Origin of the sequence: Pseudomonas sp. Irchel 3A18, from assembly GCF_900187465.1 — a bacterium.
In the GTDB taxonomy this organism is placed as follows: domain Bacteria; phylum Pseudomonadota; class Gammaproteobacteria; order Pseudomonadales; family Pseudomonadaceae; genus Aquipseudomonas; species Aquipseudomonas cichorii.
The window spans coordinates 1-46,729 of record NZ_FYDI01000024.1 but is presented as its reverse complement, the minus strand read 5'-3'; the positions used below and the strand labels follow the sequence as shown (position 1 = coordinate 46,729).

The 46,729-nt window shown below is 56.9% G+C and carries 35 protein-coding genes, 3 rRNA genes and 2 pseudogenes; 25 read left to right on the top strand and 15 right to left on the bottom strand.

Going from position 1 to position 46,729, the window contains the following annotated elements; translation table 11 throughout:
* Window positions 1-510: 510 nt before the first annotated feature.
* Window positions 511-1,656, bottom strand: a complete 1,146-nt coding sequence (locus CKW23_RS26405; RefSeq protein ID WP_143499013.1) for a DUF6575 domain-containing protein — start codon at window positions 1,654-1,656, stop codon at window positions 511-513.
* A 939-nt stretch (window positions 1,657-2,595) separates the two neighbouring features.
* Between CKW23_RS26405 and CKW23_RS27050 the strand changes: the two are divergent.
* A pseudogene (locus tag CKW23_RS27050) lies at window positions 2,596-2,980 on the top strand (integrase); the annotation flags it as partial.
* 287 nt (window positions 2,981-3,267) lie between these two features.
* On the opposite strand, the gene CKW23_RS27370 reads toward CKW23_RS27050, so the two are convergent.
* From CKW23_RS27370 to CKW23_RS25605, 7 genes and pseudogenes are all read right to left on the bottom strand, one after another.
* Window positions 3,268-3,483, bottom strand: a complete 216-nt coding sequence (locus tag CKW23_RS27370) for a hypothetical protein (RefSeq protein ID WP_095068654.1) — start codon at window positions 3,481-3,483, stop codon at window positions 3,268-3,270.
* Window positions 3,484-3,638: 155 nt separating this feature from the next.
* Window positions 3,639-4,415 carry a hypothetical protein gene (locus CKW23_RS25635; RefSeq protein ID WP_051427758.1) on the bottom strand — a complete coding sequence of 259 codons (777 nt, stop codon included), beginning with the start codon at window positions 4,413-4,415 and terminating at the stop codon, window positions 3,639-3,641.
* 483 nt (window positions 4,416-4,898) lie between these two features.
* A pseudogene (locus CKW23_RS25630) lies at window positions 4,899-5,420 on the bottom strand (ATP-binding protein); the annotation flags it as partial.
* 318 nt (window positions 5,421-5,738) lie between these two features.
* Complete coding sequence (locus CKW23_RS25625) at window positions 5,739-7,052, bottom strand: OprD family porin (protein WP_025262489.1); 1,314 nt, start codon at window positions 7,050-7,052, stop codon at window positions 5,739-5,741.
* 633 nt (window positions 7,053-7,685) lie between these two features.
* Entirely contained in the window at window positions 7,686-8,798 is a 1,113-nt protein-coding gene (gene aguA, locus CKW23_RS25615; protein WP_025262491.1) for an agmatine deiminase, read from the bottom strand.
* A 5-nt stretch (window positions 8,799-8,803) separates the two neighbouring features.
* Window positions 8,804-9,682, bottom strand: a complete 879-nt coding sequence (gene aguB / locus CKW23_RS25610; protein WP_025262492.1) for an N-carbamoylputrescine amidase — start codon at window positions 9,680-9,682, stop codon at window positions 8,804-8,806.
* Between the two features lie 187 nt (window positions 9,683-9,869).
* On the bottom strand, window positions 9,870-12,782 hold the full coding sequence (locus CKW23_RS25605) for an aminotransferase (protein WP_095068652.1): 2,913 nt from the start codon (window positions 12,780-12,782) through the stop codon (window positions 9,870-9,872).
* Between the two features lie 260 nt (window positions 12,783-13,042).
* On the opposite strand from CKW23_RS25605, the gene rfbB reads away from it, so the two are divergent.
* The 6 genes from rfbB to CKW23_RS25575 all read left to right on the top strand — a co-directional run bounded on the left by rfbB (window position 13,043) and on the right by CKW23_RS25575 (window position 19,347).
* Window positions 13,043-14,125, top strand: coding sequence for a dTDP-glucose 4,6-dehydratase (gene rfbB / locus CKW23_RS25600; protein ID WP_095068651.1), 1,083 nt, complete (start codon window positions 13,043-13,045; stop codon window positions 14,123-14,125).
* The gene (rfbA, locus tag CKW23_RS25595) at window positions 14,122-14,997 is read left to right on the top strand and encodes a glucose-1-phosphate thymidylyltransferase RfbA (protein WP_025262495.1); all 876 of its coding nucleotides are present in this window, start codon (window positions 14,122-14,124) and stop codon (window positions 14,995-14,997) included. The genes rfbB and rfbA overlap by 4 nt, the downstream gene beginning before the upstream one ends.
* Complete coding sequence (rfbC, locus tag CKW23_RS25590; protein WP_025262496.1) at window positions 14,994-15,539, top strand: dTDP-4-dehydrorhamnose 3,5-epimerase; 546 nt, start codon at window positions 14,994-14,996, stop codon at window positions 15,537-15,539. Before rfbA ends, rfbC begins: the two co-directional genes overlap by 4 nt.
* 154 nt (window positions 15,540-15,693) lie before the next feature.
* The gene (locus CKW23_RS25585) at window positions 15,694-17,508 is read left to right on the top strand and encodes an ATP-binding protein (protein WP_025262497.1); all 1,815 of its coding nucleotides are present in this window, start codon (window positions 15,694-15,696) and stop codon (window positions 17,506-17,508) included.
* Entirely contained in the window at window positions 17,505-18,890 is a 1,386-nt protein-coding gene (locus CKW23_RS25580; RefSeq protein WP_025262498.1) for a sigma-54 dependent transcriptional regulator, read from the top strand. Before CKW23_RS25585 ends, CKW23_RS25580 begins: the two co-directional genes overlap by 4 nt.
* Window positions 18,877-19,347, top strand: coding sequence for a YiiD C-terminal domain-containing protein (locus CKW23_RS25575; RefSeq protein WP_095068650.1), 471 nt, complete (start codon window positions 18,877-18,879; stop codon window positions 19,345-19,347). The genes CKW23_RS25580 and CKW23_RS25575 overlap by 14 nt, the downstream gene beginning before the upstream one ends.
* A gap of 42 nt (window positions 19,348-19,389) precedes the next feature.
* Here the strand turns inward: CKW23_RS25575 and cysQ are convergent, their stop codons facing one another.
* Complete coding sequence (gene cysQ, locus CKW23_RS25570) at window positions 19,390-20,229, bottom strand: 3'(2'),5'-bisphosphate nucleotidase CysQ (protein ID WP_025262500.1); 840 nt, start codon at window positions 20,227-20,229, stop codon at window positions 19,390-19,392.
* Window positions 20,226-20,792 carry an ADP compounds hydrolase NudE gene (gene nudE, locus CKW23_RS25565; protein WP_095068649.1) on the bottom strand — a complete coding sequence of 189 codons (567 nt, stop codon included), beginning with the start codon at window positions 20,790-20,792 and terminating at the stop codon, window positions 20,226-20,228. The genes cysQ and nudE overlap by 4 nt, the downstream gene beginning before the upstream one ends.
* Before the next feature lie 99 nt (window positions 20,793-20,891).
* Here nudE and yrfG point away from each other — a divergent pair, with 99 nt between their 5' ends.
* Window positions 20,892-21,554 (top strand): GMP/IMP nucleotidase, encoded by a 663-nt coding sequence (yrfG, locus tag CKW23_RS25560; protein ID WP_025262502.1) that lies wholly within the window; start codon window positions 20,892-20,894, stop codon window positions 21,552-21,554.
* 67 nt (window positions 21,555-21,621) lie between these two features.
* Here yrfG and lysM read toward each other — a convergent pair whose 3' ends face one another.
* Entirely contained in the window at window positions 21,622-22,068 is a 447-nt protein-coding gene (gene lysM, locus CKW23_RS25555) for a peptidoglycan-binding protein LysM (RefSeq protein WP_025262503.1), read from the bottom strand.
* Between the two features lie 153 nt (window positions 22,069-22,221).
* Between lysM and CKW23_RS25550 the strand changes: the two genes are divergently transcribed.
* The 7 genes from CKW23_RS25550 to CKW23_RS25520 all read left to right on the top strand — a co-directional run bounded on the left by CKW23_RS25550 (window position 22,222) and on the right by CKW23_RS25520 (window position 30,607).
* Window positions 22,222-23,103 (top strand): LysR family transcriptional regulator, encoded by an 882-nt coding sequence (locus CKW23_RS25550; RefSeq protein ID WP_095068648.1) that lies wholly within the window; start codon window positions 22,222-22,224, stop codon window positions 23,101-23,103.
* Between the two features lie 101 nt (window positions 23,104-23,204).
* On the top strand, window positions 23,205-24,044 hold the full coding sequence (gene fdhD, locus CKW23_RS25545; RefSeq protein ID WP_095068647.1) for a formate dehydrogenase accessory sulfurtransferase FdhD: 840 nt from the start codon (window positions 23,205-23,207) through the stop codon (window positions 24,042-24,044).
* Complete coding sequence (locus tag CKW23_RS25540; protein WP_025262506.1) at window positions 24,041-26,377, top strand: FdhF/YdeP family oxidoreductase; 2,337 nt, start codon at window positions 24,041-24,043, stop codon at window positions 26,375-26,377. The genes fdhD and CKW23_RS25540 overlap by 4 nt, the downstream gene beginning before the upstream one ends.
* Window positions 26,378-26,580: 203 nt before the next feature.
* Window positions 26,581-27,057, top strand: a complete 477-nt coding sequence (locus CKW23_RS25535; RefSeq protein ID WP_025262507.1) for a YMGG-like glycine zipper-containing protein — start codon at window positions 26,581-26,583, stop codon at window positions 27,055-27,057.
* A 162-nt stretch (window positions 27,058-27,219) separates the two neighbouring features.
* Window positions 27,220-28,056: a hypothetical protein gene (locus CKW23_RS25530; RefSeq protein ID WP_025262508.1), complete on the top strand. Its 837-nt coding sequence runs from the start codon at window positions 27,220-27,222 to the stop codon at window positions 28,054-28,056.
* Between the two features lie 341 nt (window positions 28,057-28,397).
* On the top strand, window positions 28,398-29,549 hold the full coding sequence (locus tag CKW23_RS25525; RefSeq protein WP_025262509.1) for a DNA cytosine methyltransferase: 1,152 nt from the start codon (window positions 28,398-28,400) through the stop codon (window positions 29,547-29,549).
* On the top strand, window positions 29,546-30,607 hold the full coding sequence (locus tag CKW23_RS25520; RefSeq protein WP_025262510.1) for a hypothetical protein: 1,062 nt from the start codon (window positions 29,546-29,548) through the stop codon (window positions 30,605-30,607). The genes CKW23_RS25525 and CKW23_RS25520 overlap by 4 nt, the downstream gene beginning before the upstream one ends.
* Before the next feature lie 80 nt (window positions 30,608-30,687).
* Here the strand turns inward: CKW23_RS25520 and CKW23_RS25515 are convergent, their stop codons facing one another.
* Window positions 30,688-32,172 (bottom strand): YdgA family protein, encoded by a 1,485-nt coding sequence (locus CKW23_RS25515; protein ID WP_095068646.1) that lies wholly within the window; start codon window positions 32,170-32,172, stop codon window positions 30,688-30,690.
* A gap of 313 nt (window positions 32,173-32,485) precedes the next feature.
* Here CKW23_RS25515 and CKW23_RS25510 point away from each other — a divergent pair, with 313 nt between their 5' ends.
* The 10 genes from CKW23_RS25510 to CKW23_RS25465 all read left to right on the top strand — a co-directional run bounded on the left by CKW23_RS25510 (window position 32,486) and on the right by CKW23_RS25465 (window position 46,011).
* Window positions 32,486-33,175: an HAD-IA family hydrolase gene (locus CKW23_RS25510; RefSeq protein ID WP_025262512.1), complete on the top strand. Its 690-nt coding sequence runs from the start codon at window positions 32,486-32,488 to the stop codon at window positions 33,173-33,175.
* Between the two features lie 143 nt (window positions 33,176-33,318).
* A complete protein-coding gene (locus CKW23_RS25505; protein ID WP_025262513.1) occupies window positions 33,319-34,326 on the top strand; it encodes an aldo/keto reductase in 1,008 nt (335 codons plus the stop codon).
* A gap of 232 nt (window positions 34,327-34,558) precedes the next feature.
* Window positions 34,559-35,299: a GntR family transcriptional regulator gene (locus tag CKW23_RS25500; protein WP_025262514.1), complete on the top strand. Its 741-nt coding sequence runs from the start codon at window positions 34,559-34,561 to the stop codon at window positions 35,297-35,299.
* Window positions 35,300-36,087: 788 nt separating this feature from the next.
* The gene (locus tag CKW23_RS25495) at window positions 36,088-36,864 is read left to right on the top strand and encodes a DUF3050 domain-containing protein (protein ID WP_025262515.1); all 777 of its coding nucleotides are present in this window, start codon (window positions 36,088-36,090) and stop codon (window positions 36,862-36,864) included.
* A gap of 35 nt (window positions 36,865-36,899) precedes the next feature.
* A complete protein-coding gene (locus tag CKW23_RS25490; RefSeq protein ID WP_025262516.1) occupies window positions 36,900-37,847 on the top strand; it encodes a diiron oxygenase in 948 nt (315 codons plus the stop codon).
* Entirely contained in the window at window positions 37,844-41,299 is a 3,456-nt protein-coding gene (locus CKW23_RS25485) for a non-ribosomal peptide synthetase (protein ID WP_025262517.1), read from the top strand. Before CKW23_RS25490 ends, CKW23_RS25485 begins: the two co-directional genes overlap by 4 nt.
* A gap of 38 nt (window positions 41,300-41,337) precedes the next feature.
* Complete coding sequence (locus CKW23_RS25480) at window positions 41,338-41,814, top strand: SRPBCC family protein (protein WP_025262518.1); 477 nt, start codon at window positions 41,338-41,340, stop codon at window positions 41,812-41,814.
* 133 nt (window positions 41,815-41,947) lie between these two features.
* On the top strand, window positions 41,948-42,448 hold the full coding sequence (locus tag CKW23_RS25475) for a sigma-70 family RNA polymerase sigma factor (protein WP_025262519.1): 501 nt from the start codon (window positions 41,948-41,950) through the stop codon (window positions 42,446-42,448).
* Window positions 42,445-43,434 carry a FecR domain-containing protein gene (locus CKW23_RS25470; protein WP_025262520.1) on the top strand — a complete coding sequence of 330 codons (990 nt, stop codon included), beginning with the start codon at window positions 42,445-42,447 and terminating at the stop codon, window positions 43,432-43,434. Before CKW23_RS25475 ends, CKW23_RS25470 begins: the two co-directional genes overlap by 4 nt.
* 84 nt (window positions 43,435-43,518) lie before the next feature.
* Window positions 43,519-46,011, top strand: a complete 2,493-nt coding sequence (locus CKW23_RS25465) for a TonB-dependent siderophore receptor (protein WP_095068645.1) — start codon at window positions 43,519-43,521, stop codon at window positions 46,009-46,011.
* Between the two features lie 136 nt (window positions 46,012-46,147).
* Here CKW23_RS25465 and rrf (CKW23_RS25460) read toward each other — a convergent pair.
* The 3 genes from rrf (CKW23_RS25460) to CKW23_RS25450 all read right to left on the bottom strand — a co-directional run.
* Window positions 46,148-46,263: ribosomal RNA gene (gene rrf / locus CKW23_RS25460) — 5S ribosomal RNA — on the bottom strand.
* A gap of 109 nt (window positions 46,264-46,372) precedes the next feature.
* Window positions 46,373-46,488, bottom strand: a 5S ribosomal RNA gene (rrf, locus tag CKW23_RS25455).
* 147 nt (window positions 46,489-46,635) lie between these two features.
* Window positions 46,636-46,729: ribosomal RNA gene (locus tag CKW23_RS25450) — 23S ribosomal RNA — on the bottom strand; the annotation flags it as partial.

The window sequence follows — 46,729 nt, the reverse complement described above, 5'->3', positions numbered from 1 at the left end:
CTGATGCAGCGAGAGCTTGTCGCGGAAGTACATCCGCCGGATTTTTCCCAACATTTCCATGCTGATCACCCTGTGTTCTCCTGCTCAAAAAGTGAGCAGAAGCAGTTGAACACCTGGGTCAGTTTTCGGTCAGCGGCAACAGCTTGGGCTTTTTAAGTCTTCGATCCATTGACCGAGACACTCGTCCAGATCAATAGCGGACCTATCGAGTTCGAAGTTATCCGCATACCAATTTGTCGAGCGAATATACTGATGCGATTTTTTCCAAGCTTGGGCGAGTACAACCTTATCCGTCAGGTACTCTAGGGTAGGTTTTAGCGCATGATATTTATTTGAAAGCAGTCCCATTTTTAATCAACCCAAAATATATAATACTTTCTATTAGGTTGCGAGCCATTTCAAATGGTCGCCTATTCCATGTTTGCCTAACCTAAAGTCCGAAGACATCCTCAAAAGCGTCAAGCTAAAATGGCCATTCGACAATCTCAAGCACTAAAACTGACCACATTATTAAACTAAATTTGACGATTCTACTTTTTCAAACGAAACAAGGTGGATTGTTTTGACTTCCTTTCCAGTCCCGAGGATTTCTTCTACTTTCTCTTCACACTTAAATTTGTAATTCTCACCGATAACAATACCGGCCAAATTTATATCTGCCCCAGGCTTTATATGCCCTGACATCGTGTCGCTTCCAGAGATAATCTTCCACGTGCTACGAGATAAATCAGCGGAGTCGACTATGCCTGTGATCTCAATATTTTCCACACCGATGTCTGCTCGCTGCCTGCATAATTCGATCACTTGCCGAGCGCTGCTCAAGCGCACAGTGCTCGAACGCGACTCTGGCATAGTTGGAGAGGCCCATTGATGCTTTAGAGGGCAATCATTTTCATGCAGAAAATTCAGAAGTCGAATCAAAGCAGATGCCGTATGCCCTTGAACAGACTGAAGGAAAATCAATGCATCATCAGGTCTGGATACGGTGTCTATAAACTGATTAAGGCGGTCAAATGCCATCTTAAGCACCGCATTCTCACCTAAAAAATCAGTTTCATCCGAGCTTCGTAGGTGGACTGTAAATGAACCAAATGAGACACCGAACACATCCGTATTATAAGGAGTCTCATCTCTAGGAATTGTCTTGCCTACTTGTTTCACTGCATGTCGTGATAAATTTTTAATAACATTTTGATAAATGCTTAAAAATTCTGAAAGTTTCCAAGAACGAATTCTTGTCTCATGCCGCGCTTCGGCGACTGAAAGCGAAGCATAAGCAACTGTTGATCTCAATTCAAACGCCTTATTTGCCACCTCATCTTCACAATTAAATATCAGGCCGTCGTCAGCCAGATACTCTTGCGGGCAGGTGGAAAAAGAAGCTAGAGCAATTGAAATATCGCCCTCCAAGCTATCTGGAGACGCCCAATAAAATTCTCCTACTTCAGGATTGCTAAAGACTTGTCTTAAATCAATTTTCCCTGAGCAGATTTCCCCTCTTCTAAATGGAGAAACAGGCACGCATAAATATACTGGCTCAACGCCATTTAGACGTGCAACCATGCATATATATGAAAGCCCGAGCAGATCATAACCTATGAATACCTGAGGGTAGTCATAGTCTAAAAGGACAAGCTCCAACTTAAGTATTTTCATTGGGCCGCCTCAATCGCTTCCGCGGATGGTACCGGATCAAACCCTCTTGCTCTCCACCAAGAATAGTGGGTCCTCGCTTTTCCGGTTTTTTTTATCACCCCAGCTATTGGACCCAAAGTGACTTTTGCGATCGATTTATGCCGATGAATTGGAAGCTTCTGAAGATCAGCGCAGTCATCGATACTACCGAACACAGAGATAGCCCGAGCAATACATTCAGGTGCCCTAAAAACCTGGTGAGGTGCAAGCGCTCGATGCGACAGGAAGTCGCCATCCGTAGCGGGAATTTTTTCGCAAAGGCGATAGCAAACCAGATCTATAGGTTCAATCGCATCGCTTGGGGGGCACTGCTCAGGCAGTTCCTCATGCCACTCATGTTCTACGTCCATGTCACTCGGTAAGGCTGATAGGTGAGGCGAGAATGCTAGCGTGTTGTCATCATCAAGTCACCAACTCGAAAGCTCGACTTCAAATGGCCTTTGGATTCCTATACTTGAGCGTGTCAGTACCGTCCTGGGGGAGAGCTAGTCTCGTAGCTTGGCGGTAATGCAATCTCGAGTATACGAGTTCAGACACTCTACTAACGGTGATAAATTTTAAAGGTATCAATACCGTCATTTGTGCTGTAGATACCGAGTTCGATTCCGCTCAGAGCTATAACTAGCTGATTTATTTATAGTTACCAGTTGGGGTACGTCAAATTTTCCACCAAATTCCAGACCCGCAGAAAACCTAGCCTCGCCGAAAGCAACCGTTCGTCTGGTGCCGCACCATACGAAGTACCAAAATAGGCTCACCGAAAGGTGGGCCTTTTTTGTTTGGGGTGAAGCTTTTGTGGGAGGGAGCTTGCTCGCGACGGCCCCGGTTGATGGTATCCACCCACTAACGCTGTAGGACTCTTCTGAACTTCAACAATCCTCCCAGCAACCGCTTGTAGATGGCCGCGGCGGCGCAACCGCGCCTCGCTGGATCGCTGTGGATGACCATATTCGCGAAGCGCTGAGGTATGCCGAACAGGTCTCGCCCGACGGCAGCCGCAACCTGCTGGCACCGAACGAAAGCTACCTCGTCTTCCAACGGGAAATCGTCCGACCGAAATATCCTCCATACGCACAACATCAAAGGCTTCGACGAACTGCGTGCGGCTTATGCGTGCGAACGCTATGAGCAGATCACCCATCACCCATCACCTAGCACCCATTAACGGGTCAGGTGCAGGCGCCTCGACCCACGCCTTGATCGAGAGGCACGCTTACAAATCAGCTATGAGCTGGGTCATGGTCGAATCGACGTGGTATCGGCGTATATCGGTGGTCGGGTATGAATAAACCATTCGATATGGAGATCTTCTTGGCTGGGGCACTGACTGGCGCGCATGCCACACGTGAGCGTCACCTCCGCCAAACCAAGGCTATCCAAGCCGCGATATCAGATCGCTGGCACCGAGACAATCCATGGACCTGGCAACGCAAGCATCTCTTGTGGTTAATCAAAGTCGAATTGTGAGATCGAGCTGACGCCACTTACGACTACTACAGATTGACCGTTATTTTGATAGCGCATCGCCTAGGCAAGCCATGTTCCGCCCGCCGGCCCTTATCCGCAAACGCCCTAAAGCCCGCGGATCACCAATTGGCCATCAAGATTTTCATAAGCAAAGGCTAAGTGGCACTCCCAAAAACCACGAAATGCAGGCCATTCTGTTGTTCCGATGTAGTCACGAAGAACATCCATCGCCAGATAGCTGACGGTTTGGCCATTCGTTTTGGCCAGCTCGCAGAGCGAATTGGAAAGGTCTTCCGGCAGGTCCAGAGAAATCCCGGTCATGGCGGCCTCGATGGTAAGCGTTTGTTGGGTATCTTACACCCGACCACATTGCCTGGGTTTAGCAACTCGTCGTAGGCTTTTTCTGGCAGGGCTTTTCTAGCCCATACCTGCCAACCCAGACGACAATTGACGGCAGAGGGTGGCAGCCCAACCAATCAAGAAACAACAACCCTCTCAGCCTTGGCCTCGTCAATTGCATCAACCGCAACAGCGCTCGTACCTGGCGACCTCCTCTTGCGCGCATCACGAAGCTGCATCCAGAGCAGGCTGGCAGCCAGTGATGCAGCAACGGTCAGGGTCAGCCACAGTGCGATCAGCAGGCTGAAAGAAACGCTATTGTTCAGTTCGCGAAAGATGCCGAGTGCAAACGCGGTGTACCAGGAGATCGCGGAAAGAGCGCCTGAAGCCAGGAATATGGCGATGCGGCTACGCGAAACGCCATCCAGAATCGGTTGGCTCATGTCGCGCAACACGACGGGCAATACGAATACGTGGATAAGCATGCCGTTGAGGGTCAGGGCCGAGACTATGCATACCTTTGCCCAGAGCTTGGGGTTGCTGAGTTTTTCCGGAGACTCCAGGCCGTAAAGGGCGAGGAATCCCAGGCCGGAAAGCCACAGCAGGCCGAGGCCTATGGCGACCACGGTGCTGATGAAGGTGAAGGTACTCTTGATTTCAACCGGAAGACTGCCTTTGCGCATCCAGCGAAGGATCCAGTAATCCAGCATGGTCGCGCCGCCCAGGCCGAAGCACAGGCCGAGAAGGTGCAGGCCTACCAGAACGGTCAGCACTCGTACGTGAGGGAGTGGATCGGGCAAATCGATGCGCAGCTCACGTGGGTCTGCCAACACAGGCTCACTGGCAATCAGTGCCACTGCTCCCGCTATCAAGGGGATGACTAAATAAAGCGGGTTAGCAGTTCGTTTGTCCATTTGTAATTACCTCGGCCAAGGAGACCTTAATCCATGAGAAAGCCAGATCCTTGCCGAAGAATAATGAACAGAAATTAAAAGTGTAATGAATATTCTATATTGAATAGTTTGAAAAATACTTCTTGATTTTTATTGCCTACCGATGAGTAATTGGAAGTTTTTTATTTTCTTTATCAACTGCCTTTATCTGAAATATTTTCTTACAAAGCTTGTCTCACTCTTTAGCTTTTTACCCATACTTACCTCTGCGTAAGTACTTTAAATCCTTTGAAAACAAATTAACAGCTTCATTTTTCAAACGGCCTGATTCGGGCACAGGTGCTCCACGCCTTGGGCGCAACACTGTGCCAAGGGCACGTTGCTGAAAGAACACGTTTGAACGTGAGGCAAACTGAAAAACCATCACGAGCAGCGTATGACCCTGGTCACAGAAAGCCGTTCGCAGCCGCACGTGTAAAAATTCTTATCACTTATAGTAATGATGAAGAACTTTATAACGATTGCTATCGAGCCAGATTTAAAATGAAGGAATAAATGACTGACACTTTCACATGCCTGACAGATCAATACGCTGCCGCGCCCGAGCTTTTCCATATAACCGAGCAGGTAAAGAATATGGGCAATGTCCGGGTTGCGCAGCACTGAAATATGCCCGTGTTGCAATTGATCTGCACTGACCCCCTCAGGTAGCGTCCCCGAATTCCAGATCTTTACCTGTGCCGGGCTTATTTCCACTTTGATGCCCCCGGAGAAACTGCTGTAGTCGCGGTGGGCAAAAGCATTGACGATGCCTTCACGAATCGCCACTTCGGGGTACAGGGGAATATCTTCACGCTGGGTGCGGTCATTGCTGAAGCGCGCTCTCGATGGCGTATTACGCCTGATGAACGTGAACAGTTGCTCAATCACTTCAGCCATAGGACCAGCAAAGTGTTGCAAATTCTAATATTCATCGGCGTTCTTGCTGCTATAACAAACAGCCCGCCCCCGTGCCTGCGGGTGTCTTATTCATCCTGACCTCTCAAGCGTTGAGCAACATTTTTGATGTTGCCCAGATGATTCAGCAGCCGCTGCTCGACGTCCTGATTTTTTACCATCCATGTTCTAGTTGATCCGGCCCCGGTTTCAGGGCCGAAAAGTGACAGCGTCAACCTTCGCCTGCCGTGCTCTGTCTCAGAAAGAAATTATCAAGTATTGCCACACCACCGTCAGCCTATGCCCTGACAGCTTGAGCATCCCGGCCTATGCCTGACAGTCGCCCATAAAAAATGCCCCGATCCAGAGAGCGGGGCATTTTCGAACAGCGGTTACACAGTCACGTCATTAGAAGACGTTGATTGGGTAATCCACAAAGACACGCACTTCGTTACCTTCGCTGTTGTAACCCTGAGCGTCAGCGGAAACACGCAGGATCGAGCTACGCAGGCGAACGGATAAGTCCTTGGCCGGGCCGCCCTGTACCACGTAAGTCAGCTGGTTGAAGAACTCGCGCTCAGTACCGTTGCCGCTGCCCGGAGTGCCGTCGTCGATGTTGTCACCGCGAACGTAGGCAGTCTTGTAGCTCAGGCCTGGAGTGATCAGGCTGGACAGGTCGACGCCGTAGGCAACTTGCCACGAACGCTCGTCCTTACCGTTGAAGTCAGACCAGTAGGAGTTGGCCAGGTAGATGGTGTTGCCGCCATCACCGAAACCACCGGCATTTTTATAGCCGCCGTAGTTGTAGGCAGTCTCGCCGCTGCTGCGTTGGTGAGCCAGGGTGAAGGAGTGGATACCCACAGCCCAGGTCGCCGCCAGGCTCCAGATCTTGTTGTCACGTGCGCCAGCGGCTGCAGCAGCCGAGTAGTCCTTGTCCAGCTTGGTCTTGTAGCCGTTGAAGTCCAGAGTCAGAGACTGGTCTTGTGGCAGAGCGAAGACGTAGTTCAGGTTCAGGTACTGCTTCTTGAAGACATCTTCGTTGTCGGAAGCATAAGCTGCTGCGCTGAATGCGTCAGTGAACTTGTAGCTACCACCGAACACGTTGATGCTCTTCAAGCCACCGCTGTCGCGACCTTCAGCACTCTTGCGAGCTTCCTGAGTGAAACGACCAGCAACGACTTCCAGGCCTTCGATCTCTTTGGAAGTGATCATGGTGCCGGTGTAACTTTCCGGTAACAGGCGCGAGTTATCGTAGCTCAGCACTGGCAGCTGAGGCATTTGATCGCCGTACTTGAGCACAGTGTTGGAAACGCGGAATTTTACCGCTGCGCCAGCACGTGTCAGGTTGTGGTTCGATGAGGTAGGAATATTGTCGCCATTGGCGTCAACGCCATCGCTACCTGGTTTGAAGAAGTCGATACCGCCAGAGCCGCTACGACCTTTACCACCATCCAGACGGATGCCGTACAGACCGAATGCATCCACGCCCACACCCACAGTGCCTTGGGTGAAACCGGACGTGAAGTTACCGATGAACGCCTGGCCCCATTCAGCCTTGTCGTCACCCTCGTTCTTGTAATCGCGGTTGATGTAAGCGTTGCGCAGATTGATGGTCAAGTGGCTGTCGTCAATGAAGCCCTTGGAATCTGCTTGCCCCTGCGCCATTGCCTGGCTGGCGCTGATAATGCCCAGAGCGAGCAAACCGATACGTTTATTAAACATCTTATTTTCCTTCATTACGGATTTACACGCGCCGTGGCGGCTTCCCTAAGGTTGACCGTGGACTCTAACTTTGGGCAAAAGTATAGAAGACCGAACGAAATCATCGCAGTGGACTACAGATGGACGTACATGGCTTATAGCCACAAGCGGTGGGACGTGAATCCTAGTCCCAAGGCTTGAGGGGTGTCAAACACGGAGATGGCCGTCTTAGAAGGGTCCTACGCGATAATCAGTCTTTCAGTACGCCCAACAGAGCCTCTAGTTCCGCATCGTTGAACAGACCTGCCGGATATCGCTGCAGAAGCATTGCTCGCACATCCGGTCGGGGTTTCGGGAGTTTGGTCGTCCTTAACCAATCCGCCATCATCTGACGAGCCTCGTTACTAGCAGACAAACCACGAGCATTATGCCGGTTGATACCTGCGTTCATAATGACAACCTCTTGAGCCATGAGGGGCTAAATCTACGGACGCTTTGTGACAGAAGAACGAAAAAAACCTCCCGCTATTTACCCACCGTCGGGCCAGACTCAAGGTAATTGCTACAAAGCGTTACCCAAAAAAAAGCCTATCGGTTGATAGGCTTAGTGCAGCAAAAACAGGACCATTTGCCAGTTACGCATGTAAGCAAATGTTACGTAAATGCCTTCCGTGGAGCAGGTTGCTGCTGAGTCAGACAGTGAATATTGCCTCCGCCCAGCAGTAATTCACGGCCCGGAGCCATCACTACCTCATGCTCCGGGAACAGCCGCTGCAGGATTTCACGGGCTGTCTCGTCCATCGGGTCGTCGAAACTCGGTGCAATGATGCCGCCGTTGACGATCAGGAAGTTCACATAAGAGCCCGCCAGACGCACCGAAGGGTCGCGCTCCTGACTGCCGTGCACCTTGTCGACACCTGCGCATTCTTCTTCGGTCGCGAACAAAGGACCAGGAATGGGCATTTTATGGACGGTGATTTCACGCCCTTTGGCATCCCGGGTGTTTTCCAAAATACTCAACGCGGCGTGACAACGTGTGTAGTTGGGGTCTTTGGGATCATCGGTCCAGGCCAGCAACACCTCACCCGGGCGCACGTAGCAGCAGAAGTTGTCCACATGCCCGTCCGTCTCGTCGTTGAACAGGCCATCGGGCAGCCAGATGACCTTGTCCACCGCCAGATTGTCGCTGAGCACCGCTTCTATCTGCTCGCGGGAAAGGTTCGGGTTACGGTTGCGATTGAGCAGGCATTCTTCAGTGGTAATGAGAGTGCCTTCGCCATCGACATGGATCGAGCCGCCTTCCAGCACAAAACCTTCGGTCACATAACGCGGGCAACGCTCGATTTCCAGGACCTTGCTCGCCAGTTGCGAGTCCAGGTTCCAGGGCGAATACAGACCGCCGTCAAAACCGCCCCAGGCGTTGAAGTCCCAGTCCACGCCGCGCACTTCGCCGTGGTCGTTGATGACGAAGGTCGGGCCGGTATCGCGCACCCAGGCGTCGTCATTGCTGATTTCCACCACGCGAATGTTGGGCATGTCCAGGTGGGCACGGGCATTGTCATATTGCCTGGCCGAAACCGCGACCGTGACCGGCTCGAAACGGGCAATCGCCTTGGCGATGGCAACGTGGGCAGCCTGCGCGGGCTTGCCGCCCAGGCGCCAGTTGTCGGGACGCTCCGGCCAGACCATCCAGACCTGAGTCTGCGGTGCCCATTCGGCGGGCATGTGGAAGCCGTCAGCGCGGGGCGTGCTCTTGAGCGTCGTCATGGCCATCAGGACTCCAGCGAGCCATCGAGGGTCTTGATCGCGCCGTACAGGTTCGGACGGCGGTCACGGAACGAGCCCCAGGCGCTGCGGATATGCTCCAGTTCGTCCAGGTCAAAAGTGTGGACCAGCACGCCTTCTTCGGTTTCATCGAGTTCGGCGACTTTTTCACCGAACTGGTTGGCGATGAATGACGAGCCATAGAACGTAATGTCGTAACCGTCCTGCTCTTCGTTGCCGATGCGGTTGCTGGCAATCAGCGGCATCAGGTTGGCGCCGGCATGGCCTTGTTGCACACGCTGCCAGTGATCGCGGGAGCTGATGGTCTTGTCATGCGGCTCGCTGCCGATGGCAGTCGGGTAGAACAGGATTTCCGCGCCTTGCAACGCCATGCTGCGGGCGCACTCCGGGAACCACTGATCCCAGCAGATGCCCACGCCGATTTTCGCGTAGCGGGTCTGCCAGACTTTGAAGCCGGTGTCGCCCGGATTGAAGTAATACTTCTCGTGGTAGCCAGGACCGTCCGGGATGTGGCTCTTGCGGTAGATGCCCAGGTTGGTGCCGTCCGCATCGATGATCGCGATGGTATTGAAGCGCGCACGCCCTGCCAGCTCGAAGAAGCTGATGGGCAGCACCACTTGCAGCTCCTTGGCGATCTTCTGGAAGTGCTTGATGGCAACGTTGGATTCCAGGCTGGTCGCCAACTGCAGATAGTCCGGGTTGGGCTTCTGGCAGAAGTACGGCATCTCGAACAGTTCCTGGATCAGGATGATCTGCGCACCTTTGGCAGCAGCCTCACGGACCAGCTTTTCGGCAGTTTCGATATTGGCTTCCAGATCCCAGGAACAGGCCATCTGGGTGGCAGCGACGGTGACGATACGGCTCATGGAAATGCCTCCTGGGCGGGCTCATGTAAAAACGGTGGGAGCGAATTCATTCGCGAATGGCGATTGAATTCGCTCCCACAGATATCAGTAAACAGTTGCCGTTTTATAACGGATAAAAATCGGCTTTTAAAGTAGATATCGGCTCAAAACAAAATAAAACATCAATTTAAGCCGATACCCATCGAATTTATTCCAGCTCGCTCAACACCTTGGACACACTCTCGACAAAAAATTCCACGCTTTTCCGGGTAGTACACATCGGCGGCTTGATCTTGAGAATGTTCAGGTAATCGCCGGTCGGCTGCATGAAAATGCCCAGTTCGCGCAGGCGATCACACAATTGTGCGGTTTCTTCGGTGGCAGGCTCCAGGGTCTGGCGGTCCCGGACGAATTCGACACCCAGATAGAAGCCCATGCCATGCACGGCCCCCACCAGCGGATGTTTATCGGCCAAAGCCTCCAGTCGCGCCTTGAAGTAGTCGCCGACCTGGCGGGCGTTTTCCCACAGATTTTCTTCTTCCATCACATCCAGCACCGCCATGCCAATCCGGCAACTGACCGGGCTGCCACCGGATGACGAGAAGAAATAACCCTCGGCCTCCAGCGCTTCGGCAATTTCGCGGCGGGTAATGACAGCACCCAACGGATGACCGTTGCCCATGCCCTTGGCCATGGTGATGATGTCCGGCACCACGTTCTGCTCTTCAAAGCCCCAGAAGTAATGGCCCAGGCGTCCATAGCCCACCTGCACTTCGTCGGCGATGCACACGCCGCCCTGCGCACGGACCTTCTGGTAGACCTGTTGCAGATAACCCGGCGGCAGGGAAATCCCGCCGGCATTGCCATACACCGGCTCGCAGATGAACCCGGCCACTTGCCGCTGCTGTTCAGCCAGCGTTGCCAGCGTTTGATCGACGCTGCGCACATAGTCCGGCGTGCTGTCGCTGCCACGATAAGGGCCGCGGTAGGTATTGGGCGCGGTCACCGGATGCACCCAGTCCGGACGGGTACTGAGCGCCTGAGGGTTGTCGGCAATAGAAGTAGAGATGGCGTCGGTGGCCACCGACCAGCCGTGATAGGCCTCCAGCACGCTGAGCATGTCGCGTCCGCCGCTGTAGGCCCAGGCCAGACGAATTGCCAGGTCATTGGCCTCGGTGCCGCTGTTGACCAGGAACACACGGTCCATCCCTTCGGGTGCCAGCTTGAGCAGGCGCTCTGAAAACTCGACGATGGAAGCGTAATGAAAACGGGAGTTGGTGTTGAGCAGCGACCACTGGCGACCGGCTTCCTTGGCCATGCGCGGATGACCATGGCCCAGCACCGCCACGTTATTGAGCATGTCCAGGTAGGAACGGCCTTGCATGTCGATCAAGTGATTGCGCCAGCCACGCTCGATCTGTGGCGGGGCCTGGTAATAATGCTTCTGCGAGCGGGCGAAGCTGGCATCGCGGCGGTTCAGCAGCTCGGGTGCATCCGCAACAGCAGGCGCATCACAGTCAAACCCCAGCAAGGTCGCGGGCGATGGGCTCAGCACTCGCCATGCAGCGGCCCGTGATGCTGTAGTGAACAGTGGCGGGCTCAGTTCGGCATCCGTGCAAAGTTGCAGCAGCAGGGAACCACCGCCCTGCCCGATCACATCACCCGCCACGACGAGACTTCCGGGCTTCAGGTCTGTCACGGCGCCCCACAACCTCACGCTCAGCGCATCGCCCACCAGCCACAGCGCCGCATCGGCCGTCAGGCGCAAAGTTGCGTTGAAGGGTGCATGCAGAGGCGTTTCGGCTGGCAGATGCAGTTCGACGTGCAAGGCAAAGGTGTCAGGCTCTGTAGCGCTGTCGGGCAAGGTGCGTGACAGGCGATATTCACCAAAGCGGCTCGAGGCCTGCCCGGTACGGGCGGCGGCTTCCATCAGCAAGCGCTCGTCGATACCGCTTTGCTCCCAGTTCCCGGCCACGAAATGCTCGCTGAGCACGCCCAGATCAACGATCTGGAATTCACGGCCAGCCAGGCTGGGCAGCAGTGGGAAATAAACCGGCTGTGCAGCAGTCTCCGGCTCGATCCCGACCGCCTGCAGAATGGCAGCTTCCATCAGTTGCATCGGCACCGAGGTCGCTACCTCGAAGATGCCCCATTCGCCTTCCAGATTGGCCTGGATATAGGTGTTGCCCGGCTCGACACTGGCCTGCTGCTCACTGCTGAGCACCAGCACCGCCGAGCGGGCGACGATCAGTGGCCACAAGGCCTGCAACTCAGCGGTCTTCAGCGGATTGATGGCGTGGTAGGCGCGAATCGCCGGCAGGATGTAGAAAGGATCACCTTCAGCATGATGCAGCAGCGCAGCGCAGGTGACCGACAGATCCGCCACTCGCCAGGTAGTGACCAGATCCCCGAAATCGATCAGGCCTTGCAGTTGCCAGCGCCGCTCCGCATCCCGAGTCCAGACCACATTGTGTTCGGTGATATCCAGATGGACGGCCTGGATCGGCAGTTCCGGAATGAGTGGCAGCAAACGCTTATGCGCCTGCTCGGCGGCCTCCATGAGGCAGAGACGCTCATTGGCGTTCGAGATCACCGGCAGCAGGTGCCTGATCAGGGCCTGGGCATGCCGGGGGTCCCATTGCAGGATGCGCTCAAGACCGGGATGTTCAAAGGCTGCAAGCGCCTGATCGACCTGAGCGCACAGCTCGCCGAGACTGGCCACCACCTCATGGCTCAGATGCTGAACATGGCCAAGAGACTGGCCGTCGATAAACTCCAGCAAACGCACATGAACGGCCCGGCCATCGACGTCCAGAGACAGCAACTGCTCGGTGCTGTTGGCGCGGATCACGCCCGGCACGCGCACCGCCGAATGGCTGGCCAGATGCTGTAACGCCCCATGCTGGGCGTCCAGCTCCACAGTGGAGTAATCGCCGTGGCAGATTTTCAGCACATAGCGGCGTTGCCCGGCGTCGAGCAGAAAGTTGCGATCCTGCTGGCTGCCCAACTCTTTCAGGGCACCGCTCAACCCGTAATGCTGCTCAAGCAGTTGCAGGGCCTGGTCAGTATCGACCTGCGGACAAGGCAGGCTGGAGCGGCGGATAAGCGTAGCGAGCGGCATGTAACAACCTCGTTCTTGTTATGATCCCCGGCCAGATCGGCAACGGCATTCCAATCGAGCAACTATAGGGTGCCTGATCCTCGTCACCAACTTCTGTTCAGTGAACGGACGGCGGTTTTATGGCGACGGGGCTGTGATCTATCAATTTATTTCATTACGTGTGCACCGGATATTGTCCGATGCTGTCTGCATACCGCACGTCGCCATGCGACAGGCTATGCTGCATAACGATCAAGACCTACTACAGAGAAGACCCGATCATGCGAATACTCGTGACCGGTGGAGCAGGCTTTATCGGCTCTGCATTGATCCGACATCTGATACAGAACACTGAGCACGAAGTCCTCAACTTCGACAAGCTGACCTACGCGGGCAACCTTGAATCACTGAGTTGCATCGCGACCGACACACGCTACGAGTTCGTACAGGCCGATATCTGTGATCAGGCCAGAGTCCGCGCCGTGCTCGAACGGTTCGAGCCCCACGCCATCATGCATCTGGCGGCCGAGTCCCATGTGGACCGCTCCATCGATGGCCCGGGCGACTTCATCCAGACCAATATCGTCGGCACCTACAGCCTGCTGGAAGCTGCTCGCGGCTATTGGCTGACATTGCCCGAAGCCGAGCGCCGAGTCTTTCGCTTCCATCATATTTCCACCGATGAAGTGTACGGCGACCTGCATGGCGTCGATGACCTGTTCACCGAAACCACGCCTTATGCGCCCAGCTCGCCCTACTCCGCCAGCAAGGCGGCTTCGGACCATCTGGTGCGGGCCTGGCATCGCACTTACGGGCTGCCGGTGATCGTGACCAACTGCTCGAACAATTACGGGCCGTTTCATTTCCCCGAAAAGCTGATCCCGCTGATGATTCTCAACGCACTGGCGAGCAAACCACTGCCGGTGTACGGCGACGGTCTGCAGGTGCGTGACTGGCTGTACGTCGAAGACCACGCCCGGGCGCTGTTCAAGGTGGTGACCGAGGGCCTGGTCGGCGAGACCTACAATATTGGCGGGCACAACGAGCAGAAGAATATCGATGTGGTGCGCGGCATCTGTGCCTTGCTGGAAGAGCTGGCCCCGGCAAGTCCCGTGGGTGTGGAGCACTTCAGTGACCTGATCACTTACGTGGCCGACCGTCCCGGCCACGATCAACGCTACGCCATCGATGCGGGCAAGATCGAACACGAGCTGGGCTGGACGCCTGTCGAAACCTTCGACTCAGGGCTGCGCAAGACCGTGCAGTGGTATCTGGATAACCTGGACTGGTGCCGCAGGGTTCAGGATGGCAGTTATCAGGGAGAACGACTGGGCTTCACTGACCACAAGGATCTGATCGCATGACAAAGGGAATCGTACTGGCCGGGGGCTCGGGCTCACGCTTGCACCCGATCACACTGGGCATCTCCAAGCAACTGCTGCCGGTCTATGACAAACCGATGATCTACTACCCGATTTCGGTGCTGATGCTGGCCGGCATCCGTGAAATCCTGATTATCTCCACGCCTCTGGATTTGCCGCAGTACCGCAAACTGCTGGGCGACGGCAGTCAGTTCGGCGTAAGCTTTCACTACGCCGAGCAGCCCAGGCCCGATGGTCTGGCTCAGGCGTTCCTTATCGGGGAAGAGTTCATCGGCAATGACTCGGTGTGCCTGATTCTGGGGGACAACATCTTCCACGGTCAGCATTTCAGCGAGCAACTGCAAAAAGCCGCGGCAAATACCAAAGGTGCCACGGTGTTCGGCTACTGGGTAAAAGATCCGGAGCGCTTCGGTGTCATCGATTTCGACGATGAAGGCCGTGCGCTGTCCATCGAAGAAAAACCCGAGGCTCCAAAATCCAACTACGCGGTCACAGGTTTGTATTTCTACGATAACGAAGTGATCCAGATCGCCAGGGACGTGAAGCCGTCACCACGCGGCGAACTGGAAATCACCGATGTGAACAACGCCTATCTGCAGCGCGGCGAGTTGCGGGTCGAACGTTTCGGGCGGGGCTTTGCCTGGCTCGATACCGGGACCCATGACAGCCTGCTCGATGCCTCGGCGTATGTGCAGACCATCGAACATCGACAAGGCCTGAAGGTTGCCTGCCTTGAAGAAATCGCTTATCAGAATGACTGGATAGACTGTAAACATTTACTGCACCGTGCCGATTATTTTGGCAAGACCGGTTACGGCCAGTATCTGTTCCAACTTGCAGGGGAACGTAAGTGAAAGTGACAGCCACAAAGTTGCAAGACGTCTTGATCATCGAACCCAAAGTGTTCGGCGATGAGCGCGGCTTCTTCTACGAAAGCTACAACGCCAGGGCTTTCTTCGAAGCGACCGGCATCAAGCCGGACTTCGTCCAGGACAACCACTCGCGTTCGCAGAAAGGCGTACTGCGTGGCCTGCATTACCAGATCGAAAACGCTCAGGACAAACTGGTGCGGGTCACAGCTGGCGAAGTGCTGGATATCGCCGTGGATATCCGCCGCAGCTCTCCGACATTCGGCCAATGGGCAGGTGTACGCCTGTCGGCTGAAAACGGTCGCCAGTTGTGGGTCCCCAAAGGCTTCGCCCATGGTTTCGTGGTGCTGAGCGATTACGCAGAGTTCCTGTACAAGACCACCGACTACTACACCCCGTCCGCCGAGCGCTGCATTCGCTGGGACGATGCCGACCTGGGCATCGACTGGGAACTTGCCGGAGCACCGCAATTGTCGGCCAAGGACCAGCAAGGCAAGAGCCTGAAGGAAGCAGATCTGTTTGCATGAGTGCCTGTCGGTTCAGCGGCAGGCATAATGCTGCTTACTGAGACGCCTGCTCTGACGCGATCGTGAGGTTCGCGAACGAATTCGCTCCTACGCACGGTAGAAGCCAATTCGTTCGCGAAAGACAGGCCCGCACCCCTTCGGCCATCGCCCAGACATGACTACCAAAGCCGCTATTCCACAACGCCCTCGCTGGCGCAGCCTCGCCCTTCTGGCCTTGTGCCTGGCCCCTATGCTGTGGCCGCTCGAACACCTTGCCGAACGCTACTACCGAAGCGAACTGGCCAGCCAGAATCGCCAGACCCTGGACCTGTACGTGGCCAGCCTGCTGGGCACCCTGCACCGCTACGAAACCCTGCCACAGATTCTCGCGGACCTGCCGGCCCTGCATGATGTGTTGGCCCGGCCTGGTGATCCGGCGACACAACAGCAGGCCAATCAGCTACTCAAGGACATCGTCCGGCAAACCGGCGCAGACGTCATGTACCTGATGGACCGCAACGGCCTGACCATAGCGGCCTCCAATTCGGAGCAGCCCGACCGCTTCATAGGTCGCAACTTCTCGTTCCGTCCTTACTTCAGCGATGCGCTGGCCGGAAAACTGGGGCGCTTCTTCGGCCTGGGTACAACCTCGGTCAAGCGCGGCTACTTTTTCGCCGCGCCGGTCAGTGACAACGGCGAAGTCACAGGCGTGCTGGTGGTCAAGGTCGATCTGGACCACACCGAAACCCTGTGGGGCAAGACGCCCGAACAATTGCTGCTCACCGACCAGAATGGCGTGGTGATCCTGACTTCCAACCCGGAATGGCGCTTCCGGGCGACACGCGAACTGAGCGAAGAAGAAAAGAAAGCCATCGTTGCCATACAGCCTTACCCGACCCGCGACCCAAAGCCGCTCAAGCTCGATGACCGTGCCTGGCTGACCCAGACCCGCTCGATTGCCGAAACCGACTGGAACGTAAGCATCCTTGCGCCCCGTGTGCTGCTCGACCGGCAAGTGCGTACCGTGGTTGCAATTGGTGGTGCAGGCCTGCTGGTGCTGATGTCGCTGCTGGGCCTGATGATGCAGCGCCGTCGTCACTATCTGGATCGCATCGCCTTCGAGGCCAAGGCCCGACGTGAACTTGAAATGCGCGTCATGGAGCGCACCAGCGACCTGGAAGGCCTCAACAGCCGACTCAAGCAGGAAGTTCTGGAGCGCGAGCAGGCTCAGCAGGAACTGGTGCGCGCCCAGGATGAGTTGGTACAGGCCGGCAAGCTTTCGGCACTGGGCACCATGTCAGCCAGCATCAGCCATGAACTCAATCAGCCGCTGGCGGCGATCCGCAGCTATGCCGAAAACGCGGAAGTGCTTCTGGATCACCAGCGCACCGAAGACGCTCGCGGCAACCTGAAGCTGATCAGCGAGCTGACCGGCCGCATGGCGTCGATCATCGCCCACCTGCGCGCCTTCGCTCGCCGGGACCGGCACGCACCGGAAAGTGTTGCGCTGCAACCGGCACTGGACGACGCCCTGGCGCTGCTGGCCAAACGGCGTCGCGCCATGGAAGTCGAACTGATCCGCGATCTGCCGGACGCGACCCTTTGGGTTCAGGCCGGTGAAACCCGGTTGCGGCAGGTATTGGGCAACCTTCTGGCCAATGCGCTGGATGCCCTGACCGAAAAAGGCCCGCCCCGCAGGCTGTGGATAAGTGCCGAAGCCACAAGCGAAGGCGTCAACCTGTACATTCGCGACAATGGCTCGGGCTTTACTCCAGAAGCACTGGCACGGGCACGCGAACCGTTTTTCACCACCAAGACCCGTACTCAGGGCCTGGGGCTGGGGCTTGCGATCTGCGATACGCTGATGCGCGCCCTGGGCGGCGAACTGTTGTTCGCCAATCACCCGACCGGTGGTGCATTGCTCACCCTGCGTCTGCGCGCCGGTTCGTCCGGGGCCAACCTTCAACCGCCAGAGGATCTTTCCGCATGAGTTCGGATACCGCCATCGACAGCCAGATTCAAGTGGTGCTGATCGACGACGACTCGCACCTGCGCCAGGCCTTGAGCCAGACGCTCGACCTTGCGGGCCTGAAAGTCCTGCCACTGACCGAAGCCAACGGGCTGGCCAGCCGCATCGGTCGCGACTGGCCGGGCGTCATCGTCAGCGATATCCGCATGCCCGGCATGGATGGCCTGGAACTGCTGAGCCACCTGCACAGCCAGGACCCGGAATTGCCGGTCTTGCTGATCACCGGCCATGGCGATGTCCCGCTGGCGGTCCAGGCCATGCGCGCCGGGGCCTATGATTTCCTCGAAAAACCGTTCGCCAGCGATGCCTTGCTCGACAGCGTGCGCCGGGCGCTGGCACTGCGGCGTCTGGTGCTGGATAACCGCAGCCTGCGCCTGGCCTTGAGTGATCGCCAGCAATTGAGCACCCGGCTGGTGGGCCAGTCCACGCCGATGCTGCGCCTGCGCGAACAGATCGGCGCACTGGCGGCGACCCGCGCAGACGTGCTGATCCTGGGTGAAACCGGCGCAGGCAAGGAAGTGGTTGCCAGAGCCTTGCATGACCTGTCCAACCGCCGCAACGGCCCGTTCGTGGCGATCAACGCCGGGGCCTTGGCTGAATCGGTGGTGGAAAGCGAGCTGTTCGGTCATGAGCCAGGCGCTTTCACCGGCGCGCAAAAGCGTCGCATCGGCAAGTTCGAGTTCGCCAACGGCGGCACGCTGTTTCTCGACGAAATCGAAAGCATGAGCATGGACGTGCAGGTCAAACTGCTGCGTCTGTTGCAGGAGCGTGTGGTCGAGCGCATGGGCAGCAACCAGCAGATCCCGCTGGATATCCGCGTGATTGCCGCCACCAAGGAAGACCTGCGTCAGGCCGCCGATCAAGGGCGTTTCCGGGCGGATTTGTATTACCGCCTGAATGTCGCTTCGCTGCGCATTCCGCCGCTGCGAGAGCGAGGCGAAGACGCGCTGATGCTGTTTGAACATTACGCCGATGCCGCCAGCATGCGACACGGCATTCCCAAGCATGAACTCACGCCGGGCCAACGCGCTCTTTTGCTGCGCCACAACTGGCCGGGCAATGTGCGCGAACTGCAGAACGCCGCCGAGCGCTTCGCTCTGGGGCTGGAACTGGAGCTGGAAGGCAGCACCACGCCGGACGCCGCGCCGGTCAGCGGTGGCCTGAGCGATCAGGTGGAAAGTTTCGAGCGCGCCCTGATTGCTGCCGAACTGACACGCCCGCACAGTTCGGTCCGCAGCCTCGCCGAAGCGCTGGGGCTGCCGCGCAAGACCTTGCACGACAAGCTGCGTAAACACGGCCTGAGTTTTGGCGACAGCACGGGAGCAGCCGATGAGCTCGAATGAACAGGACTCGCCCGCGCAGACGCTGGAGCGCGTCCTGCACCACGACATCCCGCTGACTCGCGAAATGGGCATGCGGGTTATCGACTGGCAAAACCACAGGCTGCGCCTGCATCTGCCGCTGGCCCCCAATATCAATCACAAAAGCACGCTGTTCGGCGGCAGCCTGTATTGCGGCGCGGTGCTGGCGGGTTGGGGATGGCTGCACCTGCGGTTGCAGGAAGCCGGGATCGACGATGGGCATATCGTGATTCAGGACGGACAGATCAGTTATCCGCTACCGGTTCGCGGCGACGCCATTGCCCTGTGCGATGCACCGGATGATGCGCAGTGGGACAAATTCATCGCCACCTATCAACGCCGCGGCCGTGCGCGCCTGACCTTGCAGACCCGCATCACGGCGCAGGACAGCGAAGCGGATGCCGTGCGGTTTACCGGACAGTTTGTGCTGCATCGGTGAACCGGCATTCGCGAACCACACATATCGCGAATGAATTCGCTCCTACCGGGCCAACTCCAGCAGTTTCTCGCGCCATGTCGCCTTCGCAGGCAAGGCCAGGAAAAACGGGTTGAGCAAGGATTCGCGGGGCGGATAGCTGAACACTTCGCCATCGAGTTGCAGCACTTCGCCGCCCGCGCCTTCAAGCACACCTTGGGCTGCGGCGGTATCCCACTGAGAAGTCGGAGCCAGTCGCGGGTAGCAATCGGCTGCACCCTCGGCCACCAGACAGAACTTCAATGAGCTGCCGATGCTGGTCAGTTGCAACTCGCCCAGGCCAGCGGACAATCCTGCCAGCAGGCGCTCCTGCTCGGGGCTGGAGTGGCGGCGACTGGCGACAACGGTGAATTCCTGGCCGGCACCCGGCTCGTTACGCACCGCGATGGGCGCAATGTGGCTGTCATTGTCGCTGCGCCAGGCGCCCAGGCCGGCACCACCGAAATAGCAGCGATTGTTGGTGGGCATGGACACCACGCCAAACACCACACGCCCACGCTCGATCAGCGCGACATTGACCGTGAACTCTTCGCTGCCGGAAATGAACTCCTTGGTGCCGTCCAGCGGATCAACCAGCCACCAGCGTTCCCAGCCTGCACGCTCGCTCAGGGGAATGTCGGCATCTTCTTCGGACAACACATGAATCGAAGGGTCAAGCGCCTGCAACCCCTCGACCAATACCTGATGAGCCGCCAGATCCGCAGCGGTCACGGGGGAATCATCGGCCTTGGCGGTCACGGCGACGCCCGAGCGCCAGAACGGCAGAATCGCCTCACCCGCCAGCCGGACCAGATCGATCACAGGAGCAAGAAGCGGATGCGGCAGGTTGTCGAACACATCGGTCATGGCAGGAAAAATCCACGTTGGGTTAACAGGTCGCGCGCCAGATACAGCGCCGCCAGGGCGCGGCCTTCGGTGAACTGGGCGTTCTGGGCCAGATTGGCCAGCTCCCGCAGGTTGACCCGATCGACGCGAATCGGCTCGGGCTCGTCGCCTTCAAGACGCTCTTCGTAAAGATCAGTGGCCAGCACCACCTGAATCTTCTGGTTCATGTAACCGGGCGACAAGGACAGCTCGGTCAGGTGTTCCAGTTGGCGGGCACCGAAGCCTGCTTCTTCCTTGAGTTCGCGATTGGCGGCCGCCAGCACATCTTCGCCCGGCTCGATCAGCCCCTTGGGCAAGGACAATTCATACTCGTCCGTGCCGCCGCAATATTCTTCAATCAACAGCGCATGATCGGCGTCGATCATGGCGACAATCATCACCGCGCCATATCCCGCACCCCGACCGACCAGCCGCTCGTAAGTACGCTCGACCCCGTTGGCAAAGCGCAATTGCAGCTCTTCGACCCTGAACAGGCGACTGCTGGCGACGATTTCGCGGGCGAGAACGGTAGGTTTCTGGCGCATGACAGGCTCCTTTGCGATGACGGGGTACTATACCGTGGCTTTTCCGATTGTCTGTCTCGGATATGCTTACATCCGCCATCAATTCCTGAAGAGGCCAGAATGCTTTCAATGCCCTGGAGCGATATCGATACCGTCCTGCTGGATATGGACGGCACTCTGCTCGACCTGCATTACGACGACCACTTCTGGATGCAGCACTTGCCCCAGCGCTATGCCGAATTGCATGGCGTCAGTCTGGCCATGGCTCTGCTGGAGATGCAGCCGCTGTTCGAGCGCCATGCGGGAACACTCAACTGGTACTGCCTGGACTTCTGGAGCACGGAGTTGAAGCTGTCGGTGCGCGACCTGAAACTCGAAACCGCGCACCTGATCGCCTTGCGGCCTGATGCCCAGACCTTTCTGGCTGCGCTCCAGAAAGCCGGCAAGCGGGTGATCATGATCACCAACGCCCATCGCGATTCGCTGTCATTGAAGTTGGAGAGGATCGAGCTGGCACCCTACTTCGAGCGCCTTATCAGCTCCCATGACTACGGCTTCCCCAAGGAAAACCAGCAGTTCTGGGACGCTTTGCAGGCCGACACCGCGTTCGACCCGGCGCGCAGCCTGTTTATCGACGATACCCTGCCGATCCTGCGCAGTGCCGGACGCTTTGGTGTGGCGCACTTGCTGGCAGTCAGCGAACCCAATAGCCAGAAAGGGCCAAAGGACACCGAAGAGTTTGAGGCAGTGAAAGATTATCTGGAGCTGATCAAGGACTTGTAGAAGCGAATTTATTCGCGAAGAGGGCCTCTCGCGAATAAATTCGCTCACGAAAACTCCATTTGAAAACCTAATCAGGAATCCTCAACTGCTGCCCCGGATAGATATGGTTCACATCCTTGAGCATCGGTTTGTTGGCCTCGAAGATTTTCTGATACTGGTTCGGATCGCCATACACCCGCCGAGAGATGGCGCTCAAGGTGTCGCCCTTTTCTACCGTGACGAATCGGGCAGCCGCTGTAGCAGGCGCACCGGCCGCGAGGGTCAGTTGATCGTCCACGGTATCGACGCCCGAGATATTTCCCAGAGCCAGCAAGATCTTTTCCTTTTCTTCCTGACTGGATACCTCTCCTGTGACGGTAACCTTGCTGCCATCCAGCGTGATTTGAACATCGGGATTACCTAATCCAAACTCGGAAATACGCTTTTTCAGGGCTTCATCGGCATTGGCAGTACCCGGTGTCAGTGCATCGAGGATGTTTTCCCCTGCCGTTTTCAAGAACTCGAAAAGACTCATTGCTCATTCTCCTTCACGGTTGTTGCCACGCCCGTAAGGATTAACCATAGCTCCCGTAACCCTGGATTTGCGGAGTTCCGACCAACGTTGCCCACCCCACAGGCTTCGCTGAACGCGTAGAATCAATTCCCTGCCTCGCCTATAGGAGTGAAGATGGACATCAAGCAACTGAAATTCCTGATCGCGCTCGACGAGACTCGTCACTTCGGCCAGGCAGCAGCACGCTGCAATATCACCCAACCCACACTGTCCATGCGCCTGCGCAATCTTGAAGAAGAGCTGGGCTTGCCGCTGGTCATGCGCGGGCAGCGTTTTGAAGGTTTTACCGCTCCCGGTGAGCGGGTGCTGGCCTGGGCCAGAACCGTTCTTTCGGCTTATGACGGCTTGCAGGCTGAAGCAGCGGCCTGCCGTGGGCATCTGGTCGGGACCCTGCGCCTGGGTGTTGTGCCGCTTTCGAGTTTCGATCCGCTCTCGCTGTTGCACCGGCTGCATCAGATCCACCCCAATCTGCGCTTCGAGCTGTCGTCGCTCAGCTCCGAGCAGGTTCTGGAACAGCTGGCGAGCAATCGCATCGATCTGGGCGTGTCGTATCTGGAGCGTCTGGATAACGAACGCTTCGACACCCTGACTCTGGATGAAACCCGCATGGGCCTGCTGTATGACCGCCGCCACTTCAGCTTTGGCGAACAGCCATTGACCTGGAGCGAGCTGGTCGAACTGCCACTGGGCGCGCTGACAAGCGGCATGCATTTTCGCCAGTCCATCGATCACAACTTCCACAGCCGCGGCCTGCATCCGCAGCCATTGCTGCAAACCGATGCCGTTCACCAGTTGATGCAGGCCGTGCATGGCGGTTTCTGCTGCACCATCATGCCGCTGGACGGCGGTCTGGACATGCTCACCGAACATCTGGGCCTGCACCCCATCGCCGATGCACGCACGCTGGCGCCCATTGGCCTGATCATGCGCCGCAGCGCGCCGCGCTCGGCCCTGGCGGAGGCCTGCTTCACGCTTCTGACAGAAAACCAGAAATGAGTATTGATCGACGTCATCTATCAGAGCATTGGAACTAGCGATTAGACGATATCCGACAAGAGGCCTAGGCTAAGCGCTATCAAACTGCCGGTAATCAGTCCATGCACGCCAAGCGCACGGCCAGCGCGGCGCCCGCTCTTCAGGCGCCCGCGCCTCAAGCAAGCCAGTCTTACAGCTACTCGAATCTCGAGGGCGATGACTCGGCACACAATGCGCTTGCCGAAGAGGTAGCGCTCGCCATTGCCTACAACGGCATCAGCCAGGCGGTAATGCTGGTCAGCCCCACGGATCTGGAAGACTTCATCGTCGGTTTCAGCCTGGGCAGCGGCATCATTGCCTCGGCAGACGAAATCTACGACTTCAAGCTCAGCGGTTGCGGGTCGGCCATGCAGGCCGAGGTCGAGATCGCCAGCCGTGCTTTCTGGAACCTCAAGCAGCAGCGTCGGCAACTGGCCGGTACCAGCGGTTGCGGACTTTGCGGCGTCGAAGCGGTCGAGCAGGCGCTGCCGGAGCTGAACGTATTGCCCGGCGCGCCCTTGCCGCCTGCCGAGTGGCTGCAAGGCCTGCGCCAGCGCATTGGTGAACTCCAGCCACTGGGCCAACATTGCGGTGCCGTCCATGCGGCCGTGTTCATGGACTGCAATGGCCAGTTGTTGCTGGGCCGTGAAGACATCGGACGCCACAACGCCCTGGACAAGCTGATCGGCGCCCTGACCCGCCAGAACATTGCCCTGACAGGCGGTATTGCCATCGTCACCAGCCGCTGCAGCCTGGAACTGATCCAGAAAGTCCTGCGCGCCGGCATCCAGACGCTGGTCAGCCTGTCGTCGCCCACCGGCCTGGCCCTGCAATGGGCGCGCCGTCATAACCTCAATCTAATTCACCTGCCGCAGCACAGTGCGCCGCGGGTCTATAGCCCTGCGATGGAGATTCAAGCGTGAGCACTCATCACCAAGCCGACAAAACCCCGACGCCTCGCTACAAGCCTTACAAAGGTCCGGCAGGCGGCTGGGGCGCACTGATCAGCGTGACACAGGCCTGGCTGGGCAGTGACAACGCGCTGAAGAACCTGCGCATGATGCTCAAGACCAACCAGAACGGCGGCTTCGACTGCCCTGGTTGCGCGTGGGGCGACTCGCCGGAAAGCGGCATGGTGAAGTTCTGCGAGAACGGCGCCAAGGCGGTCAACTGGGAAGCCACCAAGCGCCGCGTGGATCCTGCGTTCTTCGCCCGTTACAGCGTCAGCGCACTGCTGGAGCAAAGCGATTACTGGCTGGAGTATCAGGGCCGTCTGACCGAGCCGATGGTCTATGACCCGCAAAGCGACCGCTACAAGCCCATCAGTTGGGACGATGCCTTCGCGCTGATCGCCAAGCACCTGAACAACCTGCCAAGCCCGAACATGGCCGAGTTCTACACCTCGGGTCGGGCCAGCAACGAAGCGGCCTATCTCTATCAGTTGTTCGTCCGAGCCTACGGTACCAACAACTTCCCGGACTGCTCGAACATGTGCCACGAAGCCAGCGGTGTGGCGCTGTCGCAAAGCGTGGGCGTGGGTAAAGGCACGGTGACGTTCGATGACTTTGAACACGCCGACGCAATTTTCGTACTGGGCCAGAACCCGGGCACCAACCACCCGCGCATGCTCGATCCTTTGCGCGATGCGGTGAAGCGTGGCGCTCAGGTCGTGTGCGTCAACCCGCTCAAGGAGCGTGGTCTTGAGCGCTTCCAGCATCCACAGCATGCGATGGAAATGCTCACCAACGGCGATCGCCCGACCAACACCGCGTATTTCCGTCCGGCACTGGGCGGCGACATGGCACTGCTGCGCGGCATGGCCAAGTTCCTGCTGCAATGGGAGCGCGAAGCCCAACTCAGCAATGCACCCGCTGTCTTCGATCATGCATTCCTAAACGAACACACCCAAGGCGTTCTGGATTACCTGGCGGCCATCGACGAAACCTCATGGGAAGAAATCCTGGAGCAATCCGGTCTGCCGATGAGCGATATCGAGCAATCGGCCCGCATGTACGCCAAAGGCCAGAACGTGATCATGTGCTGGGCCATGGGCATCACCCAGCATCGTCACTCGGTAGCGACCATCCAGGAAATCGCCAACCTGATGATGCTGCGCGGCAATATCGGCAAGCCGGGCGCAGGCCTGTGCCCGGTGCGCGGCCACAGTAACGTGCAAGGCGACCGGACCATGGGCATCAATGAACGCCCACCGGTGTTCCTGCTCGACGCTCTGGAAAAACGCTTCCAGTTCAAGGTCCCTCGCGAGAACGGCCATAACGTGGTCGAAGCCATTCACGCCATGGCCGAAGGTCGCTCCAAAGTGTTCATCGCTCTGGGCGGCAACTTCGCTCAGGCAACACCCGACAGCCCGCGCACTGCTGCAGCACTGAGCAACTGCGACCTGACCGTACAGATCAGCACCAAGCTCAACCGCAGCCACCTGTTCCACGGCAAGGAAGCGCTGATCCTGCCGTGCTTCGGCCGTACCGATATCGACATCCAGGCCAATGGCCCGCAAGCGGTCACCGTGGAAGACTCGTTCAGCATGGTGCACGCCTCCAACGGCCAGTTGCAGCCCTCTTCGTCGCTGATGCGTTCGGAGCCTGCGATCATCGCCGGTATCGCCAACGCGACCGTAGGTAAACAGCCGGTGGACTGGCTATGGCTGATCGAAGATTACAACCGTATTCGTGACCTGATTGCTGACACCATCCCGGGCTTCAAGGACTTCAACGAGCGCGTCAAGAATCCTGGCGGTTTCTATCTGGGCAATGCCGCAGGTGCCCGCCGCTGGAACACGGCGTCGACACGCGCCAACTTCAAGCCCAATGCGCTGCCGCTCAGCCTGCTTCATGAGGGCATCAGTTCCACGGGCCAGACCCCGGACCTGATCATGCAGTCCATGCGCTCCCACGATCAGTACAACACCACCATTTATGGCCTGGACGACCGCTATCGCGGTGTGAAAGGGCAACGTGACGTGTTGTTCGTCAATGAAGCCGACATTATCCGCCTGGGCTTCCAGCCGGGTCAGAAAGCAGACTTGATCTCGATCTGGAGCGATAACCACGAACGTCGCGTCAAGGGCTTCACCCTCTTGCCGTTCGATATCCCGGCAGGTCAGGCGGCGGCTTACTATCCAGAGGTCAACCCGCTGGTGCCGCTGGAAAGCGTTGGCGAAGGCAGCCATACCCCCACCTCGAAATTCGTGGCAATCCGCCTGGAACGTTCGAGCGAGTCGGCACGAATCATCTGATTCTGCTGCCCATGAAAAAGGCCCGAATTCGTAAGAACCGGGCCTGTATCAAGTAAGCTCAGACTGTCTTTTTCAAGTTAAGTTCCCTATGTAAAACAATAACTTAGCTATTTGTGTTGCAGTCGTGTTACTCGTCGGAATTTCGTTGCTACATTCCTTGCGGCATATCAGGATCGCGCCGTCATCCCTATGAGATTCCATACATGAAGTATTCCTCGATACTGTTGTTGTCTCTTACTCTCGCAAGCGGTTTCGCCTCGGCAGGTGGAACAGTTGAAGCGGGCGTAGGCGGTGCATTGGGTGGGGTACTGGGTTCGGCTGTCGGTCAACAGATCGGCGGCAGCACAGGTTCTGCGATTGGCGCAGGCCTGGGCGGCGCAGCTGGCAGTGCGGTTGGCGCAGACCGTCGTAACCGTACAGAAGCGGCCATCGGTGGCGGCCTGGGCGCAGCGGGCGGTAACGTGATCGGCCGCAGTGTAGGCGGAAACACCGGTAGCCTTGTCGGCGCAGCCGCTGGCGGCGGTGCAGGTGGTGCCCTGGGTAACTACATGGGTAACGAAAGCCGCGAAGACGATCGCCGCTATCGCAATGGTCGTGACGATCGTCGCGAATACCGCGGCCATGGCCATCGCAAGCATTACGGCCATCGCAAACACGGTCGTGACTGGCGTCACCGTTGATTGATCACGCTATGCAATACCAGACTGGCCGCCCTGAAAAGCGGCCAGTTTTCGTTGAGCCTCTAAAAAGCAGAAATATGCCCTTCAGGAATTCAGGTTTCTGCCGAAACGCCGTCTAGAAAAATTACGCGTTGCCTATCGACCAGCACTCAAGGAGCAGGGATGGATTCCACCAAGCCACAGGATGACGACGGGATCATTCGCATTCAGCGCCTTGTCCCCGGTCAGGTCGATGTGGTGCTGGGCTCGCATCCGGGCAAACAGCGAATCGCTCGCCCCCGCAAATCATCACGTCGTTATGTATTGGCCTTGCTCTGCGTGGGCATTTTCGCAGTGCTGGCAGTGGGGCTGGCCACCCGAACCAGCACCCCCAAGCCTGTACCGCTGATCGCACTCGAACAACCAGAGCCTGCAGCCGGACCTGAACCCGTCGATGAGGCGCCCCTTCAAGTCGCCAACGAGCTTGCACGTCCGGCTTTGCGGGTGGAGCCCTACGTTGTTCCGACGCCTGTGGCCGCCACTCAGGAATCAGCTCCCGTAGCCCAACCTCTGGATAACTGCATCAAGGATGGCAATGTCATTGATGAGAGTGTTCTGAACTGCCGCTTCGGCCAGGCTTCGCGCCCTGCTCAGGCTGCACCTGCAACAGGCATGGTGTCTGCCAGCTACATGGCGGATTTCAAATCCGATGCCTCACGCAAAGCGCCTGCACGCCAGCAGAAGCCGCATACGGTTGCCACCGTGTCGATTCGCGAATGGGATGGCAATGGCCGCTATCGTGCGCAATGGCGCCTCTACGAAAATCGTATCGACGGCGACAGCGTGTGCGAGAACTTCCTCAATCGCTCAGTGGAAAGACGTGAATGCCGCCTTTCTGCCCAGGTGTTTTTCAAGGAAGAGTGCCGGGAATGGAACAAGCGTGCGGCGCGGGATCGCAACGAAGAAAGCAAAAATACAGCGCAACGCTATTGCGAAGCCATGACGACCTTTACCCCCTGAAATCATTATTGAGATTAAATCTCAATCTCATATATAGCCAAAGGCTTACACGAGCTGACGGCATTTGGCTCTTTTTCCCCTACGGCAACCTCCGTATTATTGGATCCAACAGGTGGCGAACAAGGAGTTCGCCAGGATCAAGGATGATCGACCATGGCCGGGAAGGCTGCCGACAGGGAGTTGGAATGGTCCTGGAAAAACCCGCTTCGGCGGGTTTTTTGTTGTCTCGCAAAAATGAGAAAGCCTACCGGGATGCGGATGCAAAACCTCCGCGATTCTCCCTATTTGGGGCATTCGTGTAGAATTGCGCCATTTCAGGCTCTGCACGATGTACATAATCAATGAAAGCAATTGAACTCTTTTCAGGGATTGGCGGATTTAGAATAGCGTGCGACTCGCTAGGTATCGAAACCATCTGGGCCAACGATATAAATACCAAAGCAGCTGCCGTTTATCGCGCCAACTTCGGATCTGAGAGTTTTCACGAGGGTGATATAAACCTCTTGCTGGATACCATACCCGATCACGATATATTGACCGGGGGCTTTCCATGCCAGCCTTTTTCCAGCGCCGGAAAAAAACTGGGCATAGAAGATATGCGCGGCACATTATTTGAAAAAATCGTTGACATCCTCAAGAAAAAAAGCCCACGATACTTTGTGCTTGAGAATGTAAAACGGCTGTTATCCATGGATAACGGAAAGCATTTCGCAACCATTCTGGATGCACTGTCAAAAGTGGGTTATCTCGTTGAATGGCGCGTGCTCAATGCCATTGATTTTGGTCTTGCCCAAAACCGTGAACGTATTGTTATCATCGGCAGAAAAGACCAAACGCCAAACTCTCACCTGTGCAATCAGGAAGATATCTCCGAGCTGACACCCGCACAGATCAGACAAGCCGCTGACTTTTCAAGCTGGAAAAACATTGAAGACCACGGAGCAAAGTTCAACACGTGGGGGCTCGCGCTGCACGGAAAATTCTTTCATGCAAAACTCAATCGCTTTTCGGAAAAGCAGAAAGACGTAAAGCTTTATGACATTCTGGAACCCCGGCCTGACGCCAGGTTCTTTTTCACAGAAGATACGCTTGAAAGAATAAAGAATAGCGACGAGGTCAACAGATACTATAGCGGCGTGGAAATCCTGTATAACCAGAAAGGTGGTGCCCGCATGGGCTACTCCATTTTCGGGATCAATGGCGTCGCCCCCACACTGACCTGCACCGCCAGCCGCCATTACGAGCGCTATAAGGTAGGCAACGAATACCGAAGGCTGACAAACATCGAATATGCACGGATTCAGGGGTTTCCTGATCAGCATTGCGATACAGCCTCGGTCTACGACCAGTACACACTTTATGGCAACGCCGTACCGCCAGTGCTTGTCGAGTGGGCCTTGCGCAAAGTCATCAACCACGAGGGTACTTCTTTTCAAAGCGCTCTGAATAAAGCGGCTAACACCATGACTGAAAGGCAAATGGACTTAATATGATTCATAACTCACATCTCCGCGACCACATAAAAAACAACTTACAGAGTATTGTTTATCAGCTGAATAGCTACCTTCGCGGAGAAAATGTTGCCAATATTCAAGGAACTCTCCAGCGCATTGGGCGAGGGGGTAAGCTACCTCATTGGTATGAGCTGCTGTTGACAGGGCAATCAATGCCCAATCTTGATGGCAAGACGATCGGCAGTGTTATTGAAATGACGTTGATCGGTGTGCTTGAAAAACACACATTGAACGCCTTTGACATTCCCGCCCTGGTAGTCAACCCGGCAAAAGGCGTCGATATTCCTCTCTTGAATCTCGGGGTCAAATCTCCGTCCGAAAACTTTTGCACAAGTGAACCGTTCTTCTCTGCCTATGAGCGAGTACTCGGCAATGAAAGTGATGCAATAATCCTGCTTACCGACTACCAGACCGCTAAACGAAACCCACCGCCCGTTCGTATCCAGATCATCAACGCAGCCTATCTTCGTGGTAGTGAAATTGCGGACAGAAACCTCTGCGCGATTGCCAGACGAAACAAGGACGAACTGTTTCACAGAAACGAAGCCGCCTGCAAAAAGATGCTTCAATTCCTTTGCCACGTTAACCAACAGGACTGGCGCGCCAAAGCACTGCTCAGGCTGGTTTACTCGCTATTTGAAACGGATGATATTCTTCTTGGTTTGCTGGACGGCATCGAAAAAGACTTTGATAAAAAGCAGGCAATGGATCTGCGCAAAGGCATTGAACCGCTTGATAGAAGCGAGTTGGAAAAGGTGCTGGAAATCCGGCTCTCTAACTATAAGGCTTCGGCAATCATCAATGCATGCAGTGACTGGGTTATCGACAACCACAAAGACTTCGCCCGCCTTCCCAATGATAATGAATGGCAACGTTTCCTGCGCAGTGACCTTGATGGAAAGATTGGCATGAGTTTCGCGCTCCAGTGGCGTTATAACTTCGGCAATCTCTTCAACTCGATGGATATCATCCCTGCACTGCCCACCCTGGACCCACAAAATCTGGTTGCACTGGAAGACGGAAGCGAGCTTTTTTAAAGACGGCCTCGCAGGAGTCACTTAACTGTCAGATCAGGACTGCGGACAGCGCAGTCCTGACGCAATGGAGACACACCTCACTACTGACTCAACGCCCCTACCTTGACCATCACTGTGGCCAGGAACTGTTGCAGGGTCATTTTCTGCCCGTTGAAGTCGACCATGCCGTTGGCGTAGTGCAGGTCGGAAACGATGTTGTTGCCCTCGATCTTGGCCAGTTGCAGCATGGTGGCCATGGCACTGAGCATGTCACTGGCGGCAGCGGCCTGATCGGCGATGGCCTGGGCGTCGGTCTGCCCGTCAAAGCCTGCCTGCAAGGTCGCCACATCGTTGATCATGGGCTTGGACAAGAGCACACGAGCCTTGAGCTGGCTGATGGTCTTTATCACCGTGTCGCTGCCTGGCTGATCGATGGAGCCAGGATCGGTCAGGTCCACGGCAATGCTCATGTGGCTTTCGCCATTGGCGGTCTTGAGCGAGAGCTTTTCCAGCTCGATATGAGGCTTGCCAGCCAGAAACTTGCTCAGCTCGCTCTTCATCAGTTGCTCGTCGGCAGGGCTGAGTTTCAGCTGGAAGGGAAGCTTGGCCTGGGCCGCAGCCTGTTGCTGTGGCAGAACCTGCTCCTGATAGAACTGGTAAAGGGTCTTGGTCGACAGCGCGTTGAAACCGGAAAGCCTGAAGCCCAAGTGTGAAGAGCCAATGTCTTTACCGCTGTAGGAAATCATGCCCAGATCATAGTTGATCTGCATCGCCAGATTACCGCCCTCCTCCTGAGCAAGGTTGGTATTGACGAAGTCCTTGATCAGCACCGGCTGCTTGCCGACCACCTGGAAACCGACATTGTCGATTTTCAGGTTGCTGTGGCCCAGGTACAGACCCGACTGGCCCTTGGTGCCGCCGGTGTCGAAGGTCAGGCCCTTGATATCGATGCTCACCGGACCTTCTTTTGACGCCACATTGAGTTGCAGGCTGTCCAGCGTGCCCGTGACCTTGAGCTTCTCGGCATCGGCGGATGCTTCGGCGTTGATGTCGAGCCCGGAGAATTTGAACGTGCCGTCTGCGTCGACCATCTCCAGCGGCGACACTTTCAGCCAGCCGCTGGTGGAACGGTCATAGCCGATACTCGCCTGCCCCTTGAGTGGCGTTTTATCACCGCTCATGGCGAACCATTTTTCCGAAGACGTGCTTTTCTCCATCTCGAAATTGCTCTGGGCCATGACCGGCATGAGCTTCAACGCTTTCAGACGCGACAGCGGAATCGGCCCGTGCTCGATGTTATCCACGAACAGGAACTGCGGATCCTGGCCATCGCGGGACAGGTCCGGGCCTTGCAGATCCACGCGGTAATGGGCCGTGCTGCTGAAGAAGTGGCGCTCCAGCGAAACCAGTTGCAGGGTAATGCTGTTGTCGGTGCCCTCCAGAGACTCCTTGAGTTCCTGATTGGCGGTCCGGATCGACTCGTTGAGCACGCCTTCCAGTTGATTGCCGGTGTACCAGGCGCCAGCACTTGCCAATGCACCGGCCACAACAATGACGCCTACCGCGATACCTGCTGATTTATTCATAGCGACTCAACGATGTCCGTTCTGATGATTTGAAAGTCTTCCCTGCGCCCCGACAGCTTGCAGCCGCGCCTTGATAGCGGAGTAGACGCAGCCTGTGTCACTGCCGAAAAGTCGCGAGAGATTAGCATTGAGCGTTTGTCATCGCCCAGCGTTGTTGGCCGGTTGCGCGGGTATTACGCCTTTTCAGGAAGCTTCAGACAAACCTGAATGCACTTTCGTTGCAGGGAGGTACTCAACACATGGGTAGCCACAGTCTTGATGTAGGCGTTAGGCTGATATCGAATCGAATCTGAGAAACGGGGGATCTGACGACATGAGTGAACAGCAAGGTGAGCGAGGCCCGATCAAGGCCGTGATTTTCGACATGGATGGTTTGCTGCTGGACACCGAAGGGGTCTACACCGAGGTCACCCATCTGATTGCCAGCCGTTATGGAAAAACCTTCGACTGGTCAATCAAGCAGCACACCATTGGCCGTGGCGCCCGTGACTTTTCAGGCTACGTTATCCAGGCGCTGGAACTGCCCATTTCCATTGACGAGTTTCTGGAAGTGCGCGAGCCCATGCTTGAAGAGCGCTTCCCTCTTGCTCCGGCAATGCCGGGGGCCGAGGCGCTGGTAAGGCATCTGGCGGCCAACAACATTCCCATCGCAGTCGGAACCAGCTCTTCGGTGCATTACTTCGAGGCCAAGACCACCTTGCACCGCGCCTGGTTCGAGCTGTTTGATACCGTCGTGACCGCCGATGACCCTGAAGTCGGCGCCGCCAAGCCTGCGCCGGATATTTTCCTGGTGGCAGCACGTCGCCTGGGCGTTTCGCCAGAGGATTGCCTGGTGTTCGAGGACTCGCCATTCGGCGTCACCGCCGCCAAGGCTGCGGGCATGTACGCCGTGGCAGTACCCGACTCGCACATGCCGGTCGAGCAGTACGAACATGCCGACCTGCTGCTGACCTCGCTGGAAGACTTCCCGCTTGAAGCATGGGGCCTGCCCAAGAAGGCCTGATGCAGCGTCTTCCTGCCGGTCGGCAGGAAGACACTCAACTGTCTTTAGCCTGTCGCATTCTCATCGGGGCCTTTTCAACGCCCCCATAAACAAGCCAGTATGCTCTTCTGATCCCGCTTTCAATGACATGGAGGATGTTGAGCATGATTTACAGAACGCTTGGCCAGTCAGGCCTGAAGGTTTCCACACTGACACTCGGCTCCATGATGTTCGGCGAACAGACCGGCACCGAAGAATCCCTGCGCATCATCGATCAGGCATGGGATCAGGGCGTGAACTTCATCGATACTGCCGACGTTTACAATGGCGGGCGCTCCGAAGAGATCGTCGGTGAAGCCATTGCTTCGCGGCGCAGTGACTGGGTGCTGGCGACCAAGGTCGCGGTAGGCCCGAGCGATGGCATTCCCAACCGTGCCGGCCTGAATCGCAAACACATCTTCAATGCCATTGAAAACAGCCTGCAGCGGCTGGATACCGACTATGTGGATATCTATTACCTGCACAAAGAGGATCACGACACGCCGCTGGAAGTCACGGTGTCGGCCATTGGCGACCTGATCCGCCAGGGCAAGATCCGCTATTGGGGCCTGTCGAACTATCGCGGCTGGCGCATCGCGGAAATCGTCAACGTCGCCCAGCGCCTGGGCGTGGACAAACCGGTCATCAGCCAGCCGCTCTACAACATCGTCAACCGCCAGGCCGAGATCGAGCAGATCACTGCCGCCGCGTTTCATGGCCTGGGTGTCGTGCCTTACAGCCCGCTGGCGCGTGGCGTGCTCAGCGGCAAGTACGCACCGGACGTCACGCCTGACAGCAGCAGTCGTGCCGGGCGTCAGGACAAGCGTCTTCTGGAAACGGAATGGCGTGTGGAGTCTCTGCGCATCGCCCAGCAATTGCAGGCCTATGTGCAGGACAAAGGCGTCGGCCTTGTGGAGTTCGCGATTGCCTGGGTGCTCAACAACAAGGCCGTCACGTCGGCCATTGTCGGGCCGCGTACCGAGCAGCAGTGGGGACATTACACCAAAGCGCTGGACGTGAAGATCAGTGCCGAGGACGAAGCCTTCATCGACTCGCTGGTAATACCGGGCCACGCTTCGACTGCCGGCTTCAATGATGTGCAGCATTTTGTTTCGGGGCGCCTGACACGCTGAGGCGCTCTGGGAACCTCATCGCGAGCAGGCCATCGGCAAATGCTCGCGATGTTCTCAAAAAGCGTTTAAAAAGCCGCGTGTATATAAATGCTCATTCAACATGTTGCCGACAGGAGCGCTAAGATGCTCTGTAACTGCCGCGATGCGGCTTGTGCCGAAACGCGAACAGACCCGGCTCTGCTTGTCGGCAACCATGAATCCAATACAGCCAGGTTGATGAAGAAGTATGGCAATGCGCAAAACTGATAGAGAAGCCTTCTTGTGCTCGGTACTGGGGAACGAACAGCCGCCCGCGCACCTTGCAAGAGCTGTTATCGAGGAAAAACTGCGCAACGCTATCATCGATGGCAGCCTGCCGAGCGGCACAGCGCTGCGCCAACAGGAGTTGGCCACGCTTTTTGGTGTCAGCCGCATGCCGGTCCGCGAGGCCTTGCGCCAACTCGAAGCCCAGTCACTGTTGCGCGTCGAAACCCATAAAGGAGCTGTGGTCGCCCCGCTGATCACAGAAGATGCCGTGGACGCCTACGGCCTGCGTATCCTGCTGGAATCCCAAGCCCTGCGCCTGTCCATTCCGTTACTGGATGCAGAAGACCTGGCCACGGCACGGCGCTGCATCGAGGCCCTTGAGGTTGAAACCGACTACTCGAAGATGGGCACTCTCAACCGCCTGTTTCACATGGCGCTTTACGCCAAGACCCCCAACAAGCGCCTGATGCGTCTGGTTGAAGAAGGCCTGAACGAAGAGGAGCGCTTTCTGCGCTTCAACCTCTCCTCAATGGGCCTTGGCAAACTGTCCCAGGATGACCACTGGGAATTGCTGCGTCTTGCCGAAGAAAAGGCTGTTGAAGAGATCGTGGGTGCTCTGCAGAACCACCTTAACCGAGGTGTCAAAGCCATCACTCAATACCTGAACAGCAAAAAGGCCGAGCAGGAAAAAACACCGGTACGCCAACGCAAGAAAAGCATCGCCTGAATCAATCGCGGTTGATCGTCTGACCCGCGCGGCCTGACGCTTCCCCTTCCCCCTCACGCTGCCACTCGTGCGCTGCGAGCTATCTGCTCGCGGGCAGCGCTTTTATGTCTGTTTTCCTGAACCATCGGGTTGGTCTGTCTCAGGAATAAGGCAAACTCGGTCGTGACCAAGGCGTGACCCTACCGGAGGGTTGCTCTCTGATCACTCTTGAACTGCCCGTCAGGTGCAGGGCAGCGATCTGTTCCTTTGAACGTACTGAGAAAGGAGTTCCTGCAAGGGCAACAAGGCATTGGAAGTCGTTTCCGATCGTGCCCGCCAAAAACACAAAACCTGGATTGTTTTGCATAACAGCAACGCTGAGCGAGGCATTCGTTCATTATTTATAATTTTGGTGCTTATCCACCGAAAGGGTTGCTTACATCCCTATAAAACTTACCGAGAGAGTTTTATATAGCAACTTACATCCTCGAAAAACAGCAACTAAAATAATGTTAAAAAATAATTGCGCATTACATTACAAGTGCTTTAACTTTTATTTGCAGCCCGTATCAATGGCCGGCACCCCCAGGCTGTCCGGCCATGCCCGCACAGGCTGCTGCTTATAGCACCATAGTTCTGCAAAGGACCTTGCAACGAAACACCTGACGTTAACGGTTACTGATCGTTTCAACTAACAGGCTCTCGCTTGCCTGTTATTCAGGTCCGCTGCCGACGGCTCGAAAACGAAAACTGTAACTCGGCCACACGTTACAGACAAAACTTGTATTTAAGACTACCGGGATATCGCCATGCCTTGTCAGAAAACGCTACTAGACCTCAAGAAAATTGAACTTAGCCAACACCCCATCTTTGCTGAAATCAATTCACTGGAAGTGCTTAAACGTTTTATGGAAACCCATGTATTCGCCGTCTGGGACTTCATGTCACTGACCAAGCGGCTACAGCAGGAACTGACCTGCACCCAATTGCCCTGGTTGCCGCCTCGGGATGCATCGGCCGCCAGGCTGATCAACGAAATCGTGCTCGGGGAAGAATCCGATGACAAGCTGAGCCACGGCCACTACAGCCACTTCGAGCTGTACCTGGATGCAATGCGCGAGATTGGCGCCAGCACCTTGCAGATAGAACGTTTCGTCGAGCTTCAGAAACAGGGCGTGCATTACGCCACGGCATTGCAGCGCGTCAATGCGGGCCAGGCGGCAACGGTGTTCGTGACCCACACGCTCAATACCGCGCTGCATGCACCGGCCCATAGCGTGGCAGCAGCTTTCCTGCATGGTCGCGAAAGCGTTATCCCGATGATGTTCCAGAGCATCCTCGATGAATGGGGCATCACCGTCGATCAGGCACCGACCTTTCGCTACTACCTGGAGCGCCACATCGAAGTCGACTCCGAAGACCACGGCCCGGCGGCCGAGCAGTTGCTGGCCAGGCTAGTCAACGGTGACGAGCAGCGCCAGCGCGAGGTGTATCAGGCCGCCATCGCCGCCGTGGATAGCCGGGTCGAGCTGTGGGACACGCTGCGCATGAGCATGCGCTCGCCATTGATGCAAGCCAGCGCCTGACCTCGCGCCGCAAGCCCCTCTACAAGGAAGCCATCATGAAAGCAGAAGACTACAGCTCGTTCATTGATGCCTGGGAAGGTCGCGCCACCATTCGCACTCGCCCACGCCGGATCGTCGAAAACGATGAAAAACTGATCTATCCCCTGAGTCGCCAGCCACTGGTGCTGAGCGAAACCTTCACCCGTGAGTGTCCGCACCTGCGCGATTACGCGCTGGTGCAAAGCCTCTACAAGTTCATCAACGATGTCGTGATCTTTGAAACCGAGATCGTCGACAAGACCGCGCGCAGTATCGCCAAGAACAACTTCGCGATCCGTTTTCCTTTCGCGTGCCGCTACGACGCCATGACCGTGGTCGTCGATGAGGATTACCACGCTCTGGTGGCGATGGACTTCATGCAGCAGACCATCGCTCTGACCGGGATCGAACCGATTCGCCTGCCCGATGAAATCGAGCTGAGCCGCGCCATTCCTGCCGCCCTGGCCCTGGCGCCGGAACATCTGCGCAGCGCCGTGGAACTGATCTGCGTAGCCATTGCGGAAAACACCGTGACCAACGATGTGGCAGCCTTCGCCAAGGACGACTCGGTCAAGCAGTCGGTCAAGGGGCTGATGGCCGATCACCTGCTGGACGAGGGGCGCCATTCCGGGTTCTGGGCGCGGCTGGTGCGTATCTACTGGAACACCGCCCCCGAAGCGGATCGAGAGTGCATCGCGCGCATCATGCCGGTGTTCATTGCTCAATATCTGACCAATGACATCCAGCACGGCTTCGATTTCATCCTGATCGACAACCTGCAGGTCGCACCGTCCGTGAAGCAGGCGCTCAAGGATGAAACCATGGCCGTGAGCTTTCCCATCAATCGCCATCATCCTCTGATCGGCAATATCGTGCGCTTCTTCAAGACCAGCTCGATGCTTGAAGCGCCTTGCGTGCAGCGGGCACTGGCCGACTACTTGCCAGCCCAGGGAATCCTCCAATGAAACGCCTGGAGATCGTGCTCATTGGTCAGAGCCTGACCCTGAGCGAACTGCACACAGAATTGCTCGCGCACGGACACTCGGTGCATCACTTGAGCGATCAGGACGGACTGCAGGCGAACGCTGTCGATAACGCCTCGATCCTGGTCGAGGATGGCAGTCTGGAGCTGAGCGGTGAACGACTCAAGGCATTCGGCAGCGCCGATCACCTGAGCCTGCGGGTCGGCTTGAGCCCGAATGTGCTGGAAGGTCTGCCACGTCTGGAGTTGCTGTGCTGGCACGGCTCCACAACGGCTCAGCATCTGATCGTCCGTGAATGGCTGCCCGTTCAGGAGTCGGGCAACGGCCGCATGTTGCGTGATGCGGCCATCGCGGAGTTTGTCGATCAGGCAGCGCTGCTGATCAGTCGCCTGTCCAGGGACGAGAAGTATTTCAGCACTCTGGCAACCACCGCTCCCGCACAAAGCGAATGGCAGCAAGGCCTGCAGGCCATAGACCATCAGTTGTTCAGGCATCGTCTGAATCAGACTGACCAGCCGCATCTGCTGGCACTGGCGAATACGTCGCTGGTGGAACGGCTGGAGCAAAGTTTTCAGACTTTCGCGGAGCGTTCGGCGCTGTCGATTGCCGGCCAGGTACTCAGCTATCGCGAGTTGTACGCGCAGGCTGTCGCCATCCAGCGCCATTTGTGGCCGCTGATCGAAGCCCGGCAGCACGAAAGTACGCCGGTGGTCATCGGCATCTGCCTGCCCAAGTCGGTTGCGCTGTATGCAGGCATTCTGGCGATTCTCGGCAGTGGTGCAGTCTATCTGCCGCTGGATCCGAGTCAGCCTATCCAGCGCCAGCAATACATTCTGGAAAACTCGGGCGCCCTGCTGTTGTTGCATGACGGCTCGCATCCCTTGGCCAAAGCCGAGTTTCCTGCGCTGGATATCAGCTCGATCCAGGCAACAGAGCTGGATCAGCCACTGACTCGTCTGCGACCTGACAGAGACTCGCCATGCATGGCGCTCTACACATCGGGCACCACCGGCCATCCAAAAGGCGTGCTACTCAGCCAGCGCAACCTCAGCCATTTCACCGCCTGGTATGCGGAGTACGTCAGCCTGTCGGAGCACAGCCGGGTCTTGCAGTTCTCGACACTGAGCTTCGACTCGTCTGTCATTGATATCTTCCCGACCTGGCTCAGCGGTGCGGAACTGGTGATCCCGGACGACGATCAACGCCGCGATCCCCTGCGACTGGTCAGCCTCCTGAAAGACGGCATCAGCCATGCGTTTCTGCCGCCGGCATTGTTGAGCATCCTGCCGCTGGACGAGCCGCTGGGCCTTGAGCATGTGATGACCGGCGGCGATGTCTGCGAGCCCTATGTCATCGAGCACCTGACCCGACAGTGCCACTTTCATAACCTCTATGGCCCGACTGAAGCCACAGTGCTGGTCACCGCCGGGCAGTTCAAGCCCGGCAGCAGTAACCGCAATCTGGGACGCCCCATCGCCAACAGCCAGGTCTGGATTCTGGATGAGCAGTTGCAGCCGGTAGCGGAAGAAACTCAGGGTGAGTTGTACATCGCGGGCCCCGGCGTGTGTCTGGGCTACCTGAACAATCCCGAGCTGACGGCCGAACGCTATGTGACGCTGACCTTGCCGGATGGACAGCAATTGCGCGCTTACCGAACCGGGGACATCGGCAAGTGGATTCCTGACGGCATCGAGCTGGCCGGACGTCGTGACAATCAAGTGAAGATCCGTGGGTTCAGGGTCGAGCCGGAAGAAATCGAACACTGCCTGCGCAGCAGCCAGTTGTATCGTCAGGTTGCCGTGGTCGTGGATACCCAACGCCGCATTCTGGCGTTTGCCGCTCAGCCACATGAAGCTGAAGAAGTCGCCTTGCAGGCATTGAAAGCCCATGTGCAGCGCCTGCTGCCCGACTACATGCATCCCGGCGCCTATACGGTTCTGGCAAACATGCCATTCGCCAGTAACGGCAAGATCGACCGCAAGGCCTTGCTGGAAATACCGGTGAGTTTCGCTGACCAGCAACCCCGTCGCTTGCCGGAAACAGAGCAGGAGCAAAAGCTTCTTGAGCTGTGGGCCGAACTTCTCGAGCTGCCCATCGGGGACATCTCCACTGACGAAAGCTTCTTCAATCTCGGTGGCCATTCGATCCTGCTGTCGCGCATGTTGCTGGGGATTCGCGAACGGTTCGGGCGCAGCATTCCCATCAACCGCTTTATCGAAGCTCCTACCGTGCTGACACTGGCCAGCCTCATCGAAAGCGAAGGCGTCTCAAGCTATACCGTCAGCCCGCAAGCGCTGCTGGACGCCAATGCCGAGCTGGAAATACCAGTGCTGCCGATCAGCCAGTTGGGCGATGTTCACAAAGTCATCGTGACCGGCGCCAATGGCTTCCTCGGCGTGCATATCGTCGAAGCGCTGCTGGCCTGGGGAGCAACCGAAGTTGCCTGTCTGGTGCGCGAAGGCGCGGGACAAAGCGCCCACGAACGCTTCGTTCAGTCGCTGCGGGAAAACCGCCTGGAGCATCTGGACCTGAGTCGGGTGACGGTCTATCCCGCCGACGTAACCCAGCCGCAGCTTGGTTTGAACGATGAGGTATATGAGCGACTGGACCGGGACTTCGGTGCGTTGGTGCATAACGCGGCCAATGTGAACCATGTTCAGGATTACGAAACCCTTATCCGCGACAACGTGGCACCGGTCTATGAATGCCTGCGTCTGTGCGAGGGGCGCAGCAAGAAGATCTTCAACTTTGTTTCCACGCTATCGGCATCCAGCGCCGTGGATGCAGCCGGCAGCGTGCTGGAGCAACCGGCCGCCGCCACACCGCCGATCTACATCAAGAACGGCTACAACCTGTCCAAGTGGGTCGCCGAGCGCGTGCTGCAGCGGGCCAGGGATCAAGGTGTGTGGGTGAACATCTATCGCCCCGGCAACATCGCCTTCAACAGCGTCACCGGCGTGTGCCAGCCACAGAAGAACCGCTTGATGCTGATGCTCAAGGGCTCGCTGCAACTGGGCAAGGTCCCGGAGTTCGCCATGAACTTCGATCTGATGCCGGTGGATTTCCTCGCCCGTTTCATCGGCTTCCATGCCAGCCGCTATCAGGCCAACCGTGCGGTATTCAACCTGCACAACCCCGAACCCTTGAGCTGGAACAGCTACGTGGATGCATTCCGCGAGGCCGGGCGTGAGTTCGAGATGGTCAGCGTGGCGCACTGGCAGACCCAGCTCAACCGAGTCGACAGCCAGAACGCGCTATTCGGCGTGCTGGGTTTCTATCTGGACGGTTTCGAGGAAGACATCGGCGACATCTCGATGATCGAGTACCAGAACGCTCTGGCCGGTATCCGGCACATGGGCGAGCAATACCCGCAGAAAACCCCGGCGCTGCTACGCAAGGGCTGCGACTACCTGAAAGAAATCGACTTTATCTGAAGCATCCACAACCCAACGTGAAACACATGGAGAATCACATGAGCTCAATCAACACTCTGCAACCGGACACGCTGATCAAGAACCCTTCGCTGTGCAAAGTCGTATCGGCCGTGGAAATTCCTGCCGATGCCAATAGCGTATGGGCGATCGTCGGTAACTTTGGCGGTTTCCAGGCCTTCATCCCGGCGCTGGAAAGCACTGAGGTGACGGGGAAAGGCGTCCGTTCGGTGCGCAAGAAACTGTTCAAGGACGGCAACGTCGCCATCGAACAACTGAACGCTCACGACAACAATGCCCGCTTCATGACCTGGTCGCTGATCTACACCAGCCTGCCGGTGGGCAATCTGTGGGCAGCGATGACTGTGGAATCCACGGGCGATAACGATTCGGTTGCGACATGGACGATCATTGCCGAACCCGATCAGGGTGGCCCTGAAGCCCTGCCAGGCTTTCAGGAGTTTCTACAGGGCTTCGCTGACAGCGCCATGAGCAACGTCCGCAGCCTGTTTGCCTGATACTTGCGTGAACTGACCCGCTCAGCGCCAGAAGCCTGAGCGGGTTCAGGCATATGGGCGGTTGCAAATTGGTGGGCGCTTTAACACAATGCGACTCATTATCATTTGTGTGGCGCCGGGATGGCGCATCCCCATGCCTTCTCAGCACTCGGCCCTACATACGCTCTACAACGATCACCATGGCTGGCTCCATTCATGGCTGCGCAGCAAACTGGGCAATGGCGCCGATGCCGCCGACCTCGCCCAGGATACGTTTGTACGGCTGCTCAATCGCAGCGAACTGCTTGAGCTGAAAACCCCGCGAGCCTTCCTGCGCACCGTTGCCAGAGGCCTGGTCATCGACCATTGGCGCCGTGAAGAACTTGAGCGGGCCTACCTGGAAGCCATTGCTCATTTATCGCCCAGCGAAACCCCTTCGCCCGAGTCACGCGAGCTGGTGTTTGAGTTGCTGGAAAGCATTGCCCGAATGCTCGACGGCCTCAAACCCAAAGTCAGGCAGGCGTTTTTGCTGGCTCAATGCGAGGGAATGCCACACAAGCAGATTGCCGCCCAGATGGGTGTCTCCCTGCGCTCGGTCGAACGCTACATCGCCGACGCCCTTTATCACTGCTATCTGCTGCGATACAACGCATGAGCCGTACCTTGCAGCCGTCTCGCCACAACCAGCCTTCGCCGCAGGTCGTAAGGCAGGCCATCCAATGGTCAATGCGCCTGAACGACTCGTCAGCCGACCCGAGCCTGCGCAAGCAATGTGAACAGTGGCGAACCGAGCATGAGTGTGCCTGGCAACGTATCCAGGCCCTGAGCAATGAGCTGAACAGCAGCTTCCAGGCCTTGCCCGGATCGGGAGCAGCCTTCGAGGCACTTGAGAAAAGTGCGCAGCGACTGGGACGCAGGCAAACCCTGAAATTACTGTCCGGTATCGCAGTGCTGGGCTCCGCGGCCTGGCTCTCTCGTGATATCGCGCCCTGGCAACAATGGCAGGCCGACTTTGCAACCGGCGTGGGCGAGCGCAACAGTTATCGGTTGCAAGATGGCACGGACCTTCAATTGAACACTGACAGTGCGGTGGACCAGGACTTCAATGCCCGGCATCGCTTGATAAACCTCACGCGCGGAGAGATTCTGGTTGCCTGTGGGGCCGATTCGCACAGTGTCACCCCAAGGCCGTTACTGGTGCAGAGCCGCCATGCTCTCTTTGAAGGGATCGGCGCACGCTTCGTTGTTCGTCAGGATCAGGACAGCACCCGGGTCAGCGTGACGAAAGGCAGCCTGATTATCCGTTCGCCTGCCACCTCACCTGTAGACGTGAAGGCTGGCCAGAGTTATTCGGTTTCCGGACAGCGCGCCACCCTGCTGCCGCCACTGGATATGGAAGCGGGCGCCTGGGCCGATGGTCTGATCGTGACGAAGGGGATGCGCCTGGGAGATTTCCTCGCAGAAGTCGGACGCTATCGCCGTGGCTACCTTGGGTGTGCGGATGACATTGCCGATCTGCGTCTTTCCGGCGTGTTCAGGCTGGAAGATACCGACAGGTTGCTGGAGGTTCTGCCTCAGACACTTCCTGTGAGGCTCAGTTACCGCACACGTTGGTGGGTGACATTGCAGCGTCAGGCCTGATTATTTTTGGCGGGTTTGGCTCAGGTGTCCGGCATGGAGATCAGTAACCCCCTCTTCTGATTGAACGTGACGGAATTGCCTCCCATGACACGGCCTCAAGGTATATCGCACTCATCCGACTCGCCAGCGCTGCGCATGGCCATTCGGGCAGCATTGATCTCCATGACTCTGGGCACAGCGGTCCTGCCGCTTCAGGTGCAGGCTCAGGAAAGCGCCTCATCAGCCAGTGCCATACGCAGCTATTCCATACCGGCAGCACCGCTGGGTGATGCACTGAATCAATTCGCCCGGCAGGCGGGCATCACCTTGTCCGCCACACCGGCACAAACGGCAGGAGCCCGCTCAACGGGATTGCAGGGTAATTATTCAGTCGATCAGGCATTGAGCATTCTGCTGGGTGGCAGCGGCTTGCAGGCCGTGTCACAGAATGGCAGCGCTTATGTATTACGTGCGGCTGAAGAGCAGACGTTATCGCTGCCAGACACGGACATTCGCGGGTTCGCCCTGGGCAATGCCTTGGGCAGCATGGAAGGCTACAACGCGACTCACAGCCAGATCGCCACCAAGACCAGCACCTCATTGCTGGAAACCTCACAGTCTGTCTCAGTGGTCACCCGTCAACAGATGGACGATCAGGGTTCGCAGACAGTTTCCCAAGCCATGCGCTACACACCCGGCGTACTGACCAATCCCTATGGCGCTACTCATCGGTACGACTATGTCGCGATGCGCGGTTTCAACGACGGGTCTGTGGATAACATCTATCTGGATGGCTTGAAGTCCATGGGGGATAGCGGGACTTACAGCACCATGCAGGTCGATCCGTACTTCCTTGAGCGGGTCGATATCCTCAAGGGTCCTTCATCGGTACTTTATGGCCGCAGCTCACCGGGCGGTCTGGTGGCGCTGACCAGCAAGAAACCTCTCTATGAGCCCTATCACCAGATCCAGGCCACTGCCGGCACACAAGGTCAGCGAGGCCTTGCCTTCGATTTCAGCGGCCCAGTGGATGAAGACAAACGCATTGCCTATCGCCTGACCGGGCTGACCGACAGATCCGACACTCAGTTCGATCATGTGGAGGAGAAGCGCTATGCATTGGCTCCCACCGTCAGCATCGATTTCAACGAAGACACGTCGCTGACACTGCAAGCTTATCTGCAGCATGATCCCGAAGGCGGTTATCACGGTGGCGTGCCGGCAGATGGCGCACTTCATCAACGCAACGGCCAGCGCATTTCACAGAACTTCTTCGACGGCGAGCCAGGTGTGGACGGCTTCAGCCGTGACCAGCAGTCATTCGGCTATCAATTCGAGCATCGCTTCAATGATGTCTTCACGGCCCGGCAGAACTTTCGCTACCTGGACTCCAAAGTGAAGAACGATCAGGTTTACGCCTATGGCTGGACCAGTGCGACCGGCAATGAACTGAACCGTTATTACTCGGGAGGCGATGAGCGTCTGCATGCATTCATCGTCGATAACATGTTGCAGGCGGAGTTCTTTACCGGCTCGGCCAAGCACACGACATTGCTCGGCGTAGACTATCAACGGCGCAAAACCGTGGTTGACTGGACCAGCGGCCAGGCAGCCCCCCTGAATGCTTTCAATCCCGTGTATGGCAATTCCGCCATCAGTTATTACAGCCCAACCAGCTACCTGCGTCGCCTGGAACAGACAGGCCTTTATGCGCAGGACCTGATCGAGCTGGACAAGTGGCGTTTCTCCCTGGGGCTGCGCCAGGACTGGGTGGAAACCTCGGACGAGAACCGACTGGCCGAGACCGGGCGTCCGGCAGGGACCGAAATCAGTGACAAGCGAACCAAGCTCACTGGCCGGGCCGGTGTGCTTTACCTGTTCGATAACGGGATTGCGCCGTATCTGAGTTATTCCGAGTCATTCAACCCGAACTCTTACTCCGACAGCAGCGGTAACCCGCTGGCACCTACGGACGGCACCCAATGGGAAGCCGGGATCAAGTATCAGCCGCCAGGTACCGAGAATCTGTTTACAGCCTCGGTGTTCCATATCGATCAGGAGAACCTGGCTTCCAAGCTGCCTCAAGAGAATTTCTATCGCCCTGTTGGCGCAGTACGTTCCCAAGGGCTGGAGCTTGAAGCGCATGTGCAACTGACCGACAACTTCAAGGTGCTGGGCAGTTACACACTGACGGACATCGAATACTCGAAGTCGATGATCAGCACATTGAGTACCGCCACCAATCTCATCGAGAACAAAGGCAACTCTCCTACGCAGGCCCCCAGACAAATGGCTTCGATCTGGGGTGATTATGCATTCGACAGCGGCGCTCTCGACGGGCTGCGTCTGGGCGGTGGTGTGCGGTATGTCGGCTATAGCTGGGCAGATGCTGAAAACACCATGAAGGTCCCGGCTTACACATTGCTGGATGCATCCGTGGGATATGACCTGAGCAAGGTGGGGCTGAAAGGTGTTGATGTGCGGGTGAATGCCAACAACCTGACCAACGAATCCTATGTGGCGTCATGCGCAAGCCTGAGCTTCTGTTACATGGGCGAAGAGCGAAATGTGAGTGCGACCCTGAGTTATCAGTTCTAAACAGCCGCTCTTACTCAGCAGCCAGCCTTCGACAATAGAGGCTGGCTTTTTCATGGGCGCTGATTGAGTACCCGTTTGCAGGAAGCAGAAAGACAAAACCCCTGTCTGCGTCAGCAGACAGGGGTTTCGGAATGAATCTTGACGATGACCTACTCTCACATGGGGAAACCCCACACTACCATCGGCGATGCATCGTTTCACTACTGAGTTCGGGATGGGATCAGGTGGTTCCAATGCTCTATGGTCGTCAAGAAATTCTGTGGCCGATCCGTTACCAGGTAACGTGTCAGCAAAATTGAGTGACTTCTACTTAAAGACAAAACCCCCACCTGCATATGCAGATGGGGGTTCTGAATTTGAATCTTGACGATGACCTACTCTCACATGGGGAAACCCCACACTACCATCGGCGATGCATCGTTTCACTGCTGAGTTCGGGATGGGATCAGGTGGTTCCAATGCTCTATGGTCGTCAAGAAATTCGGTAGCCGGTGCGTACTTGGGTACGTACCCGCGAATGGGTGTGTAATAGAGGTGTTTCGGTAATCTGTGTGTGGCGCAAACTTTCGGTTCGTCATCTTCACTACACCACAATCCGCTCTTCGCAAATTGCTTGGGTGTTATATGGTCAAGCCTCACGGGCAATTAGTATGGGTTAGCTCAATGCCTCACAGCACTTACACACCCCACCTATCAACGTCGTAGTCTTCGACGGCCC

Excerpts from the sequence above, each read along its gene's own strand:
- CKW23_RS26405 (WP_143499013.1), bottom strand. The coding sequence starts at position 1,656 with ATGAAAATACTTAAGTTGGAGCTTGTCCTTTTAGACTATGACTACCCT.
- CKW23_RS27370 (WP_095068654.1), bottom strand. The coding sequence starts at position 3,483 with ATGACCGGGATTTCTCTGGACCTGCCGGAAGACCTTTCCAATTCGCTC.
- CKW23_RS25635 (WP_051427758.1), bottom strand. The coding sequence starts at position 4,415 with ATGGACAAACGAACTGCTAACCCGCTTTATTTAGTCATCCCCTTGATA.
- CKW23_RS25625 (WP_025262489.1), bottom strand. The coding sequence starts at position 7,052 with ATGTTTAATAAACGTATCGGTTTGCTCGCTCTGGGCATTATCAGCGCC.
- aguA (WP_025262491.1), bottom strand. The coding sequence starts at position 8,798 with ATGACGACGCTCAAGAGCACGCCCCGCGCTGACGGCTTCCACATGCCC.
- aguB (WP_025262492.1), bottom strand. The coding sequence starts at position 9,682 with ATGAGCCGTATCGTCACCGTCGCTGCCACCCAGATGGCCTGTTCCTGG.
- CKW23_RS25605 (WP_095068652.1), bottom strand. The coding sequence starts at position 12,782 with ATGCCGCTCGCTACGCTTATCCGCCGCTCCAGCCTGCCTTGTCCGCAG.
- rfbB (WP_095068651.1), top strand. The coding sequence starts at position 13,043 with ATGCGAATACTCGTGACCGGTGGAGCAGGCTTTATCGGCTCTGCATTG.
- rfbA (WP_025262495.1), top strand. The coding sequence starts at position 14,122 with ATGACAAAGGGAATCGTACTGGCCGGGGGCTCGGGCTCACGCTTGCAC.
- CKW23_RS25585 (WP_025262497.1), top strand. The coding sequence starts at position 15,694 with ATGACTACCAAAGCCGCTATTCCACAACGCCCTCGCTGGCGCAGCCTC.
- CKW23_RS25580 (WP_025262498.1), top strand. The coding sequence starts at position 17,505 with ATGAGTTCGGATACCGCCATCGACAGCCAGATTCAAGTGGTGCTGATC.
- CKW23_RS25575 (WP_095068650.1), top strand. The coding sequence starts at position 18,877 with ATGAGCTCGAATGAACAGGACTCGCCCGCGCAGACGCTGGAGCGCGTC.
- cysQ (WP_025262500.1), bottom strand. The coding sequence starts at position 20,229 with ATGACCGATGTGTTCGACAACCTGCCGCATCCGCTTCTTGCTCCTGTG.
- nudE (WP_095068649.1), bottom strand. The coding sequence starts at position 20,792 with ATGCGCCAGAAACCTACCGTTCTCGCCCGCGAAATCGTCGCCAGCAGT.
- yrfG (WP_025262502.1), top strand. The coding sequence starts at position 20,892 with ATGCTTTCAATGCCCTGGAGCGATATCGATACCGTCCTGCTGGATATG.
- lysM (WP_025262503.1), bottom strand. The coding sequence starts at position 22,068 with ATGAGTCTTTTCGAGTTCTTGAAAACGGCAGGGGAAAACATCCTCGAT.
- CKW23_RS25550 (WP_095068648.1), top strand. The coding sequence starts at position 22,222 with ATGGACATCAAGCAACTGAAATTCCTGATCGCGCTCGACGAGACTCGT.
- fdhD (WP_095068647.1), top strand. The coding sequence starts at position 23,205 with ATGCACGCCAAGCGCACGGCCAGCGCGGCGCCCGCTCTTCAGGCGCCC.
- CKW23_RS25535 (WP_025262507.1), top strand. The coding sequence starts at position 26,581 with ATGAAGTATTCCTCGATACTGTTGTTGTCTCTTACTCTCGCAAGCGGT.
- CKW23_RS25530 (WP_025262508.1), top strand. The coding sequence starts at position 27,220 with ATGGATTCCACCAAGCCACAGGATGACGACGGGATCATTCGCATTCAG.
- CKW23_RS25525 (WP_025262509.1), top strand. The coding sequence starts at position 28,398 with ATGAAAGCAATTGAACTCTTTTCAGGGATTGGCGGATTTAGAATAGCG.
- CKW23_RS25520 (WP_025262510.1), top strand. The coding sequence starts at position 29,546 with ATGATTCATAACTCACATCTCCGCGACCACATAAAAAACAACTTACAG.
- CKW23_RS25515 (WP_095068646.1), bottom strand. The coding sequence starts at position 32,172 with ATGAATAAATCAGCAGGTATCGCGGTAGGCGTCATTGTTGTGGCCGGT.
- CKW23_RS25510 (WP_025262512.1), top strand. The coding sequence starts at position 32,486 with ATGAGTGAACAGCAAGGTGAGCGAGGCCCGATCAAGGCCGTGATTTTC.
- CKW23_RS25505 (WP_025262513.1), top strand. The coding sequence starts at position 33,319 with ATGATTTACAGAACGCTTGGCCAGTCAGGCCTGAAGGTTTCCACACTG.
- CKW23_RS25500 (WP_025262514.1), top strand. The coding sequence starts at position 34,559 with ATGCGCAAAACTGATAGAGAAGCCTTCTTGTGCTCGGTACTGGGGAAC.
- CKW23_RS25495 (WP_025262515.1), top strand. The coding sequence starts at position 36,088 with ATGCCTTGTCAGAAAACGCTACTAGACCTCAAGAAAATTGAACTTAGC.
- CKW23_RS25490 (WP_025262516.1), top strand. The coding sequence starts at position 36,900 with ATGAAAGCAGAAGACTACAGCTCGTTCATTGATGCCTGGGAAGGTCGC.
- CKW23_RS25485 (WP_025262517.1), top strand. The coding sequence starts at position 37,844 with ATGAAACGCCTGGAGATCGTGCTCATTGGTCAGAGCCTGACCCTGAGC.
- CKW23_RS25480 (WP_025262518.1), top strand. The coding sequence starts at position 41,338 with ATGAGCTCAATCAACACTCTGCAACCGGACACGCTGATCAAGAACCCT.
- CKW23_RS25475 (WP_025262519.1), top strand. The coding sequence starts at position 41,948 with ATGCCTTCTCAGCACTCGGCCCTACATACGCTCTACAACGATCACCAT.
- CKW23_RS25470 (WP_025262520.1), top strand. The coding sequence starts at position 42,445 with ATGAGCCGTACCTTGCAGCCGTCTCGCCACAACCAGCCTTCGCCGCAG.
- CKW23_RS25465 (WP_095068645.1), top strand. The coding sequence starts at position 43,519 with ATGACACGGCCTCAAGGTATATCGCACTCATCCGACTCGCCAGCGCTG.